This is a genomic window from Pseudomonas sp. LB3P93, assembly GCF_054898025.1.
Window position 1 is genome coordinate 5042037 of sequence record NZ_CM142713.1, and the last position, 57072, is coordinate 5099108.

The window sequence follows — 57072 nt, forward strand, 5'->3', positions numbered from 1 at the left end:
CCTCGACTATGAGGTCAGCAAGAACGACAAAGGGGAAAAAGGCATCCAGTTCACCATGCATGGCAGCATTCAGGGCAAGGACATGTCAGAGCCCTTCTTTTTGCCCAAGGCGGAGGCTTACAACTTCGCCAACAACGTGACAAAAATCGCCGAGAAATACGGAATCCCGAAGTCACATAGCCAGATCGGCTCGGTTCACAAGCATTACGATTTAATGTTTGAAGACATCCGCAAGCAGCTGGATATGAAATCCGGAGACCCGGTAAACCTCGAGAACTTCGAGTAACCCGATTCCCCTGGATGAACGCTGTACCTGTGGGAGCGAGCCTGCTCGCGATGGCGGAGTATCAGTCGACATTGATGGTGACTGATACTCCGCCATCGCCGGCAAGCCGGTCTCGCTCCTACATTGAGTTCGGTGTCGTCCTGAAGACCTGCGCAGGATTTCACCATTCGCCCGCCCCAAGGCATACTTGCCACCCTCCGCACGTCAGATTAAAAAACCGCCCCATGCGTATCCACGTCAGCTTCATCGACCGCGTCGGCATTACCCAGGAAGTCCTGGCCCTGCTCGGTGGGCGTAATCTCAATCTGGATGCGGTGGAAATGGTCCCGCCCAACGTTTACATCGACGCCCCGACCCTGAGCCCGCAAGTGCTCGAAGAGCTGCGCGATGCGTTGCTCAGCGTGCGTGGCGTGCAAGCGATGACGGTGGTCGATATCCTGCCCGGCCAGCGTCGGCACTTGCAGCTCGATGCGCTGCTCGCCGCCATGACCGACCCGGTGCTGGCCCTGGACAGCGCCGGCAAGGTGTTGCTGGCCAACCCGGCGTTGATCGCTTTGTATGGTCGTGAACCGGCCGGTGAAAGCGTCGCCGACCTGTTTGCCGACCCGGCGTTGCTCGGCGCACTGCTGGAACACGGCTTTCGCCTGCCGCTGCGCGAGATCACCGTCAACGGCCAGACCCTGCTGCTGGACGCGACGCCGATCACCGACGCCGGCGCCCTGCTGACCCTGTATCAACCGAACCGCATCGGCGAACGCCTCTCGGCGCTGCACCACGACCATGCCGAAGGGTTCGACGCGCTGCTGGGCGAGTCCCCGGCGATACGTACACTCAAGGCACGCGCCCAACGTGTGGCGGCACTGGATGCACCATTGTTGATCCAGGGCGAAACCGGCACTGGCAAGGAACTCGTTGCCCGCGCCTGCCACGCCATCAGCGCCCGGCACAGTTCGCCGTTCCTGGCGCTGAACTGCGCGGCATTGCCGGAGAACCTCGCCGAAAGCGAGCTGTTCGGCTATGCCCCCGGCGCCTTCACCGGTGCGCAACGGGGTGGCAAACCGGGGCTAATGGAACTGGCGAACCAGGGCACGGTGTTTCTTGATGAGATCGGCGAGATGTCGCCGTACTTGCAGGCGAAGTTGCTGAGGTTTCTCAACGACGGCAGCTTCCGTCGGGTCGGGGGTGATCGCGAAGTGAAGGTCAACGTACGGATCCTCAGCGCGACTCACCGCAACCTGGAAAAAATGGTCAGCGAAGGCGCGTTCCGCGAAGACCTGTTCTATCGCCTCAACGTCCTGAATGTCGAAGTCCCGCCCCTGCGCGAACGCGGCCAGGACATCCTGTTGCTGGCGCGCTATTTCATGCAGCAAGCTTGCGCACAGATCCAACGCCCGGTCTGTCGCCTGGCGCCGGGCACCTATCCTGCGTTGCTGGGTAACCGCTGGCCGGGCAACGTGCGGCAATTGCAGAACGTGATCTTCCGCGCGGCGGCGATCTGCGAAAGCAGCCTGGTCGACATCGGCGACCTCGACATCGCCGGCACTTCCGTGGCGCGCCAGAGTGACAGCGACGTCGACAGCCTGGAGCAGGCGATGGAAGAGTTTGAGAAGACCTTGCTGGAAAAGCTGTATGTCAGCTATCCCTCGACACGGCAACTGGCCAGTCGCTTGCAAACTTCCCACACCGCGATTGCCCATCGGTTGCGCAAGTACGGCATTCCCAACAAGCCCTGAAATCGCCCAAACCCACCGTGCCCCCCTGTGGGAGCCAGCCTGCTGGCGATTGCGGTGTGGCAGGCAAAAAAGATGTCGACTGACTGAACCTAATCGCCAGCAGGGCTGGCTCCCACAGGTTTTGTGTTTTGTCAGGAAATTCTCTTCAAAAACGACCTCCATCTGTACTGAAAGCGCTACAGCGGAACGATATCGCTACACCCTCCCCCGATCTCCGCTGTGCAAGGCTTTGATCCTCCTAGGCTTTTTTCTTTGCTTTCGACTGTAGCGATTTCGCTACACTCATCAATTCTCTACCCGCCGCAAAACAACTTAAATAGTTGATTTATAACGATAAAAAAACATTGGCCGCGATTTTGCTTAGTAACCCGCCATAAAGCAGGGCTTTTGCCCAAGCATTCAATCGCGTCCACCAGACGAGTCTGGCCCCCTTAGGAGTTTCCATGAGCGAATTGCGTTTTACTGAAGATCACGAATGGCTGCGCACCGAAGCTGACGGCAGCGTTACTGTCGGCATCACGGCTTTCGCACAGAACGCCCTGGGCGACGTGGTTTTCGTACAACTGCCTGAGCTGCAGTCCTACGACAAAGGCGCCGAAGCCGCCACCGTGGAATCGGTAAAAGCCGCCAGTGGCGTGTACATGCCACTCGACGGTGAAGTGCTGGAAGTGAACCCGGCACTCGACAGCAGCCCTGAACTGGTCAACGAAGACCCGATGGGTGAAGGCTGGTTCTTCCGCTTCCAGCCAACCGACGCCTCGGCTGTCGCCAAACTGCTGGATCAGGACGCCTACGACCGTCTGATCAAAGCCAACGCTGAAGCCTGAGGAGCGATCAAAATGACTCAAGTAAACCTGACCACCGCCAACGAATTCATCGCCCGCCACATCGGCCCGCGCTCCGGCGACGAGCAAGCCATGCTCAACAGCCTCGGCTTTGATTCGCTGGAAGCCCTGAGCGCCAGCGTCATTCCCGACAGCATCAAAGGCACCAGCGTGCTCGGCCTCGAAGACGGCCTGAGCGAAGCTGATGCCCTGGCCTTGATCAAATCCATCGCCGGCAAAAATCAGCTGTTCAAGACTTACATCGGCCAGGGCTACTACGGCACCCACACGCCGTCGCCGATTCTGCGCAACCTGCTGGAAAACCCGGCCTGGTACACCGCTTACACCCCTTACCAGCCGGAAATTTCCCAGGGCCGTCTTGAAGCGCTGCTGAACTTCCAGACCCTGATCAGCGACCTGACCGGTCTGCCGATTGCCAACGCGTCGCTGCTCGACGAAGCCACCGCCGCTGCCGAAGCCATGACCTTCTGCAAACGCCTGAGCAAGAACAAGGGCAGCCACGCCTTCTTCGCGTCCGAGCATTGCCACCCGCAAACCCTCGACGTGCTGCGCACCCGTGCCGAGCCGTTGGGCATCGACGTGGTCGTCGGTGATGAGCTTGAACTGACTGACGTGACGCCGTTCTTCGGCGCCCTGCTGCAATACCCGGCAAGCAACGGCGACGTGTTCGACTACCGCGCCCTGACCGAACGCTTCCACGCCGCCAACGCGCTGGTCGCAGTTGCTGCGGACCTGCTGGCCCTGACCGTGCTGACCCCACCGGGTGAGTTCGGCGCCGACGTCGCCATCGGCAGCGCGCAACGTTTCGGTGTGCCGCTGGGCTTCGGTGGCCCGCACGCGGCCTACTTCTCCACTAAAGATGCGTTCAAGCGCGACATGCCAGGCCGTCTGGTCGGCGTCTCCGTGGACCGTTTCGGCAAGCCGGCCCTGCGCCTGGCCATGCAGACCCGCGAGCAACACATCCGCCGCGAGAAGGCCACCAGCAACATCTGCACCGCCCAAGTGCTGCTGGCTAACATCGCAAGCATGTACGCTGTGTATCACGGTCCGAAAGGCCTGACGCAGATCGCCAACCGCGTGCATCACCTGACTGCGATTCTGGCTCAAGGCCTGAAAGCAATCGGTCTGAACGTCGAGCAGGAAAGCTTCTTCGACACCCTGACGATCAAGACCGGCGCTAACACCGCCAAGCTGCACGACCAGGCTCGCGCCCAGCAGATCAACCTGCGCGTCGTCGATGCTGAACGTCTGGGCCTGTCCCTCGACGAAACCACATCGCAAGCTGACGTGGAAAACCTGTGGGCTCTGCTGGCCGACGGCAAGTCGCTGCCGGACTTCGCCGCCCTCGCCGCTTCCGTGGTCAGCACCCTCCCGGCCGCGCTGGTTCGCCAGTCGCCAATCCTCAGCCACCCGGTGTTCAACCGTTATCACTCGGAAACCGAGCTGATGCGCTACCTGCGCAAGCTCGCCGACAAGGACCTGGCGCTGGATCGCACCATGATCCCACTGGGTTCGTGCACCATGAAACTCAACGCCGCCAGCGAAATGATCCCGGTGACCTGGGCTGAATTCGGTGCCCTGCACCCGTTCGCCCCGACCGAGCAAAGCGCCGGCTACCAGCAACTGACCGACGAACTGGAAGCGATGCTCTGCGCCGCGACCGGTTACGACGCGATCTCGCTGCAGCCGAACGCCGGTTCCCAAGGCGAATACGCAGGCCTGTTGGCCATTCGCGCCTATCACCAGAGCCGTGGCGAAGACCGTCGCGACATCTGCCTGATCCCGTCCTCCGCCCACGGCACCAACCCGGCCACCGCCAACATGGCCGGCATGCGTGTGGTCGTAACGGCTTGCGATGCCCGCGGCAACGTTGACATCGAAGACCTGCGCGCCAAGGCCATCGAGCACCGCGAACACCTCGCGGCGCTGATGATCACCTACCCGTCGACCCACGGCGTGTTCGAAGAAGGCATCCGCGAAATCTGCGGCATCATTCATGACCACGGCGGCCAGGTGTACATCGACGGCGCGAACATGAACGCGATGGTCGGCCTCTGCGCGCCGGGCAAGTTTGGCGGCGACGTGTCGCACCTGAACCTGCACAAAACTTTCTGCATTCCGCACGGCGGTGGCGGCCCGGGCGTCGGCCCGATTGGCGTGAAATCGCACCTGACCCCGTTCCTGCCGGGCCACGCCCAGATGGAACGCAAGGAAGGCGCGGTCTGCGCAGCACCGTTCGGCAGCGCGAGCATTTTGCCGATCACCTGGATGTACATTCGGATGATGGGCGGCGCGGGTCTCAAGCGCGCTTCGCAACTGGCGATCCTCAATGCCAACTACATTTCCCGTCGCCTCGAAGAGCATTACCCAGTGCTCTACACCGGCAGCAACGGTCTTGTGGCACACGAGTGCATTCTCGACCTGCGCCCATTGAAAGACAGCAGCGGCATCAGCGTCGATGACGTCGCCAAGCGCCTGATCGACTTCGGTTTCCATGCGCCGACCATGTCCTTCCCGGTGGCCGGCACGCTGATGATCGAGCCGACCGAAAGCGAATCTAAGGAAGAACTGGACCGCTTCTGCGATGCCATGATCCGCATCCGCGAAGAAATCCGCGCGGTGGAAAACGGCACCCTGGACAAGGACGACAACCCACTGAAGAACGCTCCGCACACCGCGGCGGAAATCGTTGGCGAGTGGACGCATCCGTATAGCCGTGAGCAAGCGGTGTACCCGGTTGCGTCGTTGATAGAAGGCAAATACTGGCCACCGGTCGGTCGTGTCGACAACGTCTTCGGCGATCGCAACCTGGTTTGCGCTTGCCCGTCGATCGAAAGCTACGCTTAAAGGGATGAGGGGCGGGTTTACCTGCCCCTTTTTCCAGAACACCACAAAACCCTGTGGGAGCTGGCCTGCCAGCGATAGCGGTGGATCAATCTCCATTTCTGTTGCCTGACACACTGCCATCGCTGGCAGGCCAGCTCCCACAGGGGAATACACCAAGCCTGATATTCCGCCATTCCTATAACAAGAAACCGGAGAACAACCATGTCGTTAAGCGTGTTCGACCTGTTCAAGATTGGCATCGGCCCCTCCAGTTCTCACACCGTCGGCCCGATGCGCGCAGCCGCGCGTTTCGCCGAAGGCTTGCGCCGTGAAGGGCTGTTGGCGGCCACCACCTGCGTCAAAGTCGAGCTCTACGGCTCACTCGGCGCCACCGGCAAAGGCCACGGCAGCGACAAAGCCGTGTTGCTCGGCCTGGAAGGCGAACACCCGGACACCGTGAACACCGAAACCGTCGCCGCCCGTCTCTTGGAGATTCGCGGCAATGGTCGCTTGAACCTGCTCGGCGAACACAGCATTGCGTTCAACGAGAAAGAACACCTGGCGATGATCCGCAAACCATTGCCCTATCACCCCAACGGCATGATCTTCCGCGCGTTCGATGCTGCCGGCCTGCAGGTTCGCAGCCGCGAGTACTATTCGGTCGGCGGCGGATTCGTGGTCGATGAAGACGCCGCCGGCGCCGACCGCATTGTCGAAGACGCCACGCCGCTGACCTTCCCGTTCAAAAGCGCCAAGGACCTTCTCGGTCATTGCGCCACTTACGGCTTGTCCATCAGCCAGGTGATGCTGACCAACGAAAGCGCCTGGCGCCCGGAAGCGGAAACCCGCGCCGGCCTGCTGAACATCTGGCAAGTGATGCAGGACTGCGTCGCCGCCGGTTGCCGCAATGAAGGGATCCTTCCTGGCGGCCTGAAGGTCAAACGTCGGGCCGCCGCGTTGCATCGGCAACTGTGCAAAAACCCGGAATCGTCATTGCGCGATCCGCTGTCGGTGCTGGACTGGGTCAACCTGTACGCCCTGGCGGTCAACGAAGAAAACGCCAACGGCGGACGCGTGGTCACTGCGCCCACCAACGGTGCCGCGGGCATCGTCCCGGCGGTGCTGCATTACTACATGCGCTTCATCCCCGGCGCCAACGAAGACGGCGTCGTCCGCTTTCTCCTGACCGCCGCCGCGATCGGCATTCTCTACAAGGAAAACGCCTCGATCTCCGGCGCCGAAGTTGGCTGTCAGGGTGAAGTCGGCGTGGCCTGCTCCATGGCGGCCGGTGCCTTGTGTGAGGTACTCGGCGGCACGGTGCAGCAAGTGGAAAACGCTGCAGAAATCGGCATGGAACACAACCTCGGCCTGACCTGCGACCCGATTGGCGGGCTGGTGCAAGTGCCTTGCATCGAGCGCAACGCCATGGGCTCGGTGAAAGCCATCAATGCGGTACGCATGGCCCTGCGCGGCGACGGTCAGCACTTCGTCTCCCTCGACAAGGTCATCCGCACCATGCGCCAGACCGGCGCCGACATGAAAAGCAAATACAAGGAAACCGCCCGTGGCGGTTTGGCGGTCAACATTATCGAGTGCTGATGCTCACGCGCATCCGCACACTTTTCAGGAGCTGAATATGTCCACCGAACAATTGCTGAAAACCCCGCTGCACGCACTGCACATCGAACTCGGTGCGCGCATGGTGCCGTTCGCCGGCTACGACATGCCGGTGCAATACCCGCTGGGCGTGATGAAAGAGCACCAGCACACCCGTGATCAGGCCGGGCTGTTCGATGTCTCGCACATGGGCCAGATCCGCCTGACCGGCGCCAATGCCGCCAAGGCCCTGGAGACATTGGTACCGGTGGACATCATCGACCTGCCGGTGGGCATGCAGCGCTATGCGATGTTCACCAACGAAACCGGTGGCATCCTTGACGACCTGATGGTCGCGAACCTGGGTAACGACGAACTGTTCCTGGTGGTCAACGCCGCCTGCAAGGATCAAGACCTGGCGCACCTGCAAAAGCACATCGGCGACCAGTGCACCATCGAGCCGCTGTTCGAAGAACGTGCGCTGCTGGCCCTGCAAGGTCCGGCCGCGGTCACCGTGCTCGCGCGCCTGGCGCCTGAAGTGGCGAAGATGACCTTCATGCAGTTCACCCGCGTGAAACTGGTGGGTGTCGAGTGCTTTGTCAGCCGTTCGGGCTACACCGGTGAAGACGGTTTCGAAATCTCCGTACCGGCTGCCAACGCCGAAGCCCTGGCTCGCGCCTTGCTGGCCGAACCTGAAGTGGCGGCCATCGGCCTTGGCGCTCGCGATTCGCTGCGCCTTGAAGCCGGCCTGTGCCTCTATGGCCACGACATGAACACCGAGACCACCCCGATCGAAGCCAGCCTGCTGTGGGCCATCTCCAAGCCACGTCGTGCCGATGGCGCACGGGCCGGTGGTTTCCCTGGCGCCGAGACTGTGTTCGCTCAGCAACAAGCCGGTGTCAGCCGCAAGCGTGTGGGCCTGCTGCCTCAGGAACGTACGCCAGTGCGTGAAGGCGCAGAAATCGTCAACGAAGCGGGCGACATCATCGGTGCCGTGTGCAGCGGTGGTTTCGGCCCAACCCTCGGCGCTCCATTGGCCATGGGTTACCTCGACAGCGCTTACATCGCGATCGACACCCCCGTATGGGCGATTGTTCGTGGGAAAAAGGTGCCTTTGCTTGTAAGCAAAATGCCATTTGTTGCACAACGCTACTATCGCGGTTGATTGACTGTTTCTATAAGTAACGCGGTTGCGTTAACAGTGCACTAATGTGTAACGCAACCGCCATAAAATAGTGCATACCTTATCGGCAAGCTTCGATTATGAACGTTGCTTATAACGTTCGAAAACAATTGAACAACCCTATCGAATAAGCCAGCACTAGTGGACACACTACTGCCATCAACCTGAGCAAAACCGGGCCTCTCACAGGGCTTGTTTTTTCTCCCGTAGTTGGCGTAGAGTTTGTTCACTGTGTTTGCATGGGTCGCTTGGAATCGTGACCTGGGCAGTAGCCTACAAGTTAGCTACATCCCGTTCGACGTCTTCTTACTCTCCTGCAACCAGCCCCAGTACTCTTTCACAAGAAGGAGGCTGTCATTAATTTTGCGTCATAGGAAATAAGAAATGTCCCAACGTCAGAGCGGTACCGTCAAGTGGTTTAACGACGAGAAAGGTTTTGGTTTTATCACTCCAGAAAGCGGTCCGGATCTGTTCGTGCATTTCCGCGCTATTCAGGGCAACGGCTTCAAGAGCCTGAAAGAAGGCCAGAAAGTGACGTTCGTTGCTGTGCAAGGCCAGAAAGGCATGCAGGCTGACGAAGTACAAGCAGAAGGCTAATCTTCTGTAACGAAAAAGCCCCTGATGCTGACATCAGGGGCTTTTTTGTGTGCGTAAATCCGTAAAATGGCTTCTTTTTCCGCCCAGAGGCTGCCATGTCGAAACACCTGCTCAAACCCGAGGGCGAGTTCCCCGCCGCCACCCTGGGTCGTCGTCTGGCAGCGATGTTCTATGACTTCCTGTTGTGTACCGCCCTGCTGATCGTCACCAGCGGCGTTTACAAGATGATCCAGATGGCGATCATCGGCGAAGACAAAATGCGCACCCTGACCGAAGCCGGTGCACTGGATGGTGATCCGTTGCTGTCGACGGTGCTGTTATTTGTGCTGTTTGGTTTCTTCGCCAAATTCTGGACCTGGTCCGGTCAGACCCTGGGCATGCAGGTGTGGTGCATTCGCGTGCAGAACGCTGATGGCTCGTCGATCAGCTTGTGGCAGGCGTTGCTGCGCTTTGTGGTGTCGATCGCTTCGCTGTTGTGTGTTGGGCTTGGGTTCTTCTGGTCGCTGTTCGACAAACAGAAACGCAGCTGGCATGACATGTACTCGAATACCCAGCTTGTCCGCATCCCGAAGAAGACCAAATAACACAGGCTATGCAAATCACTGTGGCGAGGGAGCTTGCTCCCGCTGGGGTGCGAAGCGCCCCCAAATACGGCTGCTGCGCAACCGAACGGGAGCAAGCTCCCTCGCCACAACAGCTCTCGCCACTGTAAGTATCAGGCGTTCCCGGCCAACTTCATCCGCGCAGCCTGAGTGAAATCAAGCATCCGCTTCAACGGCCGAATAGCCTGCGGAATCAGCGCCGGATCCACAAAGATCTCGTTCGTCCCTTCCTTCAAGCACTTCAGCGTGCGCTCAAGGGTATTCATCGCCATCCACGGGCAATGTGCGCAACTGCGGCACGCTGCGCCGTTACCGGCCGTTGGGGCTTCGATGAAGACCTTGTCCGGGCACAGCTGCTGCATCTTGTAGAAAATGCCGCGATCGGTGGCCACGATCAGGGTTTTGTTCGGCAGGCTCTGCGCCGCCGCAATCAACTGACTGGTGGAACCCACGGCATCCGCCAGCTCGATCACCGAGGTCGGCGACTCCGGGTGCACCAGAATGGCTGCGTCCGGGTACAGCGCCTTCATGTCTTCGAGCTGCTTGGACTTGAACTCCTCGTGAACGATGCAGGCACCGTCCCACAGCAGCATGTCCGCGCCCGTCTGGCGCTGGATGTAGGTGCCCAGGTGTTTGTCCGGACCCCAGATGATGGTCTCGCCGTTATCCATCAGGCTTTCGACGATCTCCAGCGCGCAGCTGGACGTCACTACCCAATCCGCACGGGCTTTGACCGCCGCCGAGGTGTTGGCATACACCACCACCGTACGCTCCGGATGCTGATCGCAGAACGCCGAGAACTCATCCACCGGGCACCCCAGGTCCAGCGAGCAAGTCGCTTCCAGGGTCGGCATCAGAATGCGTTTTTCAGGATTGAGGATTTTGGCGGTTTCGCCCATGAACTTCACACCGGCGACCAGAACGGTCTTGGCCGGGTGAGCACTGCCGAAGCGGGCCATCTCCAGCGAGTCGGAGACGCATCCACCGGTTTCTTCGGCCAAGGCCTGAATCACCGGATCGCAATAGAAGTGAGCAACCAGCACCGCGTCATGAGCCTTGAGCTCGGCAGCGATGGCGGTACGGTAAAAAGCTTCCTCCTCGACAGTCAGCGGCTTGGGCTGCTTGGCGTCGAGGTGGGCTTGAACCAGAAGGCGTTCGGAAATCTGCGTCATGTTCGCAAGACCTGCAGGCGCTTTCGCGCGAAAGTCGAGTATACACCCGGCTCCGGACCCTTCAGGGTACCGCCGGGAGAGTGAGTATCATCAGGCACGGACAGCGTTGAAGATGCGCAAGGCTACAGAATATCCGAGGGATGCAAAAGATGATTCTGACCTGCGTCACGCGGTGCAACCCCGCGCTGAGCCGAGCTCAAATCGCGGGCAAAAAAAAATCCGGAAATCCTCACTTGCGTGGGCCTTCCAGACTTTTAAAACTGCTACAAAAATGGTGGGTCGTGTGGGATTCGAACCTACGACCAATTGGTTAAAAGCCAACTGCTCTACCAACTGAGCTAACGACCCGCTGTGTGGTGGCGCGTATAATACTGATTTTTAAGGACTATTCAACACCTAATTTGAAATAAATCAAAAATAAGGGGTTGGGTCGCTCACTCCGGCCGCTGCAAAGCCTTCTGCACGCAGTCGGCAGCTGTCGCATTTGCCGCATGCGTAGCCTTTATCGTCGGCCTGATAGCAGGAAACGGTCAGTCCATAATCGACCCCCAGCTTCACCCCTGCCTGGACAATCTGCGCCTTGCTGAGGTTCTGCAATGGCGCCTGGATACGGAAGCCATTACCCTCTACACCGGCCTTTGTCGCCAGATTGGCCATGCGCTCGAAGGACTCGATGAACTCGGGACGGCAGTCCGGGTAACCGGAATAATCCACTGCGTTAACGCCGATAAAGATGTCACGCGCGCCGAGCACTTCAGCCCAACCCAGCGCCAGGGACAGAAACACCGTGTTGCGCGCCGGCACGTAAGTCACTGGAATACCTTCGCCCGCCACTTCCGGCACGTCGATGCTGGTGTCGGTCAGTGCCGAACCGCCGATACCGTTCAGGTTCAGGCCGATCACCTTGTGTTCCACCACACCCAAATCCCGGGCAACACGTTCGGCGGCGTGCAACTCGGCGTGTGAGCGTTGGCCGTAATCGAAGCTCATGGTGTAGCAGCTGTAGCCTTCTGCGCGGGCCATCGCCACGACCGTCGCGGAGTCGAGACCGCCGGACAGCAGGATGACCGCACGTTTTTCAGCAGTGTTCAGTTGTTCAGTCATCTCAGCGCCCCGGCTCGTCATTCCAAAGATATTTATGCAGCTGCAATTGCAGACGCACTGGCAGGTTATCCGCCACCACCCAGTCAGCCAGGTCCCGCGCATTCAGGTCATGGTGGCTTGGCGAGAACAGCACTTCGCCGGCACGCTTGTCGAGGCCGTACTGAATCAGCTTGGACACGGCCCAGTCGTAGTCTTCCCGCGAGCAGATGACAAACTTCACCTGGTCGTTTGGCGTAAGCAGTTCGATGTTCTCGTAGCGGTTGCGGTGGGATTCTTTCGAACCCGGGGTTTTCAGATCGACGACGCGACTGACCCGGGAATCTACCGCCGAGATGTCGAGAGCACCACTGGTTTCCAGTGACACTTCGTAACCGGCGTCACACAACTGCTTAAGCAATGGGATGGCGTTGGGTTGTGCCAGCGGCTCGCCGCCGGTAACACACACGTAACGCGGACGGAAACCGGCCACTTGCTCGAGGATGTCGTCGAGTGGGCGAATGGTGCCGCCGGTGAACGCGTAGGCGCTGTCGCAATATTGGCAACGCAACGGGCAACCGGTCAGGCGCACAAAAACAGTGGGCAGCCCGGCAGTCCGCGTTTCACCCTGCAACGAGTAGAAAACTTCGGTGATTCTCAATGTGTCTTGCATAGTCGCCACGGGCATAACAGCTAAACAGGCTGTCCGCCTCCGTCAGGCACTTCAAGGAACCCCGCCACCGCGTAGATCCCAAAAAGCGTGTTTCATAAAAAGGGCGTGAATTCTAACGAAAAAACCCGCGACTAGCGCGGGTTTCTTCGAAACAGGTCAAGCAACCTTACATTTTCTGCAGGTCACGCTGAGCCAGCTGAGCAGCGGAGGTACCCGGATATTGGGACACGACCTGTTGCAGAATGCCTTTGACCTTGTCGGTGTGACCGAGGCGGCGCTCTACGTCAGCCAGTTTGTACAGCGAGTCAGGCACTTTGGGATGCTTGGGGTACAGCTGCGAAACCTTGGCAAAAGCCTGACCTGCACCTTGCAGATCGCCTTTGGCCAGATTCACTTCGCCCAACCAGTACTGGGCATTGCCCGCGTATTGGCTGTTCGGGTACTTGCGCAGAAAAGCGGCAAAAGCCTGGCTGGCCTTGTCGAAATCCTTGGCCTTGATCAGGTCGAAGGCTGCATCGTAATACAGTTTTTCCTTCGCCGGATCAGCCGGCTCACTACCCGCGGCAGGCGCTTGAGCGGCAGCCGCTCCTGCACCAGCTGCTGCACCGGGGGCATTCAAACTGCCACCGGCGGAAGAATTATCAGGAGTCGCGGCTGGTGCAACGCCGGTTCCTATGCGCCGATCAAGATCCTGATATCGCTCCAGGCTCTCTTGCTTCATGCGCGATACATCATTTTGCAGTTCTTCGATCACGCCCTGTTGGCGCGAGATCTGATCCTGCATGGATTGCAATTGGTTGAACAGCTGGCCCTGTGCCGAGACAGGGGTCGAAACCCCTCCCCCGGCATAGGCGCCGTTCGTACCGTAACCCGCAGGCGGACTACTAGTCCCGCTATTGTTATAGCCGGAGTCGTTATCGACCACAGGAACCGCAGCCCACACCGCAAGCGGTGCGAGGCTGAGAGCCAAAACAGTTACAGCACGACGGCACGTTCGCATGACGAATTACTTACGCAGTTCGACGCGACGGTTTTGAGCCCAGGACTGCTCGTCGTTGCCGGTAGCAACTGGACGCTCTTCGCCGTAGGAAACCAGTTCCAGCTGAGCTGGGGAAACACCTTGCAGTACCAGGTAGCGCTGAACGGCTTTCGCACGACGCTCGCCCAGTGCCATGTTGTACTCACGAGTACCACGTTCGTCGGTGTTGCCTTCCAGAACAACGCGAGCGCCGTTTGCTTTCAGGTCTTTGGCGTGAACGTCCAGAGCGCGCATGGCTTCTGGCTTCAGGTCCGAGCTGTCGTATTCGAAGTAGAAGGTGGTGATTGCGCGCAGAGCAGCTTCTTCGCTCAGGGAGCCATCAACGGCACCAGTGTTAGCGCCGTAACCAGCGTTTGGATCAACAGCGCCTTCACCGGCATTGTCGCCGCCTTTGGACGAGCAACCTACAGCTACAGCCATGGCCAGAGCCAGCGCAGCAAATTTACCAAACTTCAGCATTTCCATCTTGAAACTCCTAATGAACCCCAGTGTGTTAAGTACAACGTGTAGCGCCGCGTCAGTTCAGGTAAGGGGACCAGGAAGGTTCTCTGACTTCGCCTTGTGCGGTAGGAAGCGGGAGCCTTACGCGTCCATTAATGGACACGAGCATCAAGACTCCCCGGCCCTGCTGGCGGGTGGCGTAGATTACCATGGTGCCGTTGGGCGCAACAGTAGGTGACTCGTCCAGAGTGCTATCAGTGAGGATCTTTACACTACCTCGCTGCAAATCCTGGGCCGCCACTTTGAAATTAGTGAAGCCATCCTGGCGGTGGATCATCACCAGGGTCTTTTCATCAGCCGACAGTTTAGGGTTGGCGTTGTAGTTACCAATGAAGGTCACACGTTCCGCACCGCCACCACCGACGCTGGTTTTATAGATCTGTGGCTTGCCGCCACGGTCAGAGGTGAAATAGATGGTCGAACCATCCTTACCCCAGAACGGTTCGGTATTGATGCCGGGACCGTTGGTGACGCGAGTGATCTGACGCGAACCCAGGTTCATCACGTAGATGTCCGGGTTACCGTCTTTCGACAGTACAAATGCCAGGCGATTGCCATCCGGCGACCAGGCTGGTGCGCCATTCAGGCCTTCGAAGTTGGTGATTTGCTCACGGCGACCGGTGTCGATGTTCTGCATGAAAATACGCGGACGTTTCTGCTCGAACGACACGTAAGCGATGCGCTTGCCATCCGGTGCGAAACGCGGCGACAGGATCGGCTCGCGCGATTGCAGCAGGGTCACGGCGCGGGCACCGTCATAGTCCGAACGTTGCAGCGTGTAGCGCGTGTTCTTCTCGGAGAAACGCTCAGCCGTCACGTACAGCAGACGTGTCGAGAACGCACCTTTAATGCCGGTGAGTTTTTCGAACGACTGGTCGGCGATGTAGTGCGACATGTCGCGCAGTTGATCGACGCTGCCCGACACGCTGCCGGTCAGCACTTGCTGCTCGGTGGCGACGTTGAACAGAGCGTATTGAACCTGCAGGCGACCGCCCGCTGGCACGATGCTGCCGACCATAATGTACTGGGCGTTGATCGCCTTCCAGTCACGGAAAATGATTTCGCTGGCCTGGCTCGGCTGGCTGATCATGTTCTGCTTTGGAATCGGCGCGTAGTAACCCGAGTTGCGCAGGTCGTTGCCGATGATCTCGGCCATGTCGTCCGGCAGCACGGTGCCGCCCTGGAAACCGAATGGCACTACGGCAATTGGAGTTGCCTGGGAGCTACCACTGCTGACCAGGATATTTTTTTCATCTGCGGTGGCCAGTCCTGCAAAGCAGAACATGACTACAAGCAGTCCTCGAAGAAGGTTTCTCACAAGGCTAGATCCTCAGGTGTGAATGTCATCTTGAATGAACGATAGGGTGCGAAATCAGCTGGCTTCAGACCCTGCATTTCGGTCAATCGACCAATGTTTTTTACCGCCGCTACCGCTGAACTGTCGAACGGTACATCACCGCTGGACTTGGCAACCGATACGCCGGAGATTGTGCCGTCAGGCAGCATGTTGATTTGCAGGATCACCTTCATGCCCTTGCGGGCCGACGGTGGCTGCGCCCAACCTTCAGAAGCACGCGAGCGAATCAGATCGTCGAAGTTACCCGCGACTTCATCACCCTGTTCATCCGCCAAGGCCTGCTGACGCTCCGTCGTGTCCGAAAGCAAATCTGCCAGGGCCTGAGCCTTTTTCTCATCGACGGATTTACGTGCCGCTTCCTGCGATTTCTTCTTCGCAGCATCGGCAGCAGCTTTCTTCTTCGCGTCTTCGGCGACTTTCTTCTTCGCCTCTTCAGCTTCAGATTTCTTCTTGGCGTCTTCCGCGGCTTTCTTCTTCGCGTCTTCGACAATCTTTTTCTTTGCTTCTTCAGCGGCCGCTTTCTTGGCCTCTTCTTCAGCAGCTTTCTTGGCTTCTTCTTCAGATTTCTTCTTGGCTATATCAGCCAATTGTTTCTCTTCGACCTTTTTGGCTTCGGCGGTCTTCTTCGCTTCATCGGCTTTCTTGGCTTCATCAGCCTTTTTTGCCTCATCCGCTTTCTTGGTCTCGTCGGCCTTCTTGGATTCTTCGGCTTTTTGAGCCGCATCTTCCTTCTTTTGTTCCGCGGCCTTGATCGCTTCCTGTTCGATCTTTTTCTGTTCCATCTGTTCGACTTCGGTCTGACGCGCGGCAGATTTCTTCGCTTCACCCGCAATCTTCTGATTGGTCTGGGTGGTCGCCTGACTTTTCGATTTCAGTTGGTACAAGGTCGCCTGGACAATCGGCTTGGCCGGCGGCAGCTCCGGTGTGAAGGCGAAACTGACGAACAGCATGCCGAACACCAGCACGTGCAAGACAATCGCCAGAACACTAGGCCAGAAGTAGCTTTCCGAGGCGGACGGCTCTCGCATTTGCTGCATCAGGGTGCCTCGGTAATCAAGCCAACATTACCGACCCCGGCTTTCTGCAACCCACCCATGGCGCCCATCACGGAACCGTAATCGACGGTCTTGTCGCCGCGAATGAACACCTGGGTGCGCTTGCCGCCTTCAGTACCGGCGCGAATGATCTTGGTCACCGCGTCAGTCATCTGCGGCAAGGTCATGGCCTTGTCCTGTTGCTTTTCAGTGTCGACTTCGCTGCCAAGGTTCCAGTAGTAGGTCTTGTCAGACTTGATCGAAATGGTCAGGACCTGGGTGTTGTTGTCCTGCGGCAAGGCTTCGCTGGAAACCTTGGGCAGATCAACTTTCACGCCCTGATTGAGCATCGGAGCGGTCACCATGAAGATGACCAGCAGCACCAGCATCACGTCGATGTAAGGCACCACGTTCATCTCGGCAACCGGCTTGCGCTTTTTGCGAGCTCGAGCGATTAAAGCCATTGGAAATTACCTGCTTATTCTTCGCTGGTGTGCACTTTGCGGTGCAGGATCGCCTGGAATTCATCGGCGAAGGTGTAGTAACGGCCCAGCAGGGTTTCACTGCGAGCAGCAAAACGGTTGTAAGCGATAACGGCCGGGATGGCCGCGAACAGGCCGATCGCGGTGGCGATCAGTGCTTCGGCGATACCCGGGGCCACGGTGGCCAGGGTCGCTTGCTGGGCAGTGGCCAGGCCACGGAAGGAGTTCATGATCCCCCAGACGGTACCGAACAGACCGATGTACGGGCTGACGGAACCTACGGTGGCGAGGAACGGCAGGCTCTGTTCGAGCTTTTCTTCTTCGCGGGAAATGGCGACGCGCATGGCACGGGCCACGCCTTCCATGACCGCTTCCGGGTCAACGCCTGGCTGCTGACGCAGACGGGAGAATTCCTTGAAACCGGCACGGAAGATCTGCTCGACGCCCGAATCCGGATCAGGGTTGCTGCCAGCCTGACGGTAGAGTTTGGACAGGTCGATGCCGGACCAGAAGCGCTCTTCAAAGCTCTCCAGGGCACGTCGACCGGCACGCAGCAGGTTGCTGCGCTGAAAGATCATGATCCATGAGGTCACCGATGCGGCTACCAGGATCAGCATTACCAGTTGCACCACGATACTGGCATTGCTGACCAGGCTCCACATGGAGGAATGGTCGACGACGTTAGCTTCCACGCTTTATCTCCTGCTTTGAGTGTGTACCCGCGCCGCTCACGTCGGCGAAGGCCGCTCGTAGAGCTTCGGGAATGGCCCGGGGTTTTAAACTTTCAGTGCGCACACAGGCCACCAGAAACTGCCCTTCGCAGAGCAGCACATTATCCGTGGCTCGCCTGACCTGCTGTTTAAAGCGCAGGCTGACACGGTTCAATTCGATTACTTCAGCGCTTACCAGAAGCTCGTCGTCCAGTCGCGCCGGCGCGTGATAACGCGCTTCGCTGGAATGCACGACAAACAACAGGTCCTCACCTGCCAGCGCCGACTGGGCAAAACCCAGATCCCGGAGCCGCTCGGTTCGAGCCCGTTCCATAAACTTGAGGTAATTGACGTAATACACGATGCCGCCCGCATCGGTGTCCTCGTAATAAACGCGACAACGAAGTGCGAACGGCTCAAGCCCGTTTTGCGCGCGCATACTCTAGTGCTTACTCCTCAGGTTGCCAATCCGGCCAGGCAACTGTTTTTCATTGATTCGCGGCTTTCTGGTGAAATACGGTCCTCAGACCGCACAAACTCCGAATAAATCAGCGCGCAAAGGTGATTAATCGTCCACGGCATCGAGGAACTCGTCTACCACGGGCATCTCGCCCAATCGTGACGGAATGTTTAAACCGAAATGCAAATACGCGTGCCGGGTGACCACTCGCCCCCGCGGCGTGCGCATGATGTAGCCCTGCTGGATCAGATACGGCTCCAGCACGTCTTCAATAGTGTGGCGCTCTTCGCTGATCGCAGCGGCCAGGCTGTCCACGCCAACCGGCCCACCGTCAAACTTCTCGATCATGGTCAACAGCAGACGCCGGTCCTGGTGATCGAAGCCACGCTCGTCGACATCCAGCAGGTTCAAGGCCAGGTCGGCGATCGGTTTGGTGATGTGGCCTTTGGCACGAACTTCGGCGAAATCCCGAACCCGGCGCAACAAGCGGTTGGCAATCCGCGGGGTGCCGCGGGCACGACGGGCGATCTCAAAGGCGCCTTCCGGGTCCAGCGGCAAGCCGAGGATGTTCGCCGAACGGCTGACAATCGTTGCCAGGTCGGCAGTGTTGTAGAACTCCAGGCGCTGGACAATGCCGAACCGGTCGCGCAGCGGGTTGGTCAGCATGCCGGCACGCGTTGTCGCGCCGACCAGGGTGAACGGCGGCAGATCCAGCTTGATCGAGCGCGCAGCCGGCCCTTCACCAATCATGATGTCGAGCTGGAAATCTTCCATGGCCGGGTACAGCACTTCTTCGACGATTGGCGACAGCCGATGGATCTCGTCGATGAACAGCACGTCGTGAGGCTCAAGATTGGTCAACAGGGCAGCCAGATCGCCCGGACGCTCAAGCACCGGGCCCGAGGTGCTTTTGATCGACACGCCCATTTCCTGGGCAATGATGTTGGCCAGGGTGGTCTTGCCCAGACCTGGCGGGCCGAAAATCAGAGTGTGGTCCAGGGATTCGTTACGCCCGCGAGCCGCCTGGATGAACAACTCCATTTGCTCGCGAACGGTCGGCTGACCAATGTATTCGGCCAGGCTGACAGGGCGAATCGCCCGGTCCTGGACTTCCTCGCGGTCGCGAGGGCCAGGCGTGGCGGCAATCAGACGATCAGCTTCAATCACTTAGATCATTCCCTTCAGGGCACGACGAATCATGTCTTCACTGCTCAAACCTTTCTCCTTGATCGCGGAAATCGCCTTACTGGCTTCCTGCGGCTTGTAGCCCAGGGAAATCAGCGCGCTGACCGCATCATTTTCGGCGGTAGCGACCGGAGCCGCATCCGGCCCACCCGGCTGGTTCGGTACCAGGGCGAACATCGCCGGCACGGTTTCCCAAGCCTTGAAGCGGTCCTTGAGTTCCACCAGCAAACGCTCGGCCGTCTTTTTGCCCACGCCCGGCACCTTGGTCAGCGCCGAAGTGTCCTGGGATTGCACGCAACGTACCAGTTCATCGACTTCCAGGCTCGACATCAAGGCCAGGGCCAATTTCGGCCCTACACCATTGAGACGGATCAACTCGCGAAAAAAGTCTCGCTCACGCTTGCCGAAGAAGCCATAGAGTAACTGCGCGTCTTCGCGTACGACCAAATGGGTGTGCAAGGTCAGCGGTTCACCGACCGACGGCAAGCGATACAGCGTGGTCATGGGCACTTCCAGTTCATACCCCAGACCGTTTACATCCAGAATCAGGTGCGGCGGCTGTTTCTCAGCCAGTGTGCCGCGCAAGCGTCCAATCACGTTTCAGATCCTTGAGCGTTGGCCAGATCAATGACTGGCGACTGACAGAACAAGGGTTTTGCGCCGGCAACACAGGCGCAAAACCCTCATTCCCTAAAAATGACTGCTGATGCTATCAGAGACGCAGGCGCCCGCCACGACTGCGTGCCGTTCCCAGGCCATGGGGCAACAGGCTGGAACGGGTATGTGCATGACAAATGGCGATGGCCAGGGCATCCGAAGCATCGATTTGCGGCTTGCTGGTCAATTTCAGCATGTGCATGACCATCATCTGCACCTGCTCTTTATTCGCCGCGCCGGTGCCGGTAACCGCTTGCTTGACCTGGGTCGCGGTGTACTCGGCGATCTCCAGGCTTTCTTCGGCACCCGCGACAATCGCAGCGCCCCGGGCCTGACCGAGCTTGAGGGCAGAGTCGGCATTGCGCGCCATAAAGACTTTTTCAATGCCCATGGTCACCGGGCCGTAAGTCTGGATGACTTCGCGCACACCGCGATAGACGATTTGCAGACGCTCATGCAACTCGCCGGACCCTGTGCGAATGCAGCCCGACGCCACGTACACGCAGCCATGTCCGGTATCACGCACTACGCCATAACCGGTGATGCGCGAACCGGGGTCGATACCAAGAATTAAAGTCATAACGCCTGCGGTTTAGGGAAGAACACTATTTTCAATCCAGCAAATAACAAATGTGGGAGCTGGCTTGCCTGCGATGGCGTAGGCACATCAATCAATGATGTCGCCTGACACGACGCCATCGCAGGCAAGCCAGCTCCCACATTAGATCTTAGTCGTGCCTGTCAAAGCTGTGCGGCGACTGACTCTGGAATGTCCGCATTGGAGTAGACGTTCTGCACGTCATCCAGGTCTTCGAGCATGTCGATCAGCTTGAGCACCTTCTCGGCGCCTTCCAGGTCCAGTTCGGCACTGGTGGTCGGCAGCATCACGATTTCCGCGTCATCGCCTTTGAAACCGGCCGCTTCCAGCGCGTTACGCACGGAGTAGAAGCCGGCGAACGAGGTGAACACGTCAATCGAGCCGTCTTCATGGGTGACCACGTCATCGGCGTCGGCTTCCATGGCCGCTTCCATCAGCGCGTCTTCATCAATGCCCGGCGCGAAGGAAATCTGCCCCTTGCGCTCGAACAGATACGCCACCGAACCGTCGGTGCCGAGGTTGCCGCCGCACTTGCTGAACGCATGGCGAACAGCCGCTGCGGTGCGGTTACGGTTGTCGGTCATGCACTCGACCATCACCGCCACGCCGCCCGGGCCGTAGCCTTCGTAGCTCAGCTCGACCATGTCGTCGGTATCGGCAGCACCGGCACCGCGGGCGACTGCGCGATCAATGATGTCGCGGCTCATGTTCGCGCCAAGGGCCTTGTCCAGCGCCAGACGCAAGCGCGGGTTGGAGCCCGGATCACCGCCACCCTGACGGGCAGCAACGGTCAGTTCACGAATCCACTTGGTGAAAATCTTGCCCTTCTTGGCATCCTGACGTTCTTTGCGGTGCTTGATGTTCGCCCACTTGGAATGACCCGCCATAACTCGCTCCGAATTCTCTTTGAAACATTGCCCGCCGCGCACGCTGTGTCGGCCAGCAAGAAAAAATCTCGACCTAAAGAAAAGGCGCATCCCAAAAGGATGCGCCTTTGCGGTCAGCCTTACTCAGCCTTTGGCGTTTCGCGCAGACGAATGTGCAGCTCGCGCAATGCCTTGGCATCTACCACACCCGGGGCTTGCGTCATCACGTCGGCAGCACTCTGGGTTTTCGGGAAGGCGATCACTTCACGAATCGACTGGGCACCGGTCATCAGCATGACCAGACGGTCCAGACCGAAGGCCAGGCCACCGTGCGGCGGCGCACCATATTTCAGGGCGTCGAGCAGGAAGCCGAATTTCTCTTCCTGTTCTGCTTCATTGATACCCAACAGGCGGAACACCGTTTGCTGCATTTCCTTGCGGTGGATACGGATCGAACCGCCACCCAGCTCGGTGCCGTTCAGAACCATGTCGTAGGCACGGGAGAGAGCGGTCGCCGGGTTGGCTTCCAGTTCTTCCGGGGTGCATTTCGGCGCGGTGAACGGGTGGTGCAAGGCGCTGAAGCTGCCGTCGTCGTTCTCTTCGAACATCGGGAAGTCGACGACCCACATTGGCGCCCACTTGCAGGTCAGCAGGTCCAGGTCGTTGCCGACCTTGATCCGCAGCGCGCCCAGGGCTTCGCTGACGATCTTGGCCTTGTCGGCGCCGAAGAACACGATGTCGCCATCGACCGCGCCAACACGATCGAGGATCACGTTGAGGTTGGCTTCAGGGATGTTCTTGACGATTGGCGACTGCAGGCCTTCAACGCCTTTGGCGCGCTCGTTGACCTTGATGTACGCCAGGCCCTTGGCACCGTAGATGCCGACGAACTTGGTGTAGTCGTCGATCTGCTTGCGCGGCATGCTCGCCGCACCGGGTACACGCAAGGCGGCGACACGGCATTTCGGATCGTTGGCAGGACCGCTGAAGACCTTGAAGTCGACTTCTTTCAGCTGGTCGGCCACGTCCACCAGTTCCAGCGGGTTACGCAGGTCTGGCTTGTCGGAACCGTAACGACGCATGGCCTCTTCGAAGGTCATGTGCGGGAACTCACCGAATTCCAGATCCAGCACTTCCTTGAACAGGTTGCGGATCATGCCTTCGGTGAGGCCCATGATGTCTTTTTCATCGAGGAAGCTGGTTTCGATGTCGATCTGGGTGAATTCAGGCTGACGGTCGGCACGCAGGTCTTCGTCGCGGAAGCACTTGGCGATCTGGTAGTAACGGTCGAAGCCGGCCACCATCAGCAGTTGCTTGAACAGCTGCGGCGATTGCGGCAAGGCGAAGAACGAACCGGCGTGAGTACGGCTCGGCACCAGATAATCACGTGCGCCTTCAGGTGTAGCGCGGGTCAGAATCGGCGTCTCGACGTCGAGGAAGCCGTTCTCGTCGAGGTAGCGGCGGATGCTGGTGGTCATGCGCGAACGCAGACGCAGCTTCTCGGCCATTTCCGGGCGACGCAGATCCAGGAAGCGATAACGCAGGCGAGTTTCTTCGCCGACGTCGGAGTACTCGTTCAACGGGAACGGCGGGGTTTCCGATTCGTTCAGCACTTCGAGCTCGTAACCCAGGACTTCGATCATGCCCGACGCCATGTTGGCGTTGGTGGCACCGGCCGGACGCAGGCGAACCTTGCCGGTGATCTTCACGACGTATTCGCTGCGCACGCGATCGGCGGCGGCGAAGCTCTCGGCGCGGTCCGGGTCGAACACCACCTGGGCCAGACCGTCACGATCACGGATATCGAGGAAAATCACCCCACCGTGGTCACGGCGACGGTGAACCCATCCGCAAAGGGTAATTTCCTGGCCTTCCAGGGCTTCGTTCAGTTGGCCGCAATAATGGCTGCGCATCATGGTAGTGGTTTCACTTCTCGTAATCGAAATTCGGTTGGAGGCCTTGCAGAGGTTGCAAGAGCTCGCGCGTAGTCGTTCAACTCAGGTTCCAGACCTTAGTCAGCTTTGTCGCCGCCGGCCAGATTCTTCTTGGAACCGGTCTTGAAATCGGTTTCGTACCAGCCGGTGCCGCTCAGGCGGAAGCCCGGCATGGACAGCATCTTTTTAAGCTCTGGCGCCTGGCAGGCAGGGCAGTCGACCAGCGGTGCTGCGCTGATCTTTTGAATGGCTTCCAACTGATGACCACAGGAAGCACATTGATAGTCGTACATCGGCATGGGGATTGTCTCGGCGATCAGATTGCTACCGCGCACGCTGGGTTTTGCGGCAAAGAGCGGGATTATATCCATTAAATGCGGCCTGTGCAGCCGTAAGACTGCACAGACCGACACTCTGCCCTATCCAGCGCTGTGGCTAGGGCATTGCGGCGCAGCCACCCTCTTTCAGGCTGTGCACGACGCAGACAACCCGCACCAGCCCGGTGAAGTTCTTGACCCCGCCATGACGCAAGTGCACTTCGCGATCCACATGGGACAGCAGCGCGCTGACCGTACAGCAATTGACCTTGGCCATATCGCCCAAAATATCCCAGTACACCTGCTCAAGCCGCAAGCAGGTGGCAAAGCCATTCAACCGTACCGACCGGGATAGAGGCTGGGCCAGCCCCATATCAAATTCACTGACAAATGGATCAATCCTTATGTCCTTGACCGGACCGACCCTCCCCTCGCTTCGCCTGTCTTCGTAATCCATATCGTTGACACTCCTTTGCCATCCTTGCCTTCTGTAAGAGCAATATTCGTTGCCTTATAAAAGCGCAGGCGCAAAGGTATATCCAGATGACTTTATGACCATCGACGTAGGATAAGCCAACAACTGAAGGGCGATCATGGAGACCGTCCTAGGCCGGCCATTTTCCTACATAACCAGACGAATTTTAACGAGCGAAAAAGCGATTATGAGGAAATCAAAGACCGCGAATAACACCCGATGGGCATTATTCGCGCATTGACGAAATTACTTATCCAGCAGAGACCGCAGCATCCACGCGGTTTTTTCGTGGACTTGCATGCGCTGGGTCAACAGATCAGCCGTCGGTTCGTCGCTGACTTTTTCCAGCAACGGAAAGATCCCGCGCGCCGTACGCGTCACTGCCTCTTGCCCCTCGACAAGCTGCTTGATCATGTCTTCGGCGCTGGGTACGCCGGCTTCTTCCTTTATAGAGGACAGCCGCGCATAAATTGAATAGGCGCCTGGCGCAGGAAACCCGAGGGCGCGAATGCGCTCGGCAATCGAATCGACGGCCAGGGCCAACTCGTTATATTGCTCCTCGAACATGAGGTGCAGGGTCCGAAACATGGGACCGGTGACATTCCAATGGAAGTTATGGGTTTTCAAATACAACACATAAGTGTCCGACAGCAGACGCGAAAGCCCGTCGACGATGGACTTGCGGTCTTCTTCACTGATACCGATATCGATTGCCATGTTTTTCCCCTAAAGGTGATTGAGTCATCCAACAGGTGCAGGACCACTCTAGCAAGCCTGCCCACCCATCGCAGCCCGGGATTGCACAATGGCCTGCGACAAAACGCCCCGAGAAGCACCGCCGGACTGCCTGATTTGAGTAGCTGCAGGCTTTGCTGTTAAATAGACAGTGTGTCGCGACCGCCTATTTTCCGGGGGCTGCGCATAGGCTGGTAGCGGGTACGTGTCCAACGCCTCTTATTGTTCTGAAGCGAACCGTGCTCAATCAGCTCTTCCTTGTGATCCGTCTTAACGTGAGTTAATCAAAATGTTGAAAATCGTCCACCTGCTAATGGGCGCAGCAGCCCTGCTGCTGTCCTTCATCCCTAGCCTGCGATCCGAAGCAGTACCTTACCTGCAACAACCCGATGCGCTTTACCTGGCCTTTTTCGGCCTGCTCAACCTCACCCTTGCTCCCGTTATCCCTTACTGGAACAAAGGCCCACGTCATCAACTGCAAAACCTGGTCAGCGCCCTGCTGGTCCTGGCCGTCGTCCTGCAAACCCTGACGTTGATCGCACCAATGCCTGTCATTGCCGGTCAACCTGCCGTTCTGTTCAGCCTGGTAGCTGCCCTGATCGCCGTTTTTCTGCACCTGGCCATCAGCTTCTACAAATCTTCACCGGCCGCCGCCTCGCCAAGCTACGACATGAGCAACCGCGATACCGGCACCGTCAAGTGGTTCAACACTTCCAAAGGCTTCGGCTTCATTTCCCGTGATTCCGGCGATGATATTTTCGTGCATTTCCGGGCCATTCGTGGCGAAGGTCACCGTGTTCTGGTCGAAGGCCAGCGCGTGGAGTTCTCCGTCATGAATCGTGACAAAGGGCTGCAAGCCGAAGACGTGATCGCCGCATTGCCGCGTCGCTGATTCAAGGCTAAAAAAAACCGCGAGCAGCTGAGCTGTTCGCGGTTTTTTTATGCCTGCAGTTTCAATAATGAGGCGGTGGCGCGTCTTCTTCGAAGGTTTCGAACTGGCCAGCCATTTCTTCCTGGCGCTTGAGCAATGCGGCCATTTGCAGTTGCAGGCGCTCAACGGCGCGCTGCTGCGTTGCCAGCACATCGCTCAATGCCTGGATGGTGTCATCCTGAAACGCCAGCTGGCTCTCCAGATCGGTAACGCGGTCTTCCAGGCTCATGACTCAACCCTCCAGAAACGTGAAGTCTTCGGTCAGTACCAGACGCAACTGCTCGCGAATGGCCGCGACCTGCGCTGCACTGTAAGGCACGGCCGGGTGTTTACCCCAGACCGGGGCTGGCCAGGCGGCATCCTCGCGCTTGCGCACAATGACATGCATGTGCAACTGACTGACTACATTACCCAACGCCGCGATATTCAACTTGTCAGCGTCGAACGAGTCCTTGAGCAACTCCGCCAGCGCGGTCGTTTCCTGCCACAACAACTGTTGATCTGCGACACCCAACTGAAATATCTCGCTGATATCGTCGCGGCGAGGCACCAGGATGAACCAGGGATAGTTTGAATCATTGGATAACAGCAACCGGCACAGCGGAAAATCCCCGATCGGTAGCGTGTCTTGTTGAAGTCGTGGATCTAAAGCGAACACTCTGCGCACTCCCGCCTGGTCATCATTTTTTCAGCTTAGCGCCCATCCAGAAGGGCTGCGCACCAAGCGACAGGACGGCAGCATACCCGTGATCACCGCTGGCATCACGCGGAACGAACGCCCCGAGATGGGCCATTTTCGATCGATACGCACCAACACAGAACCGAAGATCGCACCCGAAATGGCGAAATGACTGATATCCAATGAATAGTTTCAGCCGTAGCCATCAGCGCACTGTGTGATTTCAGCACAGTGATTAAGATTTTTTGCACCAAAACCGCACAGTGCGTCTACGCTGAGTGCGTCAGCATCCGTGAATTACTCACCGAAGGGGTGAACCGGTAACATTTTTCGATGTCATGCGATCGGCTTCAGGGTTGCAACACCATGCAATGCACGGCGTCAAGCGTACAAAAAACACGCTCGAAGCCCCCGGTTTTATGAGGTTTTTACAGCGACAGGCAGACTTTCAGAAAAAAACAGCAGCAGAATTCTGGTTTGAGCACGCTTGTTGCATTCACACCCACATCGCCCTGGAAGCCTCCGCTGGAAGTGGAAGCCCCAAGGCAAATAAAAACAGTGGCAGGGTTGCCCAATGGAGATTCAAGCGTTTCACCAGGGACTCTTTTTACCGATGCACAAGCCTTGGAAAACAACACTAAAGTTGCCAGTGCGCTTGCGTCGAGGCTTTAAATTTGCGACATCTACCCAGCTGTTTGCGACAGGGTCGTAAAGAAGCTGCAAGGTTAGATACGCAAGTATCGCCAACATGTTCGGCGTGATATAAGTTTGCGCCGACACAAAAAGAAAGAGCCGCCCAGATAATAAAACAGGTGGGACGGCAGTACTCTTCTAAAAACCAAAGGAGCAAATCACGATGCGCGTGATGAAGTGGAGCATGATCGCAGTTGCTGTTGCAGCAGGCACCTCGCAGTTCGCAATGGCGTCCTCTCAGGACGAGTCCAAAGGCTTCCTGGAAGACCAGAGCCTGAAACTCAAAACCCGTTTTGAATACATGAACCGCGACTTCCGTAATGGCGCCGGTAACATTTCCAACGGTGACGGCACTTTCAAAAGTGGCTATCGCCAGGACAACGGTCTCAGCCAACTGCTGACATACGAATCGGGCTTCACTCAAGGCACCATCGGTTTTGGTATTGATGCCATGGCCATGGGTACCGTTAAACTGGACGGCGGTTCGGGACGTGCCGGTAACGGCCTGTTCGCTACTGACAGCGACGGCAACCCGGAAAAAAGCCAGGGCAAGACTGGCGGAGCCGTTAAGTTCCGTCTTTCCGACACCACTCTGAAGTACGGTCGTCAATTCGTTGCCAGCCCTGTATTCGCTACCGATGACAGCCGTCTGCTGCCAGAAGTCGCCGAAGGCACCTTGCTGACCAGCAAGGAAATCAAAGGCCTGGAACTCAGCGCCGGTCGTTTCACTGCGCTCAGCTCGCAAACCGGCATGGGCAAGGACAGCATCAACGGCAAGCACGCCCCGGGCCTGACCAGCGCCAACATCGCAGGTGCAACCTACCAGTTCACCGATAACTTCGTTGCCGCTATCGCTGCGTCCGATGTTGATGACTACTTCAAGAAGCAATACGTCAACGCCAACTACACCTTCCCGATCGATGACAGCCAGTCGCTGAACATCGACTTCAACGCCTACCGCACCAAAGACCAAGGTCAGGCATTGTACGGCGAGCTCGACAACAAACTGTGGAGCCTTGCAGCTGCCTACAGCCTCGGTGCTCACAAGTTCACCCTTGGTTTCCAACGTTCGTCCGGCGACACCAACTACCTGTACGGCGTGGACGGTAACGGTACGATCTTCGTAGCCAACTCCATCCAGATCTCCGACTTTATCGGGCGCGAAGAAAAATCCTGGCAGGGTCGCTACGACCTGAACATGGCTACCTACGGCGTACCTGGCCTGAGCTTCATGGCTCGTTACGTATACGGTGATAACATCGAAACGACCGAGGGTACCGAAGGTAAGGAACACGAGTTCAACTTCGAAACCAAGTACGTTTTGCAAGAAGGTCCAGCCAAGGATCTGTCGTTCCGCCTGCGTAGTGCAATTTACCGTGCAAACGGCGCTTACAACGCTGATTACACTGCGGACAACAACGACGTGCGTCTGATTGTTGAGTACCCGCTGAGCATCCTGTAATCAGGGTGTAAGACCGGTAGTACTGTAGAGCTTTGCTCTAATCAAAAACCGCTCACCTGACCAGGTGGGCGGTTTTTTTATGTCTGCACAGCACTAATTCGTAAGCAGGCTAATAACGTTCATATCAACAACATTAGCCAGCTAACTTCCCTCAACGGGCAACCACAAAAAAACCCAAGCGTCTTATCGACGCTTGGGTTTCTGCGTTTAACTTGACCGACCAGCCAAGTTAAAACGTTTTTACTGCGCTGTCGCTTCCTGAACCACACGAATAACCCGCTGTGGAAAGGGAATATCTATACCGGCAGTTTTCAGACGATCCCGGGACTGCTCGTTAAACATGAACATCACATCCCAGTAATCGGCTGTTTTTACCCAGACACGCAGCGAAACAGTGATCGAACTGTCGCCCAGCGTAGAAATGACTGCCTGTGGAGCCGGCTCAGTCAGAATACGTTCGTCTTTGGCCAGCTCCAGCAATACTTCACGGGCCTTCTGCAAGTCCGCTTCGTAGTCCACGCCCACATCAAACACTACTTTGCGGGTTGGCTGACGGTTGGTGTTGGTAATGATGCCGTTCGACAGGCTGCCGTTCGGGACAATGATGGTTTTGTTGTCCCCGGTGCGCAGCACGGTGTGGAAAATCTGAATGGCGTCAACCGTACCGGCCACACCTTGCGCTTCGATCCAGTCACCGATGCGGAACGGGCGGAACAGCAGAATCAGCACACCGCCGGCGAAGTTTGTCAGGCTGCCCTGCAACGCCATACCTATGGCGAAGCTCGCCGCAGCGATGGCAGCAACGAACGAGGTGGTTTCAATACCGATCATTGAAGCGACGCTGACAATCAGCAACACCTTGAGAATGATGTTGGCCACGTTACTGATAAAGCTTTGCAGCGCCAAGTCGGCGCTACGCAAGGCCAGCAAACCGCCGAGCTTTTGCGTGACCTTGTTGATCAGCCACCAGCCGATGGCCAGGGTGATCACCGCCAGCAACACGCGGCTGCCGTACTCCATGATCATCGGGATCCAGGCTTCAGACGCCTTGACCAGATTGTCTACTTCAGCATTCAAATCCATCTTTTTTCTCCTGATTCCCGGCTTCCCGGCACGCGAAAAAATGAGCGGCAGAAAGACCAAACCCATATGGGTTCAATCGTTTCTGCCGTCGCTTGGGCCTCGGACGCCGAAAACGCCGAGAGGTTCCCGCTTGAAAGGTCAGTCGCGGAAGTTGTTGAACTGCAGCGGCATATCGAAGGTCTTGGCGCGTAGAGCCGCGATGGCTTCCTGCAAGTCATCACGCTTCTTACCGGTGATGCGCACTTGCTCGCCCTGAATGGAAGCCTGGACCTTGAGCTTGGCGTCCTTGACGTGAGCGACGATTTTCTTCGCCAGCTCTTTGTCGATGCCTTCCTTGAGGACGGCTTCCTGCTTCATCAGCTTGCCCGACGCGTAGGCATCCTTGACCTCAAGGCACTGCACGTCGATCTTGCGCTTGACCAGGGACAGCTTGAGGATCTCGATCATCGCTTCCAGCTGGAAGTCGGCCTCGGCGGTCAAGTTGACGGTCAGGTCCTTTTCCTTGAATTCAAAGGTACCCTTGCCTTTCAGGTCATAACGACGATCGAGTTCCTTGACGGCGTTCTCGACCGCGTTGGTGACTTCGTGTTTGTCCAGTTCGGATACCACGTCGAACGACGGCATGTAATCTCTCCAATAAAAGGCGCGCTCGATAGCGATGGCGCGCGCTTGGCTTGCGGTTAAAATCGGGCTCATTATAACGGGTCTTTTCCAACCGATACTGCGAGCCTCACATGCCTGCGCCAAACCGAGCAAAAAGCTGATGTCCACCACCTGGCATGTATTGGGCGCCGGCAGCCTCGGCACGTTGTGGGCCACCCGCCTGGCGCGGGCCGGCGTGCCGGTCCGGTTGATCGTGCGCGATGAGCAGCGCTTGCAGGCGTATCAGGCGGCTGGCGGGTTGACGCTGGTCGAGCACGGCGTAGCCAACACCTATGAGATCCCCGGTGAAACACCGCACGGCAGCGAGCCGATCCACCGTCTGCTGGTGGCCTGCAAAGCCTACGATGCCGAAAAGGCCGTCGCCCAACTGGCGCCACGTCTGACGCCTGATGCCGAACTGATCCTGTTGCAAAACGGTCTGGGCAGTCAGGACGCTGTCGCCGCGCAGGTGCCCCAGGCGCGTTGCGTATGCGCCTCCAGCACCGAAGGCGCGTTTCGCGATGGCGACTGGCGCGTAGTGTTTGCCGGTCACGGCTACACCTGGCTGGGGGATGCCAGTCATCCGGTGGCACCGATCTGGCTGGACGAGTTGAATGCGGCCGGTATTCCTCACGAGTGGAGCACCGAGATCCTGACAAGGCTGTGGAGAAAACTGGCGCTCAACTGTGCGATCAATCCGTTGACGGTGCTGCACGATTGCCGCAACGGCGGCTTGCAGGAACACCATTGCGAAGTCGCCACCTTGTGCGATGAATTGACTGACTTGCTGGAACGTTGCGGCCAACCGGCAGCGGCCGAGGACCTGCAACAGGAAGTCGAACGGGTGATCCACGCCACGGCGGCCAATTACTCCTCGATGCACCAGGATGTCGCGAGCCAGCGCCGGACCGAAATCAGCTACCTGTTGGGCTATGTCTGTAAAGTGGCCTCGCGACACCGGTTGAACCTGCCCCATCTCAATCAGCTTGAATCGAGGTTGATCGCCCATCTGCACAGCCTTGGATTGCCCAGCGACTGAGCAGCGGCTACGCTGGCCACTTGTTCCTTTTCAGCGATGAACCTGATGCCATTGCGCCAGCGTCTCGAAAACCTTCCCGTCGGCCAGAAACTGCTGGCCGCCCTGCTCGTGCTGTTGATCACCATCCTGCTGGTCGCCAACCTGACTTTTATCAGCGCCGCGTATTACATCTCCCAGGAAAGCATGGCGCCCCAGGCCTTGCAGACCATCGGGCGACTGGTGGCCAACCCGAGCCTGGTGGCCGACGCGTTGACGTCGCCGCAAAGCGCCGAACGCCTGCTCAACGAACTCAACAGTTATTCACCGCTGCGGGCGGCCGCCCTGTATGACGGCAAGGGTGAGCGCCTGGCACAGTTACAGCATGGCGAAAAGCTGCACCTGCCGGATCGTTATCGGCACATCGAATCCTGGCAAGCCACCGAATTTCGCAGCAACCAGGTGATCACCCTGCCCCGCCCCGGCACCGCACCGGGGCATTTGTTGTTGGTGGCCAGCAGCGAATTGCCGGTGGCGTTCTACACCGGGACCCTGACCGCCAGTCTGGGCATTCTGATCTTCAGTGTGCTGTTGTGGCTGGTGATCGCCCGGCAGATCAAACGCCTGATTACCCGGCCGATCCATCAGCTCGAAGAGCTGTCCCGGCAAGTGACCCGCGAAGAGAACTACGCCCTGCGCGCCTCCCGTGGCAACCACGATGAAATCGGCAGTCTCGCCGAGGCGTTCAACACCATGCTCTCGCGGATCGAAGCCCGGGAGCAGCAGCTCAAACGTGCCCGCGATGACTCCCAGGCCGCTTACGATCAGGCGCAAGGTCTGGCCGAAGAAACCCGCCACACCAATCGCAAACTGGAACTCGAAGTTCAGGTGCGCAGCAAGATCGAGAAGAAACTCACCGGCTTCCAGAATTACCTCAACAGCATCATCGACTCCATGCCGTCGGCGCTGATCGCCCTCGACGAGCAGCTCTACGTGACCCAGTGGAATCAGGAAGCCAGCGCCCTGTCCGGCACGCGTCTGGACGAAGCCTTGAACCAGCCGATCTTCCTCGCTTTCGAGCCGCTGAAACCGTTTCTGCCGCAGCTCAAGCAAACCGTCGAGCAGCACACGGTGGCGAAGATCGAGCGCGTCACCTGGTTCAAGGACGACGAACCCAAACACTACGCCCTGACCTTCTACCCGCTGATGGGCGGGGCCGGGCGTGGTGTGGTGATCCGGATCGACGACATCACCCAGCGCCTGTCGCTGGAAGAAATGATGGTGCAATCAGAAAAAATGCTCTCGGTCGGTGGCCTCGCCGCCGGCATGGCCCACGAAATCAACAACCCGTTGGGCGCGATCCTGCACAACGTGCAGAACATTCGACGACGCCTATCGCCTGACCTGCCGAAGAACCTCGAACAGGCCGAGCAAGCCGGCATTTCCCTGGACACGGTCAACAAATACCTGCAAGCACGCGAAGTGCCACAGCTGCTGGATGGTATTCAACAGGCTGGCGCCCGGGCAGCGAAGATTGTGACGCACATGCTCAGCTTCAGCCGCCGCAGCACCCGGCAAATGGCTCCGTGCGACCTGCCGGCGCTGATCGATCAAGCGGTGGAAATCGCCGGTAACGACTTCGACCTGGCCATCGGTTTCGACTTCAAGGGCCAAGCGATCATCCGTCAGTTCGACCCGGCGCTGGGCCCGGTGCCCGGCACGGCCAACGAACTGGAACAAGTGCTGCTCAACTTGCTGAAAAACGCCGCCCAGGCCATTCACCAACGTGAAGACGACCGCGAGCCGGGACGAATCATTCTGCGCACCCGGCTGAACCCGCCGTGGGCGGAGATCCAGGTCGAGGACAACGGCATCGGCATGAGCGAGAACGTGCGCAAACGCACCTTCGAGCCGTTCTTCACCACCAAGGAAATCGGTCAGGGCACGGGCCTTGGGTTGTCGGTCTCGTACTTCATCATCACCAATAACCACAAGGGTCAGATGGAGGTGCAATCCACATTGGGCCAAGGCACCTGTTTCACCCTGCGCCTGCCGCTGGCAGGCAGCCCCGTCATCTCTCAAGAACTCAATCAGCTATCGAGGTAACCCATGGGCTTTCGCTTGTCGAAGATTTACACCCGCACCGGCGACAAAGGCGAAACCGGACTCGGCGATGGCCGCCGCGTGCCCAAGGACCACCCGCGGATCGAAGCCATTGGCGAAGTCGACACGCTGAACAGCCAGGTAGGCGTGCTATTGGCCGGGTTGGCGGCAGAAAGTGCTGCGTATCCGGGATTGAACGAGGTGATTGAGGTTCTTGCGCCCTGCCAGCATCGGTTGTTCGATCTGGGTGGCGAGTTGGCGATGCCGGTGTATCAAGCGCTGAATGCAGCGGAGATCGAACGCCTGGAAGCGGCGATCGATGTGTGGAATGAAGAGCTGGGGCCGCTGGAGAATTTCATTCTGCCGGGTGGTTCAGCGCTGATTGCCCAGGCCCATGTGTGCAGAAGCCTGGCGCGTAGCGCGGAGCGGCGCTGTCAGCATTTGAACGCGATTGAACCGTTGGCCGGGGTTGGGTTGGCGTATATCAATCGGTTGTCGGATGTGTTGTTTGTGGTGGCAAGGGTGATTGCCAAGCGCCAGGGGATTGCCGAGATTCTTTGGCAGCCGGCTGCTAAACCGCAGGAATAATCGGCGCCTGTCAGGCCGCCTTCGCGAGCAAGCCCGCTCCCACATTTGATCGCATTCCATCTGGAAGAACTCGGTCAACTGTGGGAGCGTGGCTTGCCCGCGAAGAGGCCGTCAGCATCACCGGAAATTCAAATCTCTGGCCAGAACGCCCGAATCCCCGCCACACCCTGCGCCCCTGCTTCCCAAGCCTTCTGCTGCTCAGCCGGGCCAACACCACCCAACAAGAACACCGGTTTGCTGAAACCTTCGATCAACGCCGAAGCCTGCTCCCAACCCAGCGGCATTGCATCCGGATGAGTCAGCGTCGGCTGCACCGGCGACAAGGTCACAAAATCCACCCCCATCTGCTCGGCCAGCGCCAACTCTTCAGCATTGTGGCAAGACGCCGCCAACCAGCGCGACGCCGGTAATGGTCGACCCGCTGCTGCGTATTTACGCAACTGCGCCGACGTGATGTGCCAGCCCGCGGACGGGAAGTCGCCCAGCCACTCAAACGGCCCCTTGATCATCAACTGCGCCTTGCCGGCACACAGCCCCGCCGCATCCACCGCCAGATCCCGGTATTTCGGATCGTAGCCGTTGGGCGCACGCAGCTGGATCAACTTGATGCCGCCAGCGATGGCTTTCTGGATACCGCGCAGCAAGGCCGGAGTTTCCAGGTCGTCAGGTGTAATCAAATACTGCGCAGGTAATCGAGCGGCCGAGACGATCGGCTGATTGGCCGCCGGAAATTCGTAGCTCAGCAGATCACGCTGAGCCACCCATTCCAAAGGCTGGCCTTCGGCACCGTGGGGTTCGCCGGTAAAGGCCGTCACTTCCCAAACGTCCAGCAACACTTGCTTGTCCGGATAATCGTGGCGGACTTTGATCAACGGTCGCGCGGCGCTGACCACAATGCCCAATTCTTCCTGGAGCTCGCGAGCCAGGGCGGTTTCGACGGACTCGTCGTCCTCAACCTTGCCCCCGGGAAATTCCCACAAGCCGCCCTGATGCTGGGTATCGGCACGGCGTGCGATAAGGATCTTGCCACTGCTGTCACGGATAACGGCGGCGGCTACGTGTACTCGTTTCACTGCCCTATCTCCTCCAGACCTGCCTTCTGCCAAGCCTTGAACGACGGCCATTGGTAGACGGTTTCGACATAGGCTTCGTCCGCTGCCGGCAACTTCACCTGATAAGTGCGCAAGCGCACGGCGATCGGTGCGAAGAAAGCATCGGCGAGGGTCGCGCCGCCAAACAGGAACGGACCGGTTTCAGTAGCGGCCTCGCGGCACTCGGCCCACAACGCCAGCATGCGCTCAATGTCCGCCTGCACGTCAGGAGGCGTCGGCGACAGCGGTGCATCGCGGCTCAGGTCGAACGGCATGTTGCCGCGCATGGCAAAGAACCCGGCGTGCATTTGCGCACAGGCCGAACGTGCCTGGGCACGGGCGGCGGGGTCTTTGGGCCAGAGGCCGGCGTCGGGGAATTGCTCGGCCAGGTATTCGGCAATCGCCAGGGAGTCGGCGATGGTGCCGTGTTCGGTTTTGAGCAGCGGGACTTTGCCGGTCGGCGAGTGCTTGAGCAGACGTTCGCGGGTGTCCGGCTGATTCAGCTTGATCAGTTCTTCGGTGTACGGGGCGCCGGTGAGGTCAAGGGCCAAAGCGCCACGCAGGGACCATGAGGAAAGCAGTTTGTCGCCGATGATCAGGTGGAGGCTCATATGTTGGTGCCTTCTCGTCAGGGGAACAAGCCAAAATAACTAGCGCGTAATCGTCCGTCATCGCGGGCAAGCCCGCTCCCACAAGGTTCAACGTCGGCCAACAATCGTGTGATCGACTCGGTCGTGTGGGAGCGGGCTTGCCCGCGACGAGGGCGACTCGGTCTTAAGTACGGTATTCGGCGTTGATCTTCACGTATTCGTGGGACAGGTCGGTGGTCCAGATGGTTTCGCTGCAATCGCCGCGACCCAGTTCGATACGGATGGTGATCTCTTCCTGCTGCATCACCGCCGCGCCCTGGGCTTCGGTGTAGGTCGCGGCGCGGGCGCCACGGCTGGCGATGCACACGTCGCCGAGGAACACGTCGATCTTGCTCACGTCCAGGTTCGGCACACCGGCACGCCCGACGGCGGCGAGGATGCGGCCCCAGTTCGGGTCGGAAGCGAACAGCGCGGTCTTGATCAGCGGCGAGTGGGCCACGGTGTAGCCGACGTCCAGGCATTCCTGGTGAGTGCCGCCGCCGTTGACTTCAACAGTCACGAACTTGGTCGCGCCTTCGCCGTCACGCACGATGGCCTGGGCCACGTCCATGCACACTTCGAACACCGCTTGTTTCAGCTTGGCGAACAGTTCACCGCTCGCGGAGGTGATTTCCGGCAGCGCAGCCTGACCGGTGGCGATCAGCATGCAGCAGTCGTTGGTCGACGTGTCGCCGTCGATGGTGATGCGGTTGAACGACTTGTTCGCGCCATCCAGCAGCAGGTTTTGCAGCACGTCGCGGGAGACTTTGGCGTCGGTGGCGATGTAGCCGAGCATGGTCGCCATGTTCGGGCGGATCATGCCCGCGCCTTTGCTGATGCCGGTAACGGTGATGGTCACGCCGTCATGCTGGAACTGGCGGCTGGCACCTTTGGGCAAGGTGTCGGTGGTCATGATGCCGGTAGCGGCAGCTTCCCAGTTGTTGATCGACAGATCATCCAGCGCGGCTTGCAGCGCGCCTTCGATCTTCTCGACCGGCAGCGGCTCACCGATCACGCCGGTGGAGTACGGCAGCACCAGGCTGGCATCAACCCCCGTCAATTCAGCCAGTTTGGCGCAGGTGCGCTCGGCAGCGGCCAGGCCAGGCTCGCCGGTGCCGGCGTTGGCGTTGCCGGTGTTGGTCAGCAGGTAACGCACCGGGCCTTGCACACGTTGCTTGGCCAGAATCACCGGAGCGGCGCAAAAGGCGTTCAGGGTAAACACGCCCGCCACCGTGGAGCCTTCGGCGCAGCGCATGACCACGACATCCTTGCGCCCCGGGCGCTTGATGCCGGCCGAGGCGATACCGAGTTCAAAACCGGCAACCGGGTGCAACGTTGGCAAAGGACCAAGACCAACAGCCATGAATGCGCTCCTTAATAAATGATGTCAGCACCGTTTTCAGGAAGAACGGTGGTGTAAATGGCAAAACGCCGCGACGGCTGATGCCGGTCGCGGCGCGGGTATTTCAGCGTATGAAACGGGTTTTACTGGATCTGCCCGTGGCAATGCTTGAATTTCTTGCCCGAACCGCAGTAGCACAGTTCGTTACGGCCCAGCTTCTGTTCGTTGCGAACCGGTGCGGTGGCGAGGGCTACATCGACCTCTTCACCGAGCAGTTCCGGTTGCTCAAGACCCGGTGCTTCGTCGTGCTGGAACTGCATGCGCGCGGCCAGTGCCTCGGCTTCCTGACGCAGACGTTGCTCTTCTTCGATCGGATCTTCGCGGCGAACCTGAACATGCGACAACACACGGATCGAGTCGCGCTTGATCGAATCCAGCAGCTCGGAGAACAGCGTGAACGACTCGCGCTTGTACTCTTGCTTCGGGTTCTTCTGTGCATAACCACGCAAGTGGATGCCGTGACGCAGGTGATCCATGGTCGACAGGTGGTCTTTCCACAGGTCGTCGAGCACGCGCAGAACGATTTGCTTCTCAAAGGTGCGCAGCGCTTCGGCGCTCGCCTGCTCTTCTTTCTCGTTGTAAGCGGCAAGCAGCTCGGTCATGAGCTTCTCGCGCAGGGTTTCTTCGTACAGGTGGTCGTCTTCGTCGAGCCATTTCTGGATCGGCAGCGCCACACCGAAGTCGCTCTGCAACGCGGCTTCCAGACCGGCCACGTCCCACTGCTCAGGCAGCGATTGCGGTGGAATGTGCGCGCTGACGGTGGCGTTGAGCACGTCCTGACGGAAGTCGGCAATGGTTTCACCGATATTGTCGGCAGCCAGCAACGTGTTACGCATGTGATAAATCACTTTACGCTGTTCGTTGTTGACGTCGTCGAACTCGAGCAGTTGCTTACGGATGTCGAAGTTACGACCTTCAACCTTGCGCTGAGCCTTCTCGATGGCGTTGGTCACCATGCGGTGCTCGATCGCTTCACCGGACTGCATGCCCAGGGCCTTCATGAAGTTCTTCACCCGGTCAGAGGCGAAGATGCGCATCAGGCTGTCTTCCAGCGACAGGTAGAAACGGCTGGAACCGGCGTCACCCTGACGACCGGCACGACCACGCAACTGGTTGTCGATACGGCGCGATTCGTGACGCTCGGAAGCGATCACCTGCAAGCCGCCCGACTCCAGCACTTGCTGGTGACGTTTCTGCCAGTCGGCCTTGATCTGGGCAATTTGCTCAGGGGTCGGGTTTTCCAGGGTCGCGACTTCCACTTCCCAGTTGCCGCCCAACAGAATGTCGGTACCACGACCGGCCATGTTGGTGGCGATGGTCAACGCACCCGGGCGACCGGCCTGGGCAATGATCTCGGCTTCTTTTTCGTGGAACTTGGCGTTCAGTACCTTGTGTTCGATGCCTTCCTTCTGCAGCAGCGCAGACATGTGCTCGGAAGTTTCGATGGTTGCAGTACCCACCAGCACCGGACGGCCCAGGGTCATGCATTCCTTGATGTCATTGATGATCGCCGCGTATTTCTCTTCGGCGGTCAGGAACACCAGGTCGTTGTAGTCTTTACGCGCCAGCGGTTTGTTCGGCGGGATAACCATCACCGACAGACCGTAGATCTGGTGGAATTCGAACGCTTCGGTGTCCGCAGTACCGGTCATGCCGGACAGCTTGTTGTACAGACGGAAGTAGTTCTGGAACGTGGTCGAAGCCAGGGTCTGGCTCTCGGCCTGGATGTTCAGGTTTTCCTTGGCTTCGATGGCCTGGTGCAGGCCTTCGGACAGACGACGACCCGGCATGGTACGACCGGTGTGTTCGTCGACCAGCACGACCTGACCGTCCTGCACGATGTATTCGATGTTGCGGTTGAACAGTTTATGCGCACGCAGACCGGCATACACGTGGGTCAGCAGGCCCAGGTTATGCGCCGAATACAGGCTCTCGCCTTCAGCCAGCAGGCCGACACGGGTCAGCATGTCTTCGATGAACTGGTGACCGGCTTCGTTGAGTTCGACCTGACGGGTCTTCTCGTCGACGGTGTAGTGGCCAGCCTTGGTGACTTCGCCTTCCACTTCTTCGACGTGCAACTCCAGCTGCGGGATCAGTTTGTTGATCTCGATGTACAGCTTGGAGCTGTCCTCGGCCTGACCGGAAATGATCAGTGGGGTACGGGCTTCGTCGATGAGGATGGAGTCGACTTCGTCGATCACGGCAAAATTGAGTTCGCGCTGGAATTTTTCTTCCATGCTGAACGCCATGTTGTCGCGCAGGTAGTCGAAACCGAATTCGTTGTTGGTGCCGTAGGTAATGTCGGCAGCGTAAGCCAGGCGTTTCTCTTCCGGCGGCTGGAACGGCGTGACAACACCGACCGACATGCCGAGGAATTCGTAGAGCGGACGCATCCAGTTGGCGTCACGGCGGGCCAGGTAGTCGTTCACGGTCACAACGTGCACGCCCTTGCCGGACAGCGCATTGAGGTAAACGCCCAGTGTTGCCACCAGGGTCTTGCCTTCACCGGTACGCATTTCCGCGATCTGACCTTCATGCAAGGTCATGCCGCCGATCAGCTGGACATCGAAGTGGCGCATACCCATGACACGCTTGCCGGCTTCGCGGGCGACCGCAAAGGCTTCTGGCAACAGCTTGTCGAGGGTTTCCCCTTTGGCGATGCGGGCCTTGAACTCATCTGTCTTGGCACGCAATTGATCGTCCGAAAGGGCCACCATTTGCTCTTCGAAGGCATTGACGAGTTGCACCGTCTTGAGCATGCGTTTGACTTCACGCTCGTTCTTGCTTCCAAAAAGTTTCTTTAACAAAGGCGCAAACATATCGGCAGGATCTTCCACACTAAAGGGATGGAGGGCGGCCCCGTGAGTCGCCCGTGCAGCCCTCATGGCCGCATGCGAACGAGCATTCTACCCGGAAACGATGGTGAGGAAAGTGGCGTTGTTCCACGATGCATGCACTGCGTTGTAACGGGGCTCACTTAAAATAAGGGCTTTTTGCGCAACTTCAAGCCATTCGTGGCAGAAGTTACTCGTTGATTTAATGGGTAAAGCGCTCGCAAAGCAATGGGTCGGGTGCACGTGGTGCTTTCTGCTACCATGGCGGCTCTGTTACTTCAGGTGTCTGATCATGGCATTTCGCCCTCTCACGGCCAGAGCACCCGCCGTTCTGCTTCGCGAAGCCAAGCCGTTGAAAGCCATTTTCAGCCACGCTCAACGCCTGGGTCATTTACAACGTCTGCTCGAAAGCCAGTTGCAGCCTGCTGCGCGCGAGCATTGCCATGTGGCCTCGTGGCGCGAAGGCAGTTTGTTGCTGATCGTCACCGACGGTCATTGGGCCACCCGCCTGCGTTATCAGCAAAAGCGTCTGCAACGCCAGTTACAAATGTTCGACGAATTCGCCAGCCTGACGCGGATTTTGTTCAAAGTGCAGCCGCCGACCGTCCAGCAAGGGGCGGCGGGCCATACCATCAGTTTGTCGACCGACGCGGGCGCAACCATTCAGGCCACGGCCGACGGGATCAGCGATCCGAATCTGCGGGCGGCGCTGGAACGCCTTGCGGCGCACGCCAAACCCAAAATCTGAAATTGATATTTCACCTGCCGATCGTTCCCACGCTCTGCGTGGGAGTGCCTCTTGTGACGCTCTGCGTCACGCTTTGGGACACGGAGCGTCCCTTGCTGCATTCCCACGCAGAGCGTGGGAACGATCAACTCACTAACGGCGTTTGCTGCCGCCGAGCAGCGAGCCCATCAGACCGCGTACCAGCTGTCGGCCCAATTGATTGGCCGCCTGGCGCATCGCCGATTTCAGCGCCTGCCCCGCCGCTGTGCCGAGGAATTCCCCGGCCTTGTCGGTGAAACTTGGCTCTTCGGCCGCCGGCTTGCCCGGAGCGGCTTCAGGCTCTGGGGCCAACCCTTTGCGGCCCATCAATATTTCATACGCCGATTCCCGATCAACAGGTTTGTCATACCGCCCCTTGAACGGCGACCCGGCGATCAGCATCGTGCGTTCGGTTTCGGTCAACGGCCCGATCCGCGATTGCGGCGGTGCGACCAATACACGCTGGACCATCTCCGGCGTGCCCTTGTCCTGCAAGGTGCCGACCAGCGCCTCGCCGATCCCCAGCTCAGTCAGCACCGACAAGGCGTCGAACGCCGGGTTGGGCCGGAAGCCTTCCGCCACCGCTCGCAGGGATTTCTGCTCCTTGGCGGTGAAGGCGCGCAAACCGTGCTGGATACGCAGGCCGAGCTGAGCCAGCACGTCATCCGGCAAGTCGCCCGGCGATTGCGTGACGAAATACACGCCCACACCTTTGGAACGAATCAGCCGCACCACCTGCTCCAGGCGATCCTGCAAAGCCTTGGGCGTGCCGGCAAACAACAAATGCGCTTCGTCGAAAAACAGCGCCAGCAGCGGTTTGTCCGAATCGCCACGCTCCGGCAGTTGCTCGAACAACTCAGCCAGCAACCACAGCAGGAACGTCGCATACACCTTCGGCGCTTCGTGTACCAGACGACTGGCATCCAGCAAGTGAATACGTCCACGACCATCGGCCGTCGGTTGCAGAATGTCTTCGAGTTGCAGTGCCGGTTCGCCGAACAGCGCTTCGGCGCCTTGTTGTTCCAGGGTCGCCAGACGCCGCAACAGCGCCTGACTGGAACCGGTGGTCATCAACGCCGCGTCGTCCCCCAGCAATTCGGGGTTGTCACGCAGGTGATTGAGCAGCGCCTTCAGATCCTTGAGGTCCAGCAGCAACAGCCCTTCGCGGTCCGCCACCTTGAACGCGGCATACAGCGCCGACTGCTGACTGTCGGTCAACTCCAGCAGGCTGCCGATCAGCAACGGCCCCATTTCACTCAAGGTCGTGCGCAATGGATGACCGGATTGACCGTGGATGTCCCACAAGGTGACCGGATACGCCGCAGGCTTGTGGTTCAGCCATGGCATCCCGGCGATCCGCTCGGCGATTTTGCCTTGAGGATTGCCGGCGGCGCCCAGGCCACACAGGTCGCCCTTGATGTCTGCCGCGAACACCGCCACGCCAGCGTCGCTGAACGCTTCAGCCAGGCGCTGCAACGTGACGGTTTTACCGGTGCCGGTAGCGCCCGCGACAAGACCGTGACGGTTCGCCAGGCGCATGGCCTGAGAGACAGGCTGGCCGGCAAGGTCAGCGCCGATAACGAGTTGCGATGAGTCAGGCATTTTGTCACCCATGGTTAATCTTTGATCCTGCACGGCCGATACAAATAGTTGTAAGACCAATCCGAAAATAGCGTCGGTAATTCCCTAAGGAGAGGATGGAAATATCAGCTTTTTTCAACATTGCCCATTTTGCGTGCCTTTATAAAAGCACGCTCAGGACATTAAGACCTTAGCGGAACCCCAAGCCATGAACAAAAACCTGCGCTTCAGCCATAAAATTTTGCTTGCCGCCGCCCTCATCGTCATTGCCGCCTTCGCCTCGTTCACACTGTACAACGACTACCTGCAGCGCAACGCCATTCGCGAAGACCTGGACAATTACCTCAATGAGATGGGAGACGTCACCGCCAACAACATCCAGACCTGGCTGGCCGGTCGTATCCTGCTGATCGATAACCTTGCTCAAAACATAGCCATCAATCCTGAACAGTCCAACGTCGCCAGTCTGCTTGAGCAGAAAGCCCTGACGTCGACCTTCATGGCGTCCTACCTGGGCGATGCCACCGGCAGCTTCACGATTCGCCCGGACGCAAAAATGCCCGCTGGCTTCGATCCACGGGTGCGCCCTTGGTACAAAGGCGCCGAAAGCAGCAGCACGGCGACCCTGACCGAACCCTATATCGATGCGGCCACCGGCCAGACCATCATCTCCATCGCCAGCGCCTCGAAAAAGGCCGGACAAAGCGTGGGCGTGGTGGGCGGCGACTTGAGCCTGCAAACCCTGATCGACACCCTCAGCGCCCGCGACTTCTCCGGCATGGGCTATGCCTTCCTGGTCAGCGCCGACGGCAAGATCCTGGTGCACCCGGACAAAGCCCTGGTGATGAAGTCCCTGAGCGAGGCGTACCCGAAAAGTACCCCACGTATCAGCAGCGACTTCAGTGAAGTAGAAGTCGACGGCAAGACCCGCATCGTCACCTTTACCGCGATCAAAGGCCTGCCATCGGTCAACTGGTACATCGGCCTGTCGATCGATAAAGACAAAGCCTTCTCGATGCTCAGCGAGTTCCGCGCCTCGGCGGTCGTCGCGACCATTATTGCCGTGGCGATCATCATCGCGCTGCTGGGCATGTTGATCCGCATCCTGATTCAGCCGCTGCACGTCATGACCCGCGCCATGGCGGACATCGCCGACGGCGAAGGCGACCTGACCAAGCGCCTGACCATTGAAAACAACGACGAATTCGGCGTCCTCGGCACCGCGTTCAACCGTTTCGTGGAACGTATTCACGGTTCGATCCGTGAAGTGTCCTCGGCCACCGGCCAGGTCAACGAAGTCGCGCTGCGGGTGGTCGCCGCTTCGAACTCGTCGATGTTCAACTCCGACCAGCAAGCCTCGCGCACCAGCAGCGTGGCCGCAGCGATCAACCAGCTTGGCGCCGCCGCTCAGGAAATCGCCCGCAACGCCGCCCAGGCGTCCAGCCAGGCCAGCGATGCCCGCAGCCTCGCCGAAGACGGCCAGCAAGTGGTGGATCGCAGCATCAAAGCGATGAATCAGCTGTCGAGCATGCTCAGCGCTTCGAGTACCAACATCGAATCGCTGAACAGCAAAACCGTGAACATCGGGCAAATTCTCGAAGTGATCACCAGCATCTCCCAGCAAACCAACCTGCTGGCGCTGAATGCCGCCATCGAAGCGGCCCGTGCCGGTGAAGCCGGACGGGGTTTTGCGGTGGTGGCGGACGAAGTGCGCAACCTGGCGCATCGCACGCAGGAATCGGCGCAGCAAGTGCAGACCATGATCGAGGAGCTGCAAGTCGGCGCCCGTGAATCCGTCAGCACCATGAGCGACAGCCAGCGCCACAGTCAGGACAGCGTGGAAATCGCCAACCTGGCGGGCGAGCGGTTGAACAGCGTGACGTTGCGTATCGGTGAGATTGACGGGATGAACCAGTCGGTGGCGACGGCGACCGAGGAACAGACGGCCGTAGTCGAATCGATCAACGTAGATATCACCGAGATCAACACGCTGAATCAGGAAGGTGTGGAGAACTTGCAGTCGACGTTGCGGGCTTGCTCGGACCTTGAGCAGCAGGCGGCGCGTCTGAAGCAGTTGGTGGGTAGTTTCCGTATCTAGCGTCTGAACTGGCCTCTTCGCGAGCAAGCCCGCTCCCACATTTGACTGCATTCTTTCTGAAAGAACGCGGTTAAATGTTTGAGCGGGCTTGCTCGCGAAGGCGGCTGGTAATACACCGCAAAAACCTCGCTGATCCCCCCGCCACAAAACCCCAACCGAACATCTATCCTTCATAAAGGTCAACCAAGGGAGAACAACGGACCGGAGGAATGCTCATTGTGCATATCGCGGACATAACCATGTTCTACGCCCCTGCCAGCGGAGGCGTGCGCACGTATCTGGATGCCAAGCACCGTCGCCTGAGTATCAAGCCAGGCATTCGCCACAGTTTGCTGATCCCGGGTGCACACCTGAGTGAACAGGATGGCGTTTACACCGTTCCAGCCCCGGCCCTGCCTTTCGGCAAGGGTTATCGTTTCCCCCTCCGCCTGGCTCCATGGCGAAATGTCCTGCAAGACTTACAGCCCGATCTGATCGAAGTCGGCGACCCTTACCTCACCGCATGGGCTGCTCTGGATGCGCGTCGGCAACTGGATGTGCCGGTGATAGGGTTTTATCACTCGGACCTGCCGCTGCTGGTCAGTAACCGAATGGGCAATTGGGTGACCCCGAATGTCGAAGCGTATGTCAGCAAGCTGTATGGCAACTTCGACCGGGTGCTGGCGCCGAGTCAGGTCATGGCCGACAAGTTGATCGGTCTGGGGGTGAAGAATGTGTTTGTGCAGCCGCTGGGCGTCGATCTGCAAATGTTTAATCCCGGCGCAAGGGACAGCGGCTTGCGGGCCGAACTGGGCATCGATGAAAACACCCACCTGCTGATCTTTGCCGGCCGAGGCTCCAAGGAAAAGAACTTGCCGGTCCTGCTCAGCTGCATGAAGCGTCTCGGGCCTCGTTATCACCTGCTGTTGGTCGGTTCGTCGATGCCCGCCGGGTTGCCGGACAACGTTACCGTCATCGAGGAGTTCTGCCCGGCCACGCAGGTCGCGCGGTTGATGGCCAGCGCTGACGCGTTGGTGCATGCCGGCGATCAGGAAACGTTCGGCCTGGTGATCCTCGAAGCGATGGCCAGCGGCATTCCGGTCGTGGCCGTGGCTGCCGGGGCCTTTCAGGAAATCGTGACCGATCAATGTGGTCTGCTCTGCGCGCCGAACAATTCCCTGGCGATGGCCAACGCCGTCCGCGAGTTGTTCAGTCAGGGGAGTGCCGCACTGGGCAAACGAGCCCGCAGTCATGTCGAACAGCATTACGCTTGGGACACCGTGGTCAATAGCCTGCTGGGTCACTATCACGCAGTTCTCGGCAGCCAATGGCCGCTGACCGCCAATGGTTGAGCCCATGTACCCGCCCAGCCTGTTACTCGTGCTACACGACGTTGCGCCGCAAACCTGGGCCGATTACCAGCCTTTTGTCGAAGCCGTGGATGCCTTGGGCGAGGTGCCGATGACCTGGCTGGTGGTGCCGAACTTCCACAAGCACAACGATCTGGATGAGCATCCAGGATTCAGACAATTGCTCACCAGCCGAGTCGCCCGAGGTGACGAACTGGCCTTGCACGGCTACTTTCATTGCGATGAGGCCCCTCCTCCCAACAATCCCAGAGACTGGTTCATGCGCCGGATCTACACCCACGAAGGCGAATTTTACAGCTTGTCGCAAGCCGCCGCCCTCGCCCGCCTGCGGGCCGGAATCGAAGTGTTCCATCGCTATCACTGGCCGCTGGAAGGCTTCGTCGCCCCGGCCTGGCTGATGAGCGAAGGCACTCGCCAGGCGTTGCGCCAGTTACCGCTGAGCTACACCAGCGATCCTCAGCATCTCTATCGACTGCCGGATTTCACGGCCATCGATGCGCCCGGGCTGGTCTGGAGTGCGCGCAGTGCCTGGCGCAGGGGCCTGTCGAAACTGCTCAGCGATCAGCGTGAACAGCGTTGGCGGCAAGCGCCGGTGATTCGTCTCGGTTTGCATCCGGTGGACATGCGCCATGGGTTTTCACGCAATTACTGGCTGCAAACCCTCAAGCGCTTGCTCGATGAAGGTCGCGTGCCGATGACCAAGGCGCAGTGGCTCTCGCTGAGCAGTGACCGTCTCGGTCGCGTCGCATGAGCCGGGGGATTCTGCTGTTTATCGCCCTGCTCGCCGCGGTGCTGATTCCGTTGCTGCTGGGCGGCAACCAGACATGGTCACGGCTGCAAAACTTTCCGTTGAATGAATTGCTGATCATGTTCGGCATGATCTTGCTGTGCTGGGTGGTGAACACCCAGCGCTTGCGCCTGTTACTGGGTGATCAATGCGACAAGGTGGGCCGGGTCAAAAGCCTCGGCGTGGTGATGGCTGCCGAGTTCGCCTACTGCGCCACACCCGGCGGCAGTGGCGGCCCGCTGACCATCATGGCGCTGCTGGCGCGCAATGGCGTACGCCCGGCAAGGGGTAGCGCGGTGTTTGCCATGGACCAACTCAGCGACCTGCTGTTTTTCCTCTGCGCGTTGAGTGGAATTCTGATTTACGCACTGTTCCAGCACCTCAGCGAACGCCTGGAATGGCTGCTGATCGTCAGCGCCATCTCGATGTTCGGCGGGTTGGTCAGTTGCGTGGTGGTGGCCCGCTACCATCGACTGCTGATTCGCCTGAGCGGGCGGTTGCTGGTTCGCCTCAATGTCAAAGGCACCACGCGCCTGCGCTGGGCACGCAAACTCCTGCACTTCCTGGCGGCGTTCACTGACACGCTGAAGTTGCCGGTTCTTACGTTGATCAAGGTGTTCGCCCTGACCTGCGTGCATTGGCTCCTTCGTTATAGCGTGCTGTATCTGGCGTTGCGCGGGCTCGGGGCGGATTTACAGTGGGCCTGGTGTTTCCTGATCCAGATGCTATCGCTGAGTGCCGGGCAATTCAGCCTGTTACCGGGCGGTGCCGGTGCGGCGGAGTTGACGTCGGCGGCGCTGTTGGCGCCCATGGTGGGGAAGTCCACAGCTGCAGCGGCGATTCTGATCTGGCGGGCGGTGACGTATTACTTCTACCTGGTGGTGGGTGGCCCGGTGTTTTTGCTGATGCTGGGGCGGCCACTGCTCAAGAAACTGATGAAGTTCAAGCAGGCTTAGGCTTGTCATCGGGCTCTTGCTGCAACTGCTCCCACAACTCGGCGGCGCCGGGAAACTCAGTGCCATCCTCGGCGTTCATGTCATCCGGGTCGTAGCGACTTAAACAGCCCTCTCCCAACGTGGCGGGGGCCTTGGAGGTGGCTTTGTCGAGTGGATCGGCCATGGTCATGTCCTCTCTTTACCAGATCGTTCCCACGCCCTGCGTGGGAATGAAGCCCGGGACGCTCCGCGTCCCTTTCGCGAGCTGGAACGCGGAGCGCCCCCTGAGGCATTCCCACGCAGAGCGTGGGAACGATCAGCAGCAGGCTATCAGAACACGACGGTCTTGTTGCCGTGCACCAGCACCCGGTCTTCGAGGTGATAACGCAGACCGCGGGCCAACACCATCTTCTCGACGTCACGGCCGAAACGCACCATGTCTTCGATACTGTCACTGTGGCTGACGCGCACCACGTCCTGCTCGATGATCGGACCGGCATCCAGCTCTTCAGTTACGTAGTGACACGTCGCGCCGATCAACTTCACGCCACGCATGGAAGCCTGGTGATACGGTTTGGCGCCGACGAACGACGGCAGGAAGCTGTGGTGAATGTTGATGACCTTGTGCGCATACTCACTGCACAACGCGGGCGGCAGGATTTGCATGTAACGGGCAAGTACCACCACTTCCGCATCGTGCTGTTTGACCAGACGCGAGACTTCGGCGAAGGCCGGCTCTTTGTCCTGTGGATTGACCGGTACGTGGTAATAAGGAATGCCGTGCCACTCGACCATGCTGCGCAAGTCGTCGTGGTTGGAAATCACGCAGGAGATTTCGCAGTCGAGTTCGTCACTGTGCCAGCGGTGCAGCAAGTCAGCCAGGCAGTGGGACTCACGACTGGCCATCAACACAACGCGCTTTTTCTGCGCGGTGTCGGTAATGCGCCAGTTCATCGAGAACTCTTCGGCAATCGGTGCAAACGCTTCGCGAAAGGCTTCGATGCCGAAAGGCAGCGAATCAGCACGAATTTCGTGACGCATGAAGAACCAGCCACTCTGATTGTCCGAGTGATGGCTCGCTTCAGTGATCCAGCCGTTATGTGACGCCAGAAAGTTACTGACTTTAGCAACGATGCCGACGCGGTCCGGGCAAGCAATCACCAGCCGAAAAGTGCGCATGAGGGGGAAACTCCAGAACTTCGCAAAGGCCGCCATTCTAGCGATTACGCAGCAAAACTGCAGTATTGATGACGCATTCCCCGGCGCGCAGGTCAGTGGAACAGCTTCCGGCAGCACCTTGCCGCCCGCGCGATGGTGTTCTTGTAGTCAATCTTCAAGCGTTCAATTGTGAATATCTGTGATGACTGCATCACACTTTTAACTCTGCGTTCAATTCGCGCCCTATTCACCGCAACTAATTTAAATAAAACACCGGTTATATGTTTACTTGATGAAACACCCTGACTATTATTGCGGCACTGTCACCCTGCCATCCAGCGCCCAACATAAGGTAGTCCTCATGTCCTTGATCAACGAATATCGTGCCACCGAAGAAGCTATCAAAGAGCTGCAAGCCCGTTTGAAGAACCTGTCCCAAGACGACAAACTGCAAACCGAGCTGGAATTCGAAGGCAAACTGCGCACCCTGATGGGCGAATACTCCAAGTCCCTGCGTGACATCATCGCTTTGCTGGATCCAGAGTCCAAGACCAAAGCACCACGCGGCGGCGCAGTAAAAACTACCGGCACCAAGCGTGCTCGCAAAGTTAAACAATACAAAAACCCGCACAACGGCGAAGTCATCGAAACCAAAGGTGGCAACCACAAGACTCTGAAAGAGTGGAAAGCCAAGTGGGGCGGTGACGTGGTTGAAGGCTGGGCTACCCTGCTGGGCTAATCCCCAGAGGTTGTCAAAGACTTATCCGCGACAAAAAATAACGCCAGCTGATGCTGGCGTTTTTTTATGCCCTGTATAAAGCACCGGGCATTTTTCGTTTTCAAAGATTCAAACGTTTGCGTAATTCCTGGACATAATTCTGCCATTCATTCAGCACCTCTCGCTGAAACGATGTAGCAGTAATGTTCAATTGGGCCGCGGCTTCTACGAAACTTTCAAGCGTATTTGGCGCGCCCCTTTCGGGGTCTGACAAACGTTGCTGACAGAATATTCGCCAGCGCTCTTGCTCCTCGAAACTCAACGTATCGGGAAAGTTGCGTGCTCGATATCGAAACAATAATTCAGGTAAACGTTCATCATCGAAAGGCCATTGCTGTTGTGATAATTGGGCAGGGTCGGCGGCCCTGACTTGCTCACATAGCCGACGATCACGATCACCGATAAAACCATCGTATAACTGTTGCTCGGGGTCCTGGCTCGGGATGAAATCTTCGCCGGCATAAATCGCCAACACTTTATCTCGCCAAACTTGTTGTGCGTCACTTAGCCGCAGTACACGATCCTGATAAAGCGCCATGTCCAGCCCCAGACGTTGCTGATCGTCAGGACGAAGTACCGACAACGGCGCCACCACCGGGCACTTGTTGATATGAATGAGTTTGAGCGGCACCGGCAGTTCGCCGTCGGCGAGGTCATCGCGGCGGGTATACAGCCGCTGACGCAAGGTGTCTGCATCCAGATCGAGCAACCCCTGGGGGTCCAGATGCAGGTCACAGACAATCAAGGCGTTTTTGTTGCGTGGATGCCAGGCCAGTGGCAGCACGACACCCACATAACTGCGAGCCGCCGAAAATCGACCGGAAATATGCACCATCGGCTGTAACAGTCGAATCTGATCCATCACCTTTTGCTTGCCGCGCAACTGAAACAGCCAGTCATACAACTTCGGCTGCTTCTCGCGAATCAGACGAGCGAGCGCGATGGTGGCGCGAACGTCCGACAGCGCCTCGTGGGCATTGCCGTGGTCAATGCCATTGGCAGCGGTCAGCCGTTCGAGCTTGAGCGTCACCCGCCCTTCATCATCGGTTGGCCAGACGAGGCCATCGGGGCGCAAGGCGTAGGCTGCACGCACCACATCAATCAGGTCCCAGCGGCTGTTGCCGCCCTGCCATTCGCGCGCATACGGGTCGAAAAAGTTTCGGTACAGGCTGTAACGGGTCATCTCGTCATCGAAACGCAACGTGTTGTAACCCGCCCCACAAGTACCCGGCGCCGCCAGTTGAGCATGCACCCGGGTCATGAAGTCGGCTTCACTCAATCCGTGTTCGGCCAGTTGGCCGGGGGTAATGCCAGTGATCGCGCAAGCTGCCGGATGCGGCAGGATGTCGTCGCTTGGTTGGCAAAACAGGTTGACCGGCTCGTCTATTTCATTGAGATCGAAGTCGGTGCGAATCCCCGCCACCTGCAGCGGACGGTCGCATCGGGGGTTGATGCCAGTGGTTTCATAGTCGTACCAGAAGATCGAGGTCACGGGCTGTTCCTGAACTGAAGATCGGCAAAGTCTAGGCGTTCACATCCCGCCCCGGCCAGTAATCTGTCATTCAATCACCTCTGGCCACTCACCGTGCAATACATAGTTATGTCGTTTCCCCCCGAGAGGCTGCTAGCATCGGACAGACATCGAATCCCGAACAGGCCACATCAAGGTTGCCCATGCTCGAGACCACAGCACTGCCAAGGAAAGCGACGCTGTCCCCGCCACTGGATACGCGGTATCAAGTCGAAACGCCCGAAGGCATCGACTTGCCACTGCGCCCGGCCGGGTTGATGGTGCGTGCGCTGGCCTTCTCCATCGACCTCGGGTTGCGCGGTCTGATTCTCGGCGTGCTGTTTATCGTTCTGGCGTTTCTCGGAAAACTCGGCGCCGGGCTGGGCTCGATCCTGTTGTTCGGGGTCAGCTGGTGGTACATGGTGCTGTTCGAGGTGCTGAATCAAGGCCGTTCACCGGGCAAACAATGGATGGGGTTGCGCGTTGTGCAGGACGACGGCACGCCGATCGGATGGTCTGCCTCGCTGTTGCGCAATCTGTTGCGATTCGTCGACCTGTTGCCGTTTGGCTACTTCCTGGGTGCCATCAGCTGCCTGCAACACCCCTCCTTCAAACGCCTCGGCGACCTGGCCGCCGGCACGCTGGTCATCTACCGCGAACAACCGCTAACCCGACCACAACTGCCCGACGTCCCGCCTCGACGCGCGGCCTTTGCCCTGACACTACCCGAACAACGGGCCATCCTCGGGTTTGCCGAACGCCAGAGTGAACTCTCCCAGGCGCGGACCCATGAACTCGCGTCCATCCTTGCCCAACCGTTGCAGGTTTCTGAACCACGCGCTGTGGCTGAACTCAACGGCATCGCCCGTGGTTTGTTGGGGCCCGCATGAAGCAAAGCCTTTTCGAAAATCGCCACAAGGCCGAATGGGAGCAGTTTTCCCTGATGCTCGTACAGCTGGAGCGCGGCAAGGAAGCATCCGGAATCGCCGATTTCCCGAAAGACTATCGACGACTATGCCAGCATTTGGCACTGGCTCAGGAGCGCGGTTACAGCAGTTTCCTGATCGACTCATTGCAACAACAAGCGCTACGCGGGCATCAACAGCTTTATCGGCATCGCAGTCGACTGGGCGCCAACATACTGGGCTTCATCCTTGCCGGTTTCCCGCGACTGGTGCGCGAACAATGGCGCTTCGTGCTCGCCGCCGGCCTGATGTTTTTTGGCAGCCTGATCGGCTTCGCGCTGCTGGTGTATCTGTTCCCGGACCTGGTCTACAACCTGATCCCCACCGAGCAGGTCAATGAGCTGCAGAGCATGTACGACCCGGTCGCCGGTCATTTGGGCCGTTCGGCGGAACGCGCCGCCAGTGAAGACTGGGTAATGTTCGGTTACTACATCATGCACAACATCGGCATCGCCTTTCAGACCTTCGCCAGCGGTTTGCTGTTTGGCCTGGGCAGCGCGTTTTTCCTGTTGTTCAATGGTTTGATGATCGGCGCGGTGGCCGGGCACCTGACGCACATCGGCTTCGGGCAAACCTTCTGGTCGTTCGTGATCGGTCACGGCGCGTTCGAACTGAGCGCCATCGCCCTGGCCGGGGCCGCCGGCCTGCAACTGGGCTGGGCGTTGATCGCACCGGGGCGCCTGCCCCGCGCCGAAGCATTGCGACTGGCGGCGCGCAAAAGCGTGTTGCTGATCTGCGGCGTCATGCTGTTTCTGTTGATTGCCGCGTTTATCGAAGCCTATTGGTCGTCGATGACTGCGCCAGCCCCCCTGACCAAATACCTGGTCGGCGCGGCGCTTTGGTTGTTGGTGGCAACTTACCTGCTGTTCGCCGGACGAACCCGCCATGCGCCTGAGTGACGCCACGGTTGTGATCCGCCCGCGCACCACCTGGGAAGCCATGGACCTGGGCGTGCTGTTGAGCCAGCGCCATCGGCGATTGCTGATGACCAGTTGGGCCATCATCACCGTGCCAATCTTCGCCCTGCTTACCTTTTTTCTGTGGGATTCACCCTCCCTCGTCGTGTTCATCTTCTGGTGGTTGAAACCGGCGTTCGAGCGGCTGCCGTTGTACATCCTGTCCAAAGCCATGTTTGGTGAAACACCCACCTTGAAACAGGCGCTGCGCCAATGGCCGAGCCTGCTCAAGCCGCAACTGCTGGCCAGCCTGACCTGGCGACGCCTGAGCCTGAGCCGCAGTTTTCTGATGCCGGTGGTGCAACTCGAAGGCCTGGCGGGTGACGAACGACAACAGCGCTTGCGGGTGCTGCTGCAGCGCAACGCCGGCGCCGCGCAGTGGTTGACCATCATCGGTGTGCATCTGGAAAGCGCACTGTGGATTGGCTTGATGGTGCTGTTCTACATGTTCCTGCCACAGCAGGTCGAACTCGACTGGAGCTGGCAGACCTTGATTACTGCCGCCGTGCAGGACTGGAACTGGCTGGAACACCTGACCAATGCCTTTTACGTGATGGTGCTGATTGTCTGGGAACCGATATACGTGGCCTGCGGCTTCAGCCTTTACCTGAATCGGCGCACGGTACTCGAAGCCTGGGACATCGAACTGGTGTTCCGCCGATTACGCCAACGCCTCAACACTACGGCGATCACTCTGCTGCTGGCGGTTATCCTGCTGGTGCCGACAACGCAAAACATCTGGGCCACCGAGCCGGTCATTACCCCGGACAGCCCCCGCCTGCTGGACCAACCGCTGACCAGCCAGGCCTCCAGAGACAGCATCAAAACCCTCCTCGATCAGCCGCCGTTCAAGAACAAGGAAACGGTGACCCGCTATCGATTTGGCGAAGACAAACCCGACACCAAAACCCCGGACGACGGGAAAACACCTGAATGGCTGAAGGCACTCGCCAGTCTGCTCGACAGTCAGCGGTTCAGCTTTCTCGCCAACTTGATCGAAGTGCTGCTGTGGGGTGCGGTAATCGGTGGCGTCGGCGTGTTGATCTGGCGTTACCGCGATTGGTTGCTGGCGTTCGTCAGCCGTCGGCCGGTGTTAAACCGTAAAGCCGCACGCCCGTTGCCGCAGCAAGCGTTCGGCCTGGACCTGAGCTGCGAAACCCTGCCCGCCGACATTGCCGCCAGCGCCGAAAGCCTGTGGCAAACCAACCCGCGCGCGGCCCTCGGGCTGCTTTATCGCGCCCTGCTCAGCCATTTGCTGCACGACCACAACATGGCGCTCAAACCCGCCGACACCGAAGGCGAAGTGCTGCAACGCGTCGAGCAACTGCACCAACCGGCCTTGCTCGCCTTCAGCAAAACCTTGACCGGGCACTGGCAGAACATGGCCTACGGGCATCGCCTGCCACCCGCGCATTTGCAACAGGAACTGTGTGACGGCTGGCGAACATTGTTCGGCCCGGGAGGGGCCCGTTGAGCCGGCGCTTGTGGCTTTCGGTCGGTGTGTTCTTCACCGTGCTGGTGGGCGCGCTGAGTGTTTATCTGTACCTGAAGGCTACGCCCTATCAGGCAGAAATCGATCACGGCCCCACACCCGAGGCCCAGGCCAATCCCTATCTGGCCGCCGAGCATTTCCTGCGTAAACAGGGCCTGACCGTCGGCCATGCCAACAGCCTCGACGTGCTGCCCACCCTCGATCCGCATCAACACAGCCTGTTGCTGCTCGGCGATCGCTACAACATGACACCGCGCCAGATTGATCAGGTGATGAACTGGACCCGGGCCGGCGGGCGTCTGCTGTTTGTCGCCCAGTCGCTGTGGGATGAAAAGACCGGCCAGAGCAATGACCTGCTGCTCGATCGCGTGCAGCTGCACCAGTCGCTGAGCAAAGACCTCAAGGACCCGCCGCCGGATCCCCTCGACGACCCCTACCCCAAACTGACCAAGTTGTATCTGGAAGATGAGGACGCGCCGGCCTACGCCAGCTTCGATACCGCGTTCCACCTCGAAGACCCGAAAAACCTCGCGCAGGCCTGGGCCAACAGCGGCAAGGCCACGCACATGATGCAGCTGAACCACGGGCTCGGTTCGATCACCGTGGTCACCGACGCCGACCTGTGGAAAACCCCGGATATCGGCGATTACGACAACGCCTGGCTGCTCTGGTACCTGACCGCCGACACGAGCGTGACCCTGCTGTTCAACACCGATCACGACAGCCTGCTGACTTTGCTGCTGCGAAACTTTCCTCAGGCGTTGGTCGCCCTCATCGCCCTGATCGGTCTTGCGCTCTGGCATGTCGCGGTGCGCCATGGCCCGCTACTGGAACCGGCTGCGAAAGGTCGCAGGCAACTTCAGGAACACCTGCGCGCCAGCGCCGATTTCATGTTGCGCCGCAACGGCCAGCAGCACCTGCTGCAAGCTTTGCAACAAGACATTCTGCGGCGTGTGCGGCGCCGTCATCCCGGTTTCGAACAACTCGGCGTTGCCGAGCAATGGCTGGTGCTCGCGCGCCTGACCGGCCAACCCACTCGCGCCATCAGCCAGGCGATGAGCCCGCGACCGAAGCAGCGGCTGTCCAGCGCTGATTTCAGCCGTCAGGTCGCGCACCTGCAAACCTTGAGGAACACGCTATGAGTCAACAGATCGAGCCCGGCAGCGCGACCCACGCCGCCCAGCAACGCCAGCGTGCCAGTCAGTTGGCCCAGGCCGTGCGCAATGAGTTGCAGAAAGCCGTGATCGGCCAGAACAGCGTGATCGACGACGTCCTCACTGCGCTGATCGCGGGCGGCCACGTGTTGCTTGAAGGCGTGCCAGGCTTGGGCAAAACCCTGCTGGTGCGCGCCCTCGCCCGCTGCTTCGGCGGTGAGTTCGCGCGCATCCAGTTCACCCCGGACCTGATGCCCAGCGACGTCACCGGGCACGCGGTCTACGACCTGAACACCGAGCAGTTCAAACTGCGCAAAGGTCCGCTGTTCACCAACCTGCTGCTGGCCGACGAGATCAACCGCGCCCCGGCGAAAACCCAGGCCGCGCTGCTGGAAGCCATGCAGGAACGCCAAGTCACCCTCGAAGGTCGCGCCTTGCCCATCGTGCAACCGTTCATGGTGCTCGCCACGCAAAACCCGATCGAGCAGGAAGGCACGTATCCACTGCCCGAAGCCGAGCTTGATCGCTTCATGCTCAAGGTGCGCATGGATTACCCCGACGCCGAGCAAGAGCTGAACATGGTGCGCCAGGTCAGCCGTTCGACCCGTGCCGACATGCTCGACGTGCAACCGCTGCGAACCGTGTTGCAAGCCAAGGACGTGCTGGCCTTGCAGCGCATTGCCAGCGATCTGCCGCTGGACGACCAAGTCCTCGATTACGCCGTGCGCCTGGCCCGCACCACCCGCACCTGGCCGGGCCTGACCCTCGGCGCCGGGCCACGCGCCTCCATTGCCTTGGTGCGTTGCGCCCGCGCCCGGGCGTTGCTGCGCGGTGGCGAATTCGTGATTCCGGATGACATCAAAGGCTGCGCCCTGGCGGTGCTGCGTCATCGCGTGCGCATTGCACCGGAACTCGACATCGAAGGGCTGGACGTCGATCAAGTGCTCAAGCAGTTGCTCGATCAAGTGCCGGCGCCGCGTTTGTGAAACCGTCACGCCTGTTGCTGATCTGGCTCGCCATCCTGCTGGCCATCGGCATCGTGCTGGGCACATTGCGAGCACTGGAATTCGACGTACCGTCGCGCCTGTTGTCGATCAACTGGGGATTGTTGCTGGCGCTGCTGGCTCTGGCCGTTCTCGACGCCATTCGCCTCAAGCGTTTGCCCTCGCCTCGCGTACACCGGCAAATGCCCGGCAGCCTCGCACTCGGTCGATGGAGTGAAGTGCGACTGGAGGTCGAACATGACTTCAGTCACCTCCTGAACATTCAGATCTTCGACCATGTTCCGCAAAGCCTGAGCTTCGAAAACCTGCCACTGGAGGTCGAACTCCAACCCGGACAACAAAGCCTGGTTGGCTACCGACTGCGCCCCCTCAAGCGCGGCCACTTCACCTTCGAACACTGCGAAATCAACCTGCCGAGCCCCTTGGGTTTATGGTCCGGCAAAC

General features: G+C 58.9%; 55 protein-coding genes and 1 tRNA gene (2 of these 56 running past the window's edge). 25 read left to right on the forward strand and 31 right to left on the reverse strand.

Features of this window, described 5'->3' with window-relative positions; all coding sequences use genetic code 11:
- The 8 genes from ACYZT8_RS22930 to ACYZT8_RS22965 all read left to right on the forward strand — a co-directional run.
- A protein-coding gene (locus ACYZT8_RS22930; protein ID WP_461976167.1) for a DUF5064 family protein crosses the window boundary here: on the forward strand, positions 1-286 show its 3' portion. It extends 77 nt beyond the left edge of the window; 286 of the gene's 363 nt are visible here — the last part of the coding sequence; its start codon lies beyond the left edge, outside the window; the stop codon is at positions 284-286.
- A 224-nt stretch (positions 287-510) separates the two neighbouring features.
- On the forward strand, positions 511-2019 hold the full coding sequence (locus ACYZT8_RS22935; protein ID WP_461976169.1) for a sigma-54-dependent transcriptional regulator: 1509 nt from the start codon (positions 511-513) through the stop codon (positions 2017-2019).
- Positions 2020-2462: 443 nt separating this feature from the next.
- A complete protein-coding gene (gene gcvH, locus ACYZT8_RS22940; protein ID WP_461976171.1) occupies positions 2463-2846 on the forward strand; it encodes a glycine cleavage system protein GcvH in 384 nt (127 codons plus the stop codon).
- Positions 2847-2858: 12 nt separating this feature from the next.
- Entirely contained in the window at positions 2859-5711 is a 2853-nt protein-coding gene (gene gcvP / locus ACYZT8_RS22945) for an aminomethyl-transferring glycine dehydrogenase (RefSeq protein WP_461976173.1), read from the forward strand.
- 201 nt (positions 5712-5912) lie between these two features.
- On the forward strand, positions 5913-7289 hold the full coding sequence (locus ACYZT8_RS22950; RefSeq protein WP_461976175.1) for an L-serine ammonia-lyase: 1377 nt from the start codon (positions 5913-5915) through the stop codon (positions 7287-7289).
- Positions 7290-7326: 37 nt separating this feature from the next.
- A complete protein-coding gene (gcvT, locus tag ACYZT8_RS22955) occupies positions 7327-8451 on the forward strand; it encodes a glycine cleavage system aminomethyltransferase GcvT (protein ID WP_461976177.1) in 1125 nt (374 codons plus the stop codon).
- A gap of 402 nt (positions 8452-8853) precedes the next feature.
- Positions 8854-9066: a cold-shock protein gene (locus ACYZT8_RS22960; RefSeq protein WP_007934683.1), complete on the forward strand. Its 213-nt coding sequence runs from the start codon at positions 8854-8856 to the stop codon at positions 9064-9066.
- 95 nt (positions 9067-9161) lie between these two features.
- Entirely contained in the window at positions 9162-9650 is a 489-nt protein-coding gene (locus tag ACYZT8_RS22965) for an RDD family protein (RefSeq protein WP_461976179.1), read from the forward strand.
- 131 nt (positions 9651-9781) lie between these two features.
- On the opposite strand, the gene nadA is transcribed toward ACYZT8_RS22965, so the two are convergent.
- The 19 genes from nadA to ACYZT8_RS23060 form a co-directional block, all read right to left on the reverse strand.
- Positions 9782-10840, reverse strand: a complete 1059-nt coding sequence (gene nadA / locus ACYZT8_RS22970) for a quinolinate synthase NadA (RefSeq protein ID WP_461976181.1) — start codon at positions 10838-10840, stop codon at positions 9782-9784.
- Positions 10841-11112: 272 nt separating this feature from the next.
- Positions 11113-11188: transfer RNA gene (locus ACYZT8_RS22975), tRNA-Lys, on the reverse strand.
- Positions 11189-11251: 63 nt separating this feature from the next.
- Positions 11252-11944 carry a 7-cyano-7-deazaguanine synthase QueC gene (queC, locus tag ACYZT8_RS22980; protein ID WP_461976183.1) on the reverse strand — a complete coding sequence of 231 codons (693 nt, stop codon included), beginning with the start codon at positions 11942-11944 and terminating at the stop codon, positions 11252-11254.
- A 1-nt stretch (position 11945) separates the two neighbouring features.
- Positions 11946-12593, reverse strand: coding sequence for a 7-carboxy-7-deazaguanine synthase QueE (queE, locus tag ACYZT8_RS22985; RefSeq protein ID WP_461976185.1), 648 nt, complete (start codon positions 12591-12593; stop codon positions 11946-11948).
- A gap of 166 nt (positions 12594-12759) precedes the next feature.
- The gene (gene ybgF, locus ACYZT8_RS22990) at positions 12760-13593 is read right to left on the reverse strand and encodes a tol-pal system protein YbgF (RefSeq protein ID WP_461976187.1); all 834 of its coding nucleotides are present in this window, start codon (positions 13591-13593) and stop codon (positions 12760-12762) included.
- A 6-nt stretch (positions 13594-13599) separates the two neighbouring features.
- A complete protein-coding gene (pal, locus tag ACYZT8_RS22995) occupies positions 13600-14097 on the reverse strand; it encodes a peptidoglycan-associated lipoprotein Pal (RefSeq protein ID WP_003178634.1) in 498 nt (165 codons plus the stop codon).
- A 52-nt stretch (positions 14098-14149) separates the two neighbouring features.
- On the reverse strand, positions 14150-15418 hold the full coding sequence (gene tolB / locus ACYZT8_RS23000) for a Tol-Pal system beta propeller repeat protein TolB (protein ID WP_461976189.1): 1269 nt from the start codon (positions 15416-15418) through the stop codon (positions 14150-14152).
- A 29-nt stretch (positions 15419-15447) separates the two neighbouring features.
- Complete coding sequence (gene tolA / locus ACYZT8_RS23005) at positions 15448-16527, reverse strand: cell envelope integrity protein TolA (RefSeq protein WP_131059802.1); 1080 nt, start codon at positions 16525-16527, stop codon at positions 15448-15450.
- The gene (gene tolR, locus ACYZT8_RS23010; RefSeq protein WP_162556275.1) at positions 16527-16979 is read right to left on the reverse strand and encodes a protein TolR; all 453 of its coding nucleotides are present in this window, start codon (positions 16977-16979) and stop codon (positions 16527-16529) included. Before tolR ends, tolA begins: the two co-directional genes overlap by 1 nt.
- Positions 16980-17002: 23 nt before the next feature.
- The gene (gene tolQ, locus ACYZT8_RS23015) at positions 17003-17698 is read right to left on the reverse strand and encodes a protein TolQ (RefSeq protein WP_008147369.1); all 696 of its coding nucleotides are present in this window, start codon (positions 17696-17698) and stop codon (positions 17003-17005) included.
- Positions 17688-18155 (reverse strand): tol-pal system-associated acyl-CoA thioesterase, encoded by a 468-nt coding sequence (gene ybgC, locus ACYZT8_RS23020; protein ID WP_222588172.1) that lies wholly within the window; start codon positions 18153-18155, stop codon positions 17688-17690. The genes tolQ and ybgC overlap by 11 nt, the downstream gene beginning before the upstream one ends.
- A gap of 126 nt (positions 18156-18281) precedes the next feature.
- Positions 18282-19343, reverse strand: a complete 1062-nt coding sequence (gene ruvB / locus ACYZT8_RS23025; protein ID WP_008147374.1) for a Holliday junction branch migration DNA helicase RuvB — start codon at positions 19341-19343, stop codon at positions 18282-18284.
- Complete coding sequence (gene ruvA, locus ACYZT8_RS23030) at positions 19344-19958, reverse strand: Holliday junction branch migration protein RuvA (RefSeq protein ID WP_064679388.1); 615 nt, start codon at positions 19956-19958, stop codon at positions 19344-19346.
- A gap of 115 nt (positions 19959-20073) precedes the next feature.
- Complete coding sequence (gene ruvC / locus ACYZT8_RS23035; protein WP_461976193.1) at positions 20074-20598, reverse strand: crossover junction endodeoxyribonuclease RuvC; 525 nt, start codon at positions 20596-20598, stop codon at positions 20074-20076.
- A gap of 161 nt (positions 20599-20759) precedes the next feature.
- Positions 20760-21503, reverse strand: a complete 744-nt coding sequence (locus tag ACYZT8_RS23040) for a YebC/PmpR family DNA-binding transcriptional regulator (protein ID WP_461976194.1) — start codon at positions 21501-21503, stop codon at positions 20760-20762.
- Positions 21504-21622: 119 nt separating this feature from the next.
- Positions 21623-23398, reverse strand: coding sequence for an aspartate--tRNA ligase (gene aspS / locus ACYZT8_RS23045; protein WP_461955388.1), 1776 nt, complete (start codon positions 23396-23398; stop codon positions 21623-21625).
- 95 nt (positions 23399-23493) lie between these two features.
- Entirely contained in the window at positions 23494-23715 is a 222-nt protein-coding gene (locus ACYZT8_RS23050; RefSeq protein WP_010457489.1) for an FmdB family zinc ribbon protein, read from the reverse strand.
- Positions 23716-23851: 136 nt separating this feature from the next.
- Positions 23852-24190 (reverse strand): ribbon-helix-helix domain-containing protein, encoded by a 339-nt coding sequence (locus ACYZT8_RS23055; RefSeq protein WP_461976196.1) that lies wholly within the window; start codon positions 24188-24190, stop codon positions 23852-23854.
- Positions 24191-24454: 264 nt separating this feature from the next.
- Positions 24455-24925, reverse strand: coding sequence for a Dps family protein (locus ACYZT8_RS23060; protein WP_461976198.1), 471 nt, complete (start codon positions 24923-24925; stop codon positions 24455-24457).
- Between the two features lie 307 nt (positions 24926-25232).
- On the opposite strand from ACYZT8_RS23060, the gene ACYZT8_RS23065 reads away from it, so the two are divergent.
- Entirely contained in the window at positions 25233-25835 is a 603-nt protein-coding gene (locus ACYZT8_RS23065; protein WP_056741398.1) for a cold-shock protein, read from the forward strand.
- A 61-nt stretch (positions 25836-25896) separates the two neighbouring features.
- Here ACYZT8_RS23065 and ACYZT8_RS23070 read toward each other — a convergent pair whose 3' ends face one another.
- Both ACYZT8_RS23070 and ACYZT8_RS23075 read right to left on the reverse strand, forming a co-directional pair.
- The gene (locus ACYZT8_RS23070) at positions 25897-26103 is read right to left on the reverse strand and encodes a SlyX family protein (RefSeq protein WP_461976200.1); all 207 of its coding nucleotides are present in this window, start codon (positions 26101-26103) and stop codon (positions 25897-25899) included.
- Between the two features lie 3 nt (positions 26104-26106).
- Positions 26107-26532, reverse strand: coding sequence for an HIT domain-containing protein (locus ACYZT8_RS23075; RefSeq protein ID WP_461976202.1), 426 nt, complete (start codon positions 26530-26532; stop codon positions 26107-26109).
- A gap of 877 nt (positions 26533-27409) precedes the next feature.
- Between ACYZT8_RS23075 and ACYZT8_RS23080 the strand changes: the two genes are divergently transcribed.
- Positions 27410-28708: an OprD family porin gene (locus ACYZT8_RS23080; protein ID WP_461976204.1), complete on the forward strand. Its 1299-nt coding sequence runs from the start codon at positions 27410-27412 to the stop codon at positions 28706-28708.
- Between the two features lie 240 nt (positions 28709-28948).
- On the opposite strand, the gene ACYZT8_RS23085 is transcribed toward ACYZT8_RS23080, so the two are convergent.
- Together ACYZT8_RS23085 and ACYZT8_RS23090 are read right to left on the reverse strand one after the other, a co-directional pair.
- Entirely contained in the window at positions 28949-29791 is an 843-nt protein-coding gene (locus tag ACYZT8_RS23085) for a mechanosensitive ion channel family protein (RefSeq protein ID WP_461976206.1), read from the reverse strand.
- Between the two features lie 138 nt (positions 29792-29929).
- Entirely contained in the window at positions 29930-30415 is a 486-nt protein-coding gene (locus ACYZT8_RS23090; RefSeq protein WP_054045015.1) for a YajQ family cyclic di-GMP-binding protein, read from the reverse strand.
- Positions 30416-30554: 139 nt separating this feature from the next.
- Between ACYZT8_RS23090 and ACYZT8_RS23095 the strand changes: the two genes are divergently transcribed.
- Genes ACYZT8_RS23095 through ACYZT8_RS23105 form a run of 3 tightly spaced genes read left to right on the forward strand, consistent with a single transcriptional unit; the run spans position 30555 to position 34139 of the window.
- Positions 30555-31472 carry a putative 2-dehydropantoate 2-reductase gene (locus ACYZT8_RS23095; RefSeq protein ID WP_461976208.1) on the forward strand — a complete coding sequence of 306 codons (918 nt, stop codon included), beginning with the start codon at positions 30555-30557 and terminating at the stop codon, positions 31470-31472.
- Positions 31473-31517: 45 nt separating this feature from the next.
- Positions 31518-33554, forward strand: a complete 2037-nt coding sequence (locus ACYZT8_RS23100; RefSeq protein WP_461976210.1) for a sensor histidine kinase — start codon at positions 31518-31520, stop codon at positions 33552-33554.
- A gap of 3 nt (positions 33555-33557) precedes the next feature.
- Entirely contained in the window at positions 33558-34139 is a 582-nt protein-coding gene (locus ACYZT8_RS23105; protein WP_461976212.1) for a cob(I)yrinic acid a,c-diamide adenosyltransferase, read from the forward strand.
- Positions 34140-34267: 128 nt separating this feature from the next.
- Here ACYZT8_RS23105 and ACYZT8_RS23110 read toward each other — a convergent pair whose 3' ends face one another.
- The 4 genes from ACYZT8_RS23110 to secA form a co-directional block, all read right to left on the reverse strand.
- The gene (locus ACYZT8_RS23110) at positions 34268-35212 is read right to left on the reverse strand and encodes a Nudix family hydrolase (RefSeq protein ID WP_461976214.1); all 945 of its coding nucleotides are present in this window, start codon (positions 35210-35212) and stop codon (positions 34268-34270) included.
- Complete coding sequence (locus ACYZT8_RS23115; RefSeq protein WP_461976216.1) at positions 35209-35841, reverse strand: glutathione S-transferase family protein; 633 nt, start codon at positions 35839-35841, stop codon at positions 35209-35211. Before ACYZT8_RS23115 ends, ACYZT8_RS23110 begins: the two co-directional genes overlap by 4 nt.
- Before the next feature lie 163 nt (positions 35842-36004).
- Positions 36005-37222 carry a bifunctional glutamate N-acetyltransferase/amino-acid acetyltransferase ArgJ gene (argJ, locus tag ACYZT8_RS23120; RefSeq protein WP_461976218.1) on the reverse strand — a complete coding sequence of 406 codons (1218 nt, stop codon included), beginning with the start codon at positions 37220-37222 and terminating at the stop codon, positions 36005-36007.
- 122 nt (positions 37223-37344) lie between these two features.
- Positions 37345-40080, reverse strand: coding sequence for a preprotein translocase subunit SecA (secA, locus tag ACYZT8_RS23125; protein ID WP_461976220.1), 2736 nt, complete (start codon positions 40078-40080; stop codon positions 37345-37347).
- Positions 40081-40387: 307 nt separating this feature from the next.
- Between secA and ACYZT8_RS23130 the strand changes: the two genes are divergently transcribed.
- Positions 40388-40843 (forward strand): DUF721 domain-containing protein, encoded by a 456-nt coding sequence (locus tag ACYZT8_RS23130; protein ID WP_461976222.1) that lies wholly within the window; start codon positions 40388-40390, stop codon positions 40841-40843.
- A 132-nt stretch (positions 40844-40975) separates the two neighbouring features.
- Here ACYZT8_RS23130 and ACYZT8_RS23135 read toward each other — a convergent pair whose 3' ends face one another.
- On the reverse strand, positions 40976-42463 hold the full coding sequence (locus ACYZT8_RS23135; protein WP_461976224.1) for a helicase HerA-like domain-containing protein: 1488 nt from the start codon (positions 42461-42463) through the stop codon (positions 40976-40978).
- A gap of 187 nt (positions 42464-42650) precedes the next feature.
- On the opposite strand from ACYZT8_RS23135, the gene ACYZT8_RS23140 reads away from it, so the two are divergent.
- The 4 genes from ACYZT8_RS23140 (at position 42651) to ACYZT8_RS23155 (ending at position 47632) form a co-directional block, all read left to right on the forward strand.
- The gene (locus ACYZT8_RS23140) at positions 42651-44540 is read left to right on the forward strand and encodes a methyl-accepting chemotaxis protein (RefSeq protein WP_461976226.1); all 1890 of its coding nucleotides are present in this window, start codon (positions 42651-42653) and stop codon (positions 44538-44540) included.
- A 209-nt stretch (positions 44541-44749) separates the two neighbouring features.
- Complete coding sequence (locus tag ACYZT8_RS23145; RefSeq protein ID WP_461976228.1) at positions 44750-45871, forward strand: glycosyltransferase family 4 protein; 1122 nt, start codon at positions 44750-44752, stop codon at positions 45869-45871.
- Positions 45864-46640 carry a DUF2334 domain-containing protein gene (locus tag ACYZT8_RS23150; protein ID WP_461976230.1) on the forward strand — a complete coding sequence of 259 codons (777 nt, stop codon included), beginning with the start codon at positions 45864-45866 and terminating at the stop codon, positions 46638-46640. Before ACYZT8_RS23145 ends, ACYZT8_RS23150 begins: the two co-directional genes overlap by 8 nt.
- On the forward strand, positions 46637-47632 hold the full coding sequence (locus ACYZT8_RS23155; RefSeq protein ID WP_461976232.1) for a lysylphosphatidylglycerol synthase transmembrane domain-containing protein: 996 nt from the start codon (positions 46637-46639) through the stop codon (positions 47630-47632). The genes ACYZT8_RS23150 and ACYZT8_RS23155 overlap by 4 nt, the downstream gene beginning before the upstream one ends.
- Here ACYZT8_RS23155 and ACYZT8_RS23160 read toward each other — a convergent pair.
- The gene (locus tag ACYZT8_RS23160; RefSeq protein WP_461976234.1) at positions 47619-47795 is read right to left on the reverse strand and encodes a hypothetical protein; all 177 of its coding nucleotides are present in this window, start codon (positions 47793-47795) and stop codon (positions 47619-47621) included. The genes ACYZT8_RS23155 and ACYZT8_RS23160 overlap by 14 nt on opposite strands.
- A gap of 146 nt (positions 47796-47941) precedes the next feature.
- Positions 47942-48790, reverse strand: coding sequence for a formyltetrahydrofolate deformylase (gene purU, locus ACYZT8_RS23165; protein ID WP_461976236.1), 849 nt, complete (start codon positions 48788-48790; stop codon positions 47942-47944).
- 340 nt (positions 48791-49130) lie between these two features.
- On the opposite strand from purU, the gene mvaT reads away from it, so the two are divergent.
- Positions 49131-49508, forward strand: coding sequence for a histone-like nucleoid-structuring protein MvaT (gene mvaT, locus ACYZT8_RS23170; protein ID WP_007933316.1), 378 nt, complete (start codon positions 49131-49133; stop codon positions 49506-49508).
- 100 nt (positions 49509-49608) lie between these two features.
- On the opposite strand, the gene sbcB is transcribed toward mvaT, so the two are convergent.
- Entirely contained in the window at positions 49609-51039 is a 1431-nt protein-coding gene (gene sbcB / locus ACYZT8_RS23175) for an exodeoxyribonuclease I (protein ID WP_461976238.1), read from the reverse strand.
- 182 nt (positions 51040-51221) lie between these two features.
- Here sbcB and ACYZT8_RS23180 point away from each other — a divergent pair, with 182 nt between their 5' ends.
- The 6 genes in view from ACYZT8_RS23180 to ACYZT8_RS23205 are tightly spaced (each overlapping or abutting the next) and all read left to right on the forward strand, a layout consistent with a single transcriptional unit that may run on beyond the window.
- The gene (locus ACYZT8_RS23180; protein ID WP_461976240.1) at positions 51222-51947 is read left to right on the forward strand and encodes an RDD family protein; all 726 of its coding nucleotides are present in this window, start codon (positions 51222-51224) and stop codon (positions 51945-51947) included.
- Positions 51944-52921, forward strand: coding sequence for a stage II sporulation protein M (locus ACYZT8_RS23185; protein WP_461976242.1), 978 nt, complete (start codon positions 51944-51946; stop codon positions 52919-52921). Before ACYZT8_RS23180 ends, ACYZT8_RS23185 begins: the two co-directional genes overlap by 4 nt.
- Entirely contained in the window at positions 52908-54452 is a 1545-nt protein-coding gene (locus ACYZT8_RS23190; protein WP_461976244.1) for a DUF4129 domain-containing protein, read from the forward strand. The genes ACYZT8_RS23185 and ACYZT8_RS23190 overlap by 14 nt, the downstream gene beginning before the upstream one ends.
- The gene (locus ACYZT8_RS23195) at positions 54449-55612 is read left to right on the forward strand and encodes a DUF4350 domain-containing protein (protein WP_461976246.1); all 1164 of its coding nucleotides are present in this window, start codon (positions 54449-54451) and stop codon (positions 55610-55612) included. Before ACYZT8_RS23190 ends, ACYZT8_RS23195 begins: the two co-directional genes overlap by 4 nt.
- The gene (locus ACYZT8_RS23200) at positions 55609-56610 is read left to right on the forward strand and encodes an AAA family ATPase (RefSeq protein WP_461976248.1); all 1002 of its coding nucleotides are present in this window, start codon (positions 55609-55611) and stop codon (positions 56608-56610) included. Before ACYZT8_RS23195 ends, ACYZT8_RS23200 begins: the two co-directional genes overlap by 4 nt.
- Positions 56607-57072: the start of a DUF58 domain-containing protein gene (locus ACYZT8_RS23205; RefSeq protein ID WP_461976250.1), read on the forward strand. The gene runs 866 nt beyond the window's last position; only the first 466 of its 1332 coding nucleotides appear in the window; the start codon lies at positions 56607-56609; its stop codon lies beyond the right edge, outside the window. Before ACYZT8_RS23200 ends, ACYZT8_RS23205 begins: the two co-directional genes overlap by 4 nt.

Bases quoted from the DNA above. Each gene is read 5' to 3' on its own strand.
- ACYZT8_RS23050 (WP_010457489.1), bottom strand. From the start codon at position 23,715: ATGCCGATGTACGACTATCAATGTGCTTCCTGTGGTCATCAGTTGGAA.
- ACYZT8_RS23145 (WP_461976228.1), top strand. From the start codon at position 44,750: ATGCTCATTGTGCATATCGCGGACATAACCATGTTCTACGCCCCTGCC.
- ACYZT8_RS23105 (WP_461976212.1), top strand. From the start codon at position 33,558: ATGGGCTTTCGCTTGTCGAAGATTTACACCCGCACCGGCGACAAAGGC.
- ACYZT8_RS23080 (WP_461976204.1), top strand. From the start codon at position 27,410: ATGCGCGTGATGAAGTGGAGCATGATCGCAGTTGCTGTTGCAGCAGGC.
- ACYZT8_RS22935 (WP_461976169.1), top strand. From the start codon at position 511: ATGCGTATCCACGTCAGCTTCATCGACCGCGTCGGCATTACCCAGGAA.
- mvaT (WP_007933316.1), top strand. From the start codon at position 49,131: ATGTCCTTGATCAACGAATATCGTGCCACCGAAGAAGCTATCAAAGAG.
- queC (WP_461976183.1), bottom strand. From the start codon at position 11,944: ATGACTGAACAACTGAACACTGCTGAAAAACGTGCGGTCATCCTGCTG.
- ybgC (WP_222588172.1), bottom strand. From the start codon at position 18,155: ATGCGCGCGCAAAACGGGCTTGAGCCGTTCGCACTTCGTTGTCGCGTT.
- gcvP (WP_461976173.1), top strand. From the start codon at position 2,859: ATGACTCAAGTAAACCTGACCACCGCCAACGAATTCATCGCCCGCCAC.
- tolB (WP_461976189.1), bottom strand. From the start codon at position 15,418: ATGTTCTGCTTTGCAGGACTGGCCACCGCAGATGAAAAAAATATCCTG.
- tolA (WP_131059802.1), bottom strand. From the start codon at position 16,527: ATGCAGCAAATGCGAGAGCCGTCCGCCTCGGAAAGCTACTTCTGGCCT.
- argJ (WP_461976218.1), bottom strand. From the start codon at position 37,222: ATGGCTGTTGGTCTTGGTCCTTTGCCAACGTTGCACCCGGTTGCCGGT.
- ACYZT8_RS23185 (WP_461976242.1), top strand. From the start codon at position 51,944: ATGAAGCAAAGCCTTTTCGAAAATCGCCACAAGGCCGAATGGGAGCAG.
- ruvC (WP_461976193.1), bottom strand. From the start codon at position 20,598: ATGACTTTAATTCTTGGTATCGACCCCGGTTCGCGCATCACCGGTTAT.
- ACYZT8_RS23150 (WP_461976230.1), top strand. From the start codon at position 45,864: ATGGTTGAGCCCATGTACCCGCCCAGCCTGTTACTCGTGCTACACGAC.
- ACYZT8_RS23040 (WP_461976194.1), bottom strand. From the start codon at position 21,503: ATGGCGGGTCATTCCAAGTGGGCGAACATCAAGCACCGCAAAGAACGT.
- ACYZT8_RS23065 (WP_056741398.1), top strand. From the start codon at position 25,233: ATGTTGAAAATCGTCCACCTGCTAATGGGCGCAGCAGCCCTGCTGCTG.
- aspS (WP_461955388.1), bottom strand. From the start codon at position 23,398: ATGATGCGCAGCCATTATTGCGGCCAACTGAACGAAGCCCTGGAAGGC.
- secA (WP_461976220.1), bottom strand. From the start codon at position 40,080: ATGTTTGCGCCTTTGTTAAAGAAACTTTTTGGAAGCAAGAACGAGCGT.
- gcvH (WP_461976171.1), top strand. From the start codon at position 2,463: ATGAGCGAATTGCGTTTTACTGAAGATCACGAATGGCTGCGCACCGAA.
- ACYZT8_RS23135 (WP_461976224.1), bottom strand. From the start codon at position 42,463: ATGCCTGACTCATCGCAACTCGTTATCGGCGCTGACCTTGCCGGCCAG.
- ACYZT8_RS23070 (WP_461976200.1), bottom strand. From the start codon at position 26,103: ATGAGCCTGGAAGACCGCGTTACCGATCTGGAGAGCCAGCTGGCGTTT.
- ACYZT8_RS22965 (WP_461976179.1), top strand. From the start codon at position 9,162: ATGTCGAAACACCTGCTCAAACCCGAGGGCGAGTTCCCCGCCGCCACC.
- ACYZT8_RS23115 (WP_461976216.1), bottom strand. From the start codon at position 35,841: ATGAGCCTCCACCTGATCATCGGCGACAAACTGCTTTCCTCATGGTCC.
- ACYZT8_RS23190 (WP_461976244.1), top strand. From the start codon at position 52,908: ATGCGCCTGAGTGACGCCACGGTTGTGATCCGCCCGCGCACCACCTGG.
- ACYZT8_RS23160 (WP_461976234.1), bottom strand. From the start codon at position 47,795: ATGGCCGATCCACTCGACAAAGCCACCTCCAAGGCCCCCGCCACGTTG.
- ACYZT8_RS23085 (WP_461976206.1), bottom strand. From the start codon at position 29,791: ATGGATTTGAATGCTGAAGTAGACAATCTGGTCAAGGCGTCTGAAGCC.
- purU (WP_461976236.1), bottom strand. From the start codon at position 48,790: ATGCGCACTTTTCGGCTGGTGATTGCTTGCCCGGACCGCGTCGGCATC.
- gcvT (WP_461976177.1), top strand. From the start codon at position 7,327: ATGTCCACCGAACAATTGCTGAAAACCCCGCTGCACGCACTGCACATC.
- ACYZT8_RS23090 (WP_054045015.1), bottom strand. From the start codon at position 30,415: ATGCCGTCGTTCGACGTGGTATCCGAACTGGACAAACACGAAGTCACC.
- ACYZT8_RS23130 (WP_461976222.1), top strand. From the start codon at position 40,388: ATGGCATTTCGCCCTCTCACGGCCAGAGCACCCGCCGTTCTGCTTCGC.
- ACYZT8_RS22960 (WP_007934683.1), top strand. From the start codon at position 8,854: ATGTCCCAACGTCAGAGCGGTACCGTCAAGTGGTTTAACGACGAGAAA.
- ybgF (WP_461976187.1), bottom strand. From the start codon at position 13,593: ATGCGAACGTGCCGTCGTGCTGTAACTGTTTTGGCTCTCAGCCTCGCA.
- ACYZT8_RS23180 (WP_461976240.1), top strand. From the start codon at position 51,222: ATGCTCGAGACCACAGCACTGCCAAGGAAAGCGACGCTGTCCCCGCCA.
- pal (WP_003178634.1), bottom strand. From the start codon at position 14,097: ATGGAAATGCTGAAGTTTGGTAAATTTGCTGCGCTGGCTCTGGCCATG.
- ACYZT8_RS23155 (WP_461976232.1), top strand. From the start codon at position 46,637: ATGAGCCGGGGGATTCTGCTGTTTATCGCCCTGCTCGCCGCGGTGCTG.
- nadA (WP_461976181.1), bottom strand. From the start codon at position 10,840: ATGACGCAGATTTCCGAACGCCTTCTGGTTCAAGCCCACCTCGACGCC.
- queE (WP_461976185.1), bottom strand. From the start codon at position 12,593: ATGCAAGACACATTGAGAATCACCGAAGTTTTCTACTCGTTGCAGGGT.
- ACYZT8_RS23200 (WP_461976248.1), top strand. From the start codon at position 55,609: ATGAGTCAACAGATCGAGCCCGGCAGCGCGACCCACGCCGCCCAGCAA.
- ACYZT8_RS23100 (WP_461976210.1), top strand. From the start codon at position 31,518: ATGCCATTGCGCCAGCGTCTCGAAAACCTTCCCGTCGGCCAGAAACTG.
- ACYZT8_RS23140 (WP_461976226.1), top strand. From the start codon at position 42,651: ATGAACAAAAACCTGCGCTTCAGCCATAAAATTTTGCTTGCCGCCGCC.
- ACYZT8_RS23055 (WP_461976196.1), bottom strand. From the start codon at position 24,190: ATGGATTACGAAGACAGGCGAAGCGAGGGGAGGGTCGGTCCGGTCAAG.
- ACYZT8_RS23060 (WP_461976198.1), bottom strand. From the start codon at position 24,925: ATGGCAATCGATATCGGTATCAGTGAAGAAGACCGCAAGTCCATCGTC.
- ACYZT8_RS22950 (WP_461976175.1), top strand. From the start codon at position 5,913: ATGTCGTTAAGCGTGTTCGACCTGTTCAAGATTGGCATCGGCCCCTCC.
- ACYZT8_RS23095 (WP_461976208.1), top strand. From the start codon at position 30,555: ATGTCCACCACCTGGCATGTATTGGGCGCCGGCAGCCTCGGCACGTTG.